This window comes from Streptomyces sp. NPDC059455, assembly GCF_042750115.1.
GTDB lineage: Bacteria > Actinomycetota > Actinomycetes > Streptomycetales > Streptomycetaceae > Streptomyces > Streptomyces endocoffeicus.
In genome coordinates, this window is sequence record NZ_JBHYVB010000012.1 from 1 (window position 1) to 54536 (window position 54536).

General features: G+C 71.6%; 45 protein-coding genes and 1 tRNA gene. 29 read left to right on the forward strand and 17 right to left on the reverse strand.

Going from position 1 to position 54536, the window contains the following annotated elements; genetic code table 11:
- Positions 1-153 precede the first annotated feature (153 nt).
- Positions 154-852, forward strand: a complete 699-nt coding sequence (locus ACFXB5_RS06050; protein WP_385202957.1) for a DegT/DnrJ/EryC1/StrS family aminotransferase — start codon at positions 154-156, stop codon at positions 850-852.
- A 60-nt stretch (positions 853-912) separates the two neighbouring features.
- A tRNA-Thr gene (locus ACFXB5_RS06055) sits at positions 913-985 on the forward strand.
- Between the two features lie 82 nt (positions 986-1067).
- Here the strand turns inward: ACFXB5_RS06055 and ACFXB5_RS06060 are convergent.
- Complete coding sequence (locus ACFXB5_RS06060) at positions 1068-3701, reverse strand: SpoIIE family protein phosphatase (RefSeq protein WP_385203141.1); 2634 nt, start codon at positions 3699-3701, stop codon at positions 1068-1070.
- Between the two features lie 269 nt (positions 3702-3970).
- On the opposite strand from ACFXB5_RS06060, the gene ACFXB5_RS06065 reads away from it, so the two are divergent.
- From ACFXB5_RS06065 to ACFXB5_RS06110, 10 genes are all read left to right on the forward strand, one after another.
- Complete coding sequence (locus ACFXB5_RS06065) at positions 3971-9529, forward strand: HAMP domain-containing protein (protein ID WP_385202960.1); 5559 nt, start codon at positions 3971-3973, stop codon at positions 9527-9529.
- Between the two features lie 274 nt (positions 9530-9803).
- Positions 9804-10481, forward strand: coding sequence for a two-component system response regulator (locus tag ACFXB5_RS06070; protein WP_020868040.1), 678 nt, complete (start codon positions 9804-9806; stop codon positions 10479-10481).
- 177 nt (positions 10482-10658) lie between these two features.
- A complete protein-coding gene (locus ACFXB5_RS06075) occupies positions 10659-13493 on the forward strand; it encodes a DNA translocase FtsK (protein ID WP_385202963.1) in 2835 nt (944 codons plus the stop codon).
- 189 nt (positions 13494-13682) lie between these two features.
- Entirely contained in the window at positions 13683-14513 is an 831-nt protein-coding gene (locus tag ACFXB5_RS06080; protein WP_385202965.1) for a helix-turn-helix domain-containing protein, read from the forward strand.
- 63 nt (positions 14514-14576) lie between these two features.
- A complete protein-coding gene (gene rimO / locus ACFXB5_RS06085; RefSeq protein WP_385202968.1) occupies positions 14577-16073 on the forward strand; it encodes a 30S ribosomal protein S12 methylthiotransferase RimO in 1497 nt (498 codons plus the stop codon).
- The gene (gene pgsA, locus ACFXB5_RS06090) at positions 16070-16705 is read left to right on the forward strand and encodes a CDP-diacylglycerol--glycerol-3-phosphate 3-phosphatidyltransferase (RefSeq protein WP_385202970.1); all 636 of its coding nucleotides are present in this window, start codon (positions 16070-16072) and stop codon (positions 16703-16705) included. Before rimO ends, pgsA begins: the two co-directional genes overlap by 4 nt.
- Entirely contained in the window at positions 16702-17220 is a 519-nt protein-coding gene (locus tag ACFXB5_RS06095) for a CinA family protein (protein WP_385202973.1), read from the forward strand. The genes pgsA and ACFXB5_RS06095 overlap by 4 nt, the downstream gene beginning before the upstream one ends.
- A gap of 109 nt (positions 17221-17329) precedes the next feature.
- Positions 17330-17716, forward strand: coding sequence for a helix-turn-helix domain-containing protein (locus ACFXB5_RS06100; RefSeq protein WP_020868033.1), 387 nt, complete (start codon positions 17330-17332; stop codon positions 17714-17716).
- Between the two features lie 144 nt (positions 17717-17860).
- Positions 17861-18343, forward strand: a complete 483-nt coding sequence (locus ACFXB5_RS06105) for a Dps family protein (protein ID WP_201852615.1) — start codon at positions 17861-17863, stop codon at positions 18341-18343.
- A gap of 317 nt (positions 18344-18660) precedes the next feature.
- Entirely contained in the window at positions 18661-18963 is a 303-nt protein-coding gene (locus ACFXB5_RS06110) for a hypothetical protein (protein WP_121825441.1), read from the forward strand.
- Here the strand turns inward: ACFXB5_RS06110 and ACFXB5_RS06115 are convergent.
- Positions 18897-19703: an Fpg/Nei family DNA glycosylase gene (locus ACFXB5_RS06115; protein ID WP_385202977.1), complete on the reverse strand. Its 807-nt coding sequence runs from the start codon at positions 19701-19703 to the stop codon at positions 18897-18899. The two genes, ACFXB5_RS06110 and ACFXB5_RS06115, sit on opposite strands and share 67 nt — an antisense overlap.
- Positions 19704-19802: 99 nt before the next feature.
- Positions 19803-24467, reverse strand: a complete 4665-nt coding sequence (locus ACFXB5_RS06120; RefSeq protein WP_385202980.1) for an ATP-dependent helicase — start codon at positions 24465-24467, stop codon at positions 19803-19805.
- A gap of 81 nt (positions 24468-24548) precedes the next feature.
- Here ACFXB5_RS06120 and ACFXB5_RS06125 point away from each other — a divergent pair, with 81 nt between their 5' ends.
- The 3 genes from ACFXB5_RS06125 to ACFXB5_RS06135 are packed head-to-tail and all read left to right on the forward strand — an operon-like array spanning position 24549 to position 26438.
- A complete protein-coding gene (locus ACFXB5_RS06125; protein WP_385202983.1) occupies positions 24549-25400 on the forward strand; it encodes an AraC family transcriptional regulator in 852 nt (283 codons plus the stop codon).
- 1 nt (position 25401) lies between these two features.
- A complete protein-coding gene (locus tag ACFXB5_RS06130) occupies positions 25402-26139 on the forward strand; it encodes an AzlC family ABC transporter permease (protein ID WP_385202986.1) in 738 nt (245 codons plus the stop codon).
- Positions 26136-26438, forward strand: coding sequence for an AzlD domain-containing protein (locus tag ACFXB5_RS06135; RefSeq protein ID WP_020868027.1), 303 nt, complete (start codon positions 26136-26138; stop codon positions 26436-26438). Before ACFXB5_RS06130 ends, ACFXB5_RS06135 begins: the two co-directional genes overlap by 4 nt.
- 19 nt (positions 26439-26457) lie before the next feature.
- Here the strand turns inward: ACFXB5_RS06135 and ACFXB5_RS06140 are convergent, their stop codons facing one another.
- Positions 26458-27474, reverse strand: a complete 1017-nt coding sequence (locus ACFXB5_RS06140; RefSeq protein ID WP_385202990.1) for a hypothetical protein — start codon at positions 27472-27474, stop codon at positions 26458-26460.
- Positions 27475-27552: 78 nt separating this feature from the next.
- Between ACFXB5_RS06140 and ACFXB5_RS06145 the strand changes: the two genes are divergently transcribed.
- The 4 genes from ACFXB5_RS06145 (at position 27553) to recX (ending at position 30923) form a co-directional block, all read left to right on the forward strand.
- Positions 27553-27747 (forward strand): DUF3046 domain-containing protein, encoded by a 195-nt coding sequence (locus ACFXB5_RS06145; RefSeq protein ID WP_385202992.1) that lies wholly within the window; start codon positions 27553-27555, stop codon positions 27745-27747.
- Positions 27748-27826: 79 nt separating this feature from the next.
- Entirely contained in the window at positions 27827-29032 is a 1206-nt protein-coding gene (locus tag ACFXB5_RS06150; protein ID WP_385202994.1) for an AI-2E family transporter, read from the forward strand.
- A 136-nt stretch (positions 29033-29168) separates the two neighbouring features.
- Entirely contained in the window at positions 29169-30308 is a 1140-nt protein-coding gene (recA, locus tag ACFXB5_RS06155) for a recombinase RecA (RefSeq protein WP_385202997.1), read from the forward strand.
- A gap of 3 nt (positions 30309-30311) precedes the next feature.
- Positions 30312-30923 carry a recombination regulator RecX gene (gene recX / locus ACFXB5_RS06160; protein WP_385202999.1) on the forward strand — a complete coding sequence of 204 codons (612 nt, stop codon included), beginning with the start codon at positions 30312-30314 and terminating at the stop codon, positions 30921-30923.
- Positions 30924-30996: 73 nt separating this feature from the next.
- Here the strand turns inward: recX and ACFXB5_RS06165 are convergent, their stop codons facing one another.
- The 8 genes from ACFXB5_RS06165 to ACFXB5_RS06200 all read right to left on the reverse strand — a co-directional run bounded on the left by ACFXB5_RS06165 (position 30997) and on the right by ACFXB5_RS06200 (position 37742).
- A complete protein-coding gene (locus ACFXB5_RS06165; protein ID WP_385203002.1) occupies positions 30997-31401 on the reverse strand; it encodes a rhodanese-like domain-containing protein in 405 nt (134 codons plus the stop codon).
- Complete coding sequence (locus ACFXB5_RS06170; protein WP_385203005.1) at positions 31398-31940, reverse strand: cysteine dioxygenase; 543 nt, start codon at positions 31938-31940, stop codon at positions 31398-31400. The genes ACFXB5_RS06165 and ACFXB5_RS06170 overlap by 4 nt, the downstream gene beginning before the upstream one ends.
- Positions 31941-32035: 95 nt before the next feature.
- Entirely contained in the window at positions 32036-32125 is a 90-nt protein-coding gene (locus ACFXB5_RS06175) for a putative leader peptide (protein WP_309471148.1), read from the reverse strand.
- 164 nt (positions 32126-32289) lie between these two features.
- Complete coding sequence (locus ACFXB5_RS06180) at positions 32290-34029, reverse strand: FAD-dependent monooxygenase (protein ID WP_385203008.1); 1740 nt, start codon at positions 34027-34029, stop codon at positions 32290-32292.
- A gap of 211 nt (positions 34030-34240) precedes the next feature.
- Entirely contained in the window at positions 34241-35185 is a 945-nt protein-coding gene (locus ACFXB5_RS06185) for an amino acid ABC transporter permease (RefSeq protein WP_385203011.1), read from the reverse strand.
- Entirely contained in the window at positions 35182-35829 is a 648-nt protein-coding gene (locus ACFXB5_RS06190; protein WP_020868017.1) for an amino acid ABC transporter permease, read from the reverse strand. The genes ACFXB5_RS06185 and ACFXB5_RS06190 overlap by 4 nt, the downstream gene beginning before the upstream one ends.
- A 118-nt stretch (positions 35830-35947) precedes the next feature.
- Positions 35948-36859: a glutamate ABC transporter substrate-binding protein gene (locus ACFXB5_RS06195; protein ID WP_385203014.1), complete on the reverse strand. Its 912-nt coding sequence runs from the start codon at positions 36857-36859 to the stop codon at positions 35948-35950.
- A gap of 106 nt (positions 36860-36965) precedes the next feature.
- Positions 36966-37742, reverse strand: coding sequence for an amino acid ABC transporter ATP-binding protein (locus tag ACFXB5_RS06200; protein ID WP_385203017.1), 777 nt, complete (start codon positions 37740-37742; stop codon positions 36966-36968).
- Positions 37743-38047: 305 nt separating this feature from the next.
- Between ACFXB5_RS06200 and ACFXB5_RS06205 the strand changes: the two genes are divergently transcribed.
- Together ACFXB5_RS06205 and ACFXB5_RS06210 are read left to right on the forward strand one after the other, a co-directional pair.
- The gene (locus tag ACFXB5_RS06205; RefSeq protein ID WP_385203019.1) at positions 38048-38758 is read left to right on the forward strand and encodes a response regulator transcription factor; all 711 of its coding nucleotides are present in this window, start codon (positions 38048-38050) and stop codon (positions 38756-38758) included.
- 18 nt (positions 38759-38776) lie between these two features.
- Positions 38777-40213 (forward strand): ATP-binding protein, encoded by a 1437-nt coding sequence (locus ACFXB5_RS06210; protein ID WP_385203022.1) that lies wholly within the window; start codon positions 38777-38779, stop codon positions 40211-40213.
- A gap of 88 nt (positions 40214-40301) precedes the next feature.
- Here the strand turns inward: ACFXB5_RS06210 and ACFXB5_RS06215 are convergent, their stop codons facing one another.
- The 3 genes from ACFXB5_RS06215 to ACFXB5_RS06225 form a co-directional block, all read right to left on the reverse strand.
- A complete protein-coding gene (locus tag ACFXB5_RS06215; protein WP_385203025.1) occupies positions 40302-40904 on the reverse strand; it encodes a class I SAM-dependent methyltransferase in 603 nt (200 codons plus the stop codon).
- Between the two features lie 62 nt (positions 40905-40966).
- Complete coding sequence (locus ACFXB5_RS06220; RefSeq protein ID WP_385203028.1) at positions 40967-41956, reverse strand: TAXI family TRAP transporter solute-binding subunit; 990 nt, start codon at positions 41954-41956, stop codon at positions 40967-40969.
- Positions 41957-42080: 124 nt separating this feature from the next.
- On the reverse strand, positions 42081-42803 hold the full coding sequence (locus tag ACFXB5_RS06225; protein WP_164432536.1) for an IclR family transcriptional regulator: 723 nt from the start codon (positions 42801-42803) through the stop codon (positions 42081-42083).
- A 135-nt stretch (positions 42804-42938) separates the two neighbouring features.
- Between ACFXB5_RS06225 and miaB the strand changes: the two genes are divergently transcribed.
- Positions 42939-44471, forward strand: coding sequence for a tRNA (N6-isopentenyl adenosine(37)-C2)-methylthiotransferase MiaB (gene miaB / locus ACFXB5_RS06230; RefSeq protein WP_385203031.1), 1533 nt, complete (start codon positions 42939-42941; stop codon positions 44469-44471).
- A gap of 22 nt (positions 44472-44493) precedes the next feature.
- Positions 44494-45243, forward strand: coding sequence for a class III extradiol dioxygenase subunit B-like domain-containing protein (locus ACFXB5_RS06235; RefSeq protein WP_385203034.1), 750 nt, complete (start codon positions 44494-44496; stop codon positions 45241-45243).
- A gap of 112 nt (positions 45244-45355) precedes the next feature.
- On the opposite strand, the gene ACFXB5_RS06240 is transcribed toward ACFXB5_RS06235, so the two are convergent.
- Both ACFXB5_RS06240 and ACFXB5_RS06245 read right to left on the reverse strand, forming a co-directional pair.
- Positions 45356-45598 carry an antitoxin gene (locus ACFXB5_RS06240; protein ID WP_385203037.1) on the reverse strand — a complete coding sequence of 81 codons (243 nt, stop codon included), beginning with the start codon at positions 45596-45598 and terminating at the stop codon, positions 45356-45358.
- A gap of 24 nt (positions 45599-45622) precedes the next feature.
- Entirely contained in the window at positions 45623-45805 is a 183-nt protein-coding gene (locus tag ACFXB5_RS06245; protein ID WP_385203040.1) for a gliding motility protein, read from the reverse strand.
- A 284-nt stretch (positions 45806-46089) separates the two neighbouring features.
- On the opposite strand from ACFXB5_RS06245, the gene miaA reads away from it, so the two are divergent.
- The 6 genes from miaA (at position 46090) to hflX (ending at position 54380) form a co-directional block, all read left to right on the forward strand.
- Positions 46090-47028 carry a tRNA (adenosine(37)-N6)-dimethylallyltransferase MiaA gene (gene miaA, locus ACFXB5_RS06250; RefSeq protein ID WP_385203043.1) on the forward strand — a complete coding sequence of 313 codons (939 nt, stop codon included), beginning with the start codon at positions 46090-46092 and terminating at the stop codon, positions 47026-47028.
- A 108-nt stretch (positions 47029-47136) separates the two neighbouring features.
- Positions 47137-47634 carry a hypothetical protein gene (locus ACFXB5_RS06255; protein ID WP_385203145.1) on the forward strand — a complete coding sequence of 166 codons (498 nt, stop codon included), beginning with the start codon at positions 47137-47139 and terminating at the stop codon, positions 47632-47634.
- Positions 47635-47710: 76 nt separating this feature from the next.
- Positions 47711-48643 carry a diaminopimelate epimerase gene (gene dapF / locus ACFXB5_RS06260; protein ID WP_385203046.1) on the forward strand — a complete coding sequence of 311 codons (933 nt, stop codon included), beginning with the start codon at positions 47711-47713 and terminating at the stop codon, positions 48641-48643.
- Positions 48644-48779: 136 nt separating this feature from the next.
- Positions 48780-51035 carry a RelA/SpoT family protein gene (locus tag ACFXB5_RS06265; RefSeq protein ID WP_385203049.1) on the forward strand — a complete coding sequence of 752 codons (2256 nt, stop codon included), beginning with the start codon at positions 48780-48782 and terminating at the stop codon, positions 51033-51035.
- 139 nt (positions 51036-51174) lie between these two features.
- Positions 51175-52755: a M1 family metallopeptidase gene (locus ACFXB5_RS06270; RefSeq protein WP_385203052.1), complete on the forward strand. Its 1581-nt coding sequence runs from the start codon at positions 51175-51177 to the stop codon at positions 52753-52755.
- Between the two features lie 122 nt (positions 52756-52877).
- The gene (gene hflX, locus ACFXB5_RS06275) at positions 52878-54380 is read left to right on the forward strand and encodes a GTPase HflX (protein WP_201852648.1); all 1503 of its coding nucleotides are present in this window, start codon (positions 52878-52880) and stop codon (positions 54378-54380) included.
- The last annotated feature ends 156 nt before the right edge of the window (positions 54381-54536 follow it).

Sequence of the window (54536 nt, forward strand, 5' to 3'; positions counted from 1 at the left end):
GATGGTACTGCAGGGGGGACCCTGTGGGAGAGTAGGACGCCGCCGAACAAATTTTGCAGAGAGCCCTGCCGGGACTTCGGTTACCGGCAGGGCTCTTCTCTTGTTGTGTTGCGAGCCACTCGGTGTTCATGTTGTCTGGGCACGATGCCGCTCATGGGGACTTCTACGGATGAGCTGCTGCATGAGTTGACCCGGGCGCGTGTGCGACCGGGCGACGAGGTCATCGTGCCGTCCTACGGCACTCCCGAGGCCGCGGAAGCGGTGCTGCTGGCCGGCGCCAGGCCGGTGTTCGTGGACATCGACGCCCATACCTACTGCATAGACCCGGCCGCGGTGGCCCAGGCGCTGACGCCCAGGACCGCGGCCATCGTGGCCATTCACACCTTCGGACATCCCGCCGACATGGCGGCCCTCACCGAGCTCGGCCAGCGGCACGGCGTGCTGGTGATCGGACACGGGGCTGCCAGCGAGCCCGCCGGGGAGATACTGCGGCGGCAGGCCAACGCGGCTTATCTGGACGGAAAGCTGCGTGGCGTCCTCACGCCGCCTGTCGCGCCCGGTGTGCAACACACCTACCAGCAATACGTCGTCCGGGTTCCCGGCAACGGCCGGCCGGACCGGGACGCCTTCGCCCGTACGCTGCGTTCTCGCGGCGTCGTATGCCATGTGCCCGTACAGACGCCCGCGCACCGCACCGCGCGTTTCCGGCGCGATCTGTGGCTCGCGGAGACCGAGCGCGCGGCCGATGAGTGCCTGGCGCTGCCCGTCGATCCGACCATGTCGCGGCGGGAATTGCAGCGCGTGGTCTCGGCCTGCAACGCGCTGGGCGGGCTGCTGCAGTCAGCCGCCTGAACCACGGGGCGAGTGGTCGGGAGCGCACCCGAGTTCGGGTATGATCGATCTCGTCGACGCGCCCCAATAGCTCAGTCGGCAGAGCGTCTCCATGGTAAGGAGAAGGTCTACGGTTCGATTCCGTATTGGGGCTCTCCTGCGAATGGCCCCCCTCCCGGGGGGGGGGGCGTTCGATTTTTGGGCCACCCCCGGGGCCGCGGCTTGGCCCGGGCGCCTCAGGCGTCGGCGGGCTCGGGCTCCGGGACGCGCATCGCCAGGATCGCCATGTCGTCGGACGGCGGCTCCGCCGCGAAGCGCTCGACCGCCCGCAGCACCCGGGAGGCCACCGCGCCCGCCGTAAGGCCGGTGCAGGTCGTGAGGACGTCGATAAGGCCGTCGTCGCCGAGCATCCTGGTGCCCTCGCGCCGCTCCGTCACCCCGTCGGTGACGCACAGCAGCACATCGCCCGGGTCGAGCGTGATCGTCTGCTCGTAGAGCTCGAGGTCCTCCATGACGCCGAGCAGCGGCTGGGGCTCGGCCGCCGCCTCGATGCTGCCGTCCTGGCGCAGCCGGAGCGGCAGCGGGTGTCCGGCGCAGACGACCTTGAGCACCGCGCTGCCGTCGTGCTGCGGCCACAGCTCGCCGTAGAGGAGGGTCAGGAAGCGGCTGCGGGCGCCCTCGTCGAGGATCGCCGCGTTGAGCCGCTCCAGGACCGCCGGGCCGCCGAAACCCTCGCGGGCGAGCAGCCGCAGGGCGTGCCGGGCGAGTCCGGTGACCGCGGCGGCCTCCGGTCCGGTGCCGCAGACGTCGCCGATGGCGAAGCCGTACGCCCCGTCGCGGATCGGGAAGAGGTCGTAGAAGTCGCCGCCGACCTCGTTGCCCTCGCCCGCCGCGCGGTAGATGACCTCGACCTCGACTCCGGGGACCTCGGGCTGCTCGGGCGGCAGCAGACTGCGCTGCAGGGACTGGCTGATGGCGGTGCGCTCCGAGTAGAGCCGCGCGTTGTCCAGCGCGAGCGCGGCCCGGCGGGAGAGGTCCTCGGCCAGCTCCAGGTTCTCCTGGCGGAAGTGCTCGTCGGTGGGCTTGCCGAGGATGAGCATGCCGATGACGCGGTTACGGGCCACCAGGGGCAGCACGACCGTCTCTCCGCCGACCGCGGAGGCGGTCGCGAGCGAGGCGCCGGGGCCGGAGGAGGGGCGGGCGGAGTCGCCGAGGCTGAGGCTGCGCAGCGAGGTGCGCAGGGCGGCGGCGTGGGCGGCGTCGTAGGGGCCGGACCAGCTGCGGGCGCCGCCGGTGGGGACCTGCTCCGGTGGGTCGATCTTCATCAGCAGGGCCTTGAGCCCGTCGATGCGGTCCTCGTCCTCATGCAGAACGTACGACAGCTCGGGCTCGGACGCCTGGTCGGCGACCGTATAGACGGCGCACCAACTGGCCAGCGTGGGCACCGTCATCTGGGCCATGAGCGCCAGCGTCTGATCGCGGTCCAGAGTGCCCGCGAGGAGGTCGGACGCCTCGACGAGGAAGGACAGGGAGCCGCGGCGCAGCCGCTCCAGCTCGGTGAGGCGGGCGCGCTCGACGGCGAGGGCGATGCGGTCGGCGGCGAACTGCAGCCGCAGGGCCTCTTCGTTGCTGTAGCGGGCGGGGGACTCGGCGGCGACACCGAGCGAGCCGGTGAGCCGGCCTTCGACCTTCAGCGGGACGGTGACCACGGAACGCATCCCCGTGTTCACCAGCAGGGGTACGGCGCCGGGCACCGCGGACAGGTCCTCGTGGACGGCGGGCATCCGGGCCGAGCCGTAGCGCCCGGTGCCCGCTTCGACGGGGACGCGGGCGAAGCGCTGGCGGGCGGAGGGCAGGCCGGTGGAGGCGCGGACCTCCAGCTCGGTCTCGTCGTCGGTGGCGAGCAGCAGATAGGCGGCGTCGCCGTCGAGCATGTCGCGGGCCCGCTCGACGGTGCGCTGGAGCAGTCCGTCGAGGTCGTCGGGGGCCGGGGAGCCGATGAAGACCTCGAAGGCGTCGGTGGCCGGGCCCCGCTCGGCGGTTTCGGCGGTGTCCACGTTCGCACCGCGCATCGGGCTCTGGAGCACGGCGCGCTCGCGGTCGCGCACCATCAGACAGACGGTGGACGGCTCGCCCTCGGCGTCGCGGACGCGCAGGTGGGAGGCGTAGACGGGGGAGACTCGGCCGTCGGCGCCGCGGATGCCGTAGGAGCCCTCCCAGCGGGAGAGCAGGAGCGCCTCGGCGACGCCGGTGCTGGTGCCGGGGGTGTGCGGCCAGGCCGCGAGGTCGGTCAGCGGCTTGCCGATGATCTGCTCCGGTTGGTAACCGAACAGTTCCTGAGCGTCGTCGTTCCAGGCGCTGATCAGTCCGCCGCTGTCGACCTGGACGACGCCGACCCGGACCCGGGCGTCGGCGATGGGCAGGGCGTTGGAGGGGAGGGCGGGTCCGGCGGCCCGGGTGCCGGCCGGGCGGTCGGGGAAGTCCAGCTGGAACCATACCTGCTTGTGGGTCGCGGTGTACTCGACGCCCCAGCGGCCGGCGAGCGCGGCGCACAGCAGCAGACCGCGGCCGCCCTCGCGGTCGGGGTGCCCGAAGTGGTGGCCGCCGTTGCTCTGCAGCGGGACCTCGCGCTCGGGGTAGCGGTCGGCGACCTCGACGCGCACGCCGGTGTCGGCGCGGATGCAGACCACATCGGCGGTGGTACCGGCGTGCACCACCGCGTTGGTGACAAGTTCGCTGGTCAGGACGACGGCGTCGTCCACGATGTCGGTGAGGCCCCACCCCTGGAGGGTGTCCCGGACAAAGGTGCGGGCGGCGGCGACCGAGCGTCCCACCGGTTCGAAGGTGGCGGCTGCCCGCGCGGTGATCACAGGTCTCCTCATAAGTGTCTCGGCGATCTGCTCACCCATGTCGCAGCGCCCCTCCGATGCCCTGGCCGGTTGCCAGGTTACTTACCACCGATGCCTTCGCGAATGCCGGTCGGCTTCGATTCCACCCAGAGGTGCCCTCTCCACTCAGAGGTGCCCTCGGCGGTGTGGGATGCTGCCGAACTGTTATGGCCTGGTTGGGGCATGGTGAAACACTGGGGAAGCTGGAAGAAGAACCCGACGAGGACGGTCAACCCTGCGGGAGGGACACGGTGGAGTCTGGCGCAGCGGCGCGGGGCACGAACACGCGCGCGAAAGGCGGACGGTCCCGGAGCAATGGGACGACCGAAGTGGATACGGCGGCCCTGAACCGGCTGCTGACTGCGATGACGGCCATGCGGGATGGGAACTTCCGCAAGCGGCTCACGGTCTCGGGCGAGGGCGTGATGTCCGAGATCGCCGCGGTCTTCAACGAAGTCGCGGACCGCAATCTGCAGCTCACGGGCGAGCTGACCCGGGTGCGGCGGGTGGTCGGCCGCGAGGGCAAGCTCACCGAGCGGCTGGAGACCGGCGCCTGTGAGGGGCAGTGGGCCGCGGCCATTGACGCGTCCAACGCCCTGGTGGACGATCTCGTACGGCCGGTGTCCGAGGTGGGCCGGGTGCTGTCGGCGGTCGCCGAGGGCGACCTGGAGCAGCGCATGGACCTGCGGGCCCAGGGCTCCGACGGGTCGGCGCATCCCTTGCGGGGTGAGTTCCTCAAGGTGGGCCGCACGGTCAACGGCCTGGTGGATCAGCTCTCGGCGTTCACCGACGAGGTGACGCGGGTCGCGAGCGAGGTCGGTACCGAGGGCAAGCTGGGCGGTCAGGCCCGGGTGCGCGGAATGTCGGGTTCGTGGAAGGACCTCACGGAGTCCGTCAACACGATGGCCTCCCGGCTCACCGCTCAGGTGCGTGACATCGCTCTCGTCACCACGGCGGTGGCCAAGGGTGATCTGTCCCGGAAGGTCACGGTTCATGTGTCCGGGGAGATGCTCGAGCTGAAGGAAACCGTCAACACGATGGTGGACCAGCTCTCCTCCTTCGCCTCCGAGGTGACCAGGGTCGCCCGTGAGGTGGGCACCGAGGGTGAGCTCGGCGGCCAGGCGAAGGTGCCGGGCGTCGCGGGCGTCTGGAAGGACCTCACCGACTCCGTCAACCTCATGGCCGGGAACCTGACCGCGCAGGTGCGCGGGATTGCCCAGGTCACCACGGCGGTCGCCAACGGTGATCTGTCGCAGAAGGTCACGGTGAGCGCACGCGGCGAGGTCGCGCAGCTGGCCGACACGATCAACACCATGACCGAGACGCTGCGCACCTTCGCGGACGAGGTCACGCGGGTGGCCAGCGAGGTCGGCGCCGAGGGGCTGCTGGGTGGTCAGGCGCAGGTGCCGGGTGCGGCGGGGACGTGGAAGGATCTCACCGATTCGGTGAACACCGCGTTCCGGAACCTCACCGCGCAGGTGCGGGACATCGCCCAGGTGACGACGGCGGTGGCGAACGGCGATCTGTCGCAGAAGGTCACGGTCGATGTGGCCGGGGAGATGCTGGAGCTGAAGAACACCGTCAACACGATGGTGGACCAGTTGCAGTCGTTCGGCGCCGAGGTGACGCGGGTCGCCCGGGAGATCGGCGTCGAGGGTGAGCTGGGTGGTCAGGCGCAGGTGCCGGGTGCGGCGGGGACGTGGAAGGATCTCACCGATTCGGTGAACACCGCGTTCCGGAACCTCACCGGACAGGTGCGCAACATCGCCCAGGTGACGACGGCGGTGGCGAACGGCGACCTGTCGCAGAAGGTCACCGTCGACGTCTCCGGTGAGATGCTCAAGCTGAAGAACACCGTGAACACCATGGTGGACCAGCTGTCCTCGTTCGCCGACCAGGTCACCAGGATGGCGCGGGACGTGGGCACCGAGGGCCGGCTGGGCGGTCAGGCCCGAGTGGACGGGGTCAGCGGCGTCTGGGCGGACCTGACCGACTCCGTGAACTCCATGGCCGGGAACCTGACGGCGCAGGTGCGCGGTATCGCCCAGGTGACGACGGCGGTCGCGCGTGGCGATCTGTCGCAGAAGATCGACGTGGACGCGCGCGGCGAGATCCTGGAGCTGAAGAACACCATCAACACGATGGTCGACCAGCTCTCCGACTTCGCCGAGCAGGTGACCCGGGTCGCCCGCGAGGTGGGTACGGACGGCCGGCTGGGCGGTCAGGCGCAGGTGCCCGGTGTGGCGGGCGTCTGGCGCGATCTGACCGACTCGGTGAACGGCATGGCGGGCAACCTGACCGCCCAGGTGCGCAATATCGCGCAGGTGGCCACGGCGGTCGCGCGCGGTGACCTCTCCCAGAAGATCGACGTCGATGCGCGGGGCGAGATCCTGGAGCTGAAGAACACTCTGAACACGATGGTCGACCAGCTGTCGTCCTTCGCGGAGGAGGTCACCAGGGTCGCCCGCGAGGTGGGCACCGAGGGGCAGTTGGGCGGCCAGGCCGAGGTGCAGGGCGTCTCCGGGACGTGGAAGGACCTCACCCAGTCCGTCAACAGCATGGCCAACAACCTGACGTCCCAGGTGCGTTCGATCGCGGAGGTGACGACGGCGGTCGCCAAGGGCGATCTGTCGAAGAAGATCACCGTCGATGCCAAGGGCGAGATCCTCGAGCTGGTCACCACGGTGAACACGATGGTGGACCAGCTGTCGTCGTTCGCCGAGCAGGTCACCCGGGTGGCCCGTGAGGTGGGCACCGAGGGGCAGTTGGGCGGTCAGGCGCGGGTTCCGGGCGTGACCGGTATCTGGAAGGACCTGAGCAACAACGTCAACCTGATGGCCAATAACCTGACCATCCAGGTGCGGAACATTTCGCAGGTCTCGGCCGCGGTCGCCAACGGCGATCTGACGAAGAAGGTGACGGTCGAGGCGCGCGGCGAGGTCGCGGCGCTGGCCGACACCGTCAACACGATGGTGACGACGCTGTCCTCGTTCGCCGACGAGGTCACCCGAGTGGCCCGCGAGGTGGGCACGGACGGCATCCTGGGCGGCCAGGCCCGGGTGCCCGGCGTCTCGGGGACGTGGAAGGACCTCACCGACTCGGTGAACGGCATGGCGTCCAACCTGACCGGCCAGGTCCGCAACATCGCGATGGTCACCACGGCCATCGCCCAGGGTGATCTGACCAAGAAGATCGACATCGAGGCGCGCGGCGAGATCCTCGAGCTGAAGACGACCATCAACACGATGGTGGACCAGCTCTCGTCGTTCGCCGACCAGGTGACCCGGGTGGCCCGTGAGGTGGGCACCGAGGGCCAGTTGGGCGGCCAGGCGCGGGTGCGGGACGTGGCCGGCACCTGGAAGGACCTGACCGAGTCGGTGAACGAGATGGCCGGGAACCTGACCCGTCAGGTGCGCGCCATCGCCGAGGTGGCCACCGCGGTGACCCGCGGCGATCTCAACCTCAAGATCGACGTGGATGCCTCCGGCGAGATCCAGGTCCTCCAGGACCACATCAACACCATGATCGCCAACCTGCGCGAGACCACGCTCGCCAACAAGGAGCAGGACTGGCTCAAGGGCAACCTGGCCCGGATCTCCGGTCTGATGCAGGGCCGTCGCGACCTGGAGGACGTCGCCCGGCTGATCATGAGCGAGCTGACCCCGGTGGTCTCCGCCCAGCACGGTGCGTTCTTCCTGGCCGTACCGCCCGGCGAGGGCACCGAGGTGGTCGCGGACAGCAACTCCGACGACGGCTACGAACTGCTGCTGGTCGGTTCCTACGGCTACACCCAGGGCTCGATGCCCAACCGCTTCAAGCCCGGTGAGACGCTGATCGGCACGGTCGCCGAGGAGAAGCGCCCGATCCTGGTGGAGAACGTGCCACCGGGCTATCTCAAGATCGCCTCGGGGCTCGGCGAGGCGGCTCCGGCCCATGTGATCGTGTTGCCGGTGCTCTTCGAGGGGCAGCTGCTGGGCGTGATCGAGCTGGCGTCGTTCCAGCCGTTCGCCCAGATCCAGAAGGACTTCCTCAACCAGATCGCCGAGATGATCGGCACCAGCGTCAACACCATCAGCGTCAACACCAAGACCGAGGTGCTGCTGAAGCAGTCGCAGGAGCTGACCGAGCAGCTTCGGGAGCGGTCGGCCGAGCTGGAGAACCGGCAGAAGGCCCTCCAGTCGTCCAACGCGGAGCTGGAGGAGAAGTCCGAGCGGCTGGCCCGTCAGAACCGCGACATCGAGGTCAAGAACACCGAGATCGAGGAAGCGCGGCAGGTGCTGGAGGAGCGCGCCGAGCAGCTCGCCGTCTCGATGCGCTACAAGAGCGAGTTCCTGGCGAACATGTCGCACGAGTTGCGCACACCGCTCAACTCGCTGCTGATCCTGGCCAAGCTGCTCGCCGACAACGCCGACGGCAACCTCTCGCCGAAGCAGGTGGAGTTCGCCGAGACCATCCACGGCGCGGGCTCGGACCTGCTGCAACTGATCAACGACATCCTGGACCTGTCGAAGGTCGAGGCGGGCAAGATGGACGTCAGCCCGACCCGTATCGCCCTGGTCCAGCTCGTCGACTATGTGGAGGCCACCTTCCGGCCGCTGACCGCGGAGAAGGGCCTGGACTTCTCCGTAAGGGTGTCGCCGGAGCTCCCGGCGACGCTGCACACCGACGAGCAGCGGCTGCTGCAGGTGCTGCGCAATCTGCTGTCCAACGCGGTGAAGTTCACCGACAGCGGCGCCGTGGAGCTGGTCATCCGGCAGGCGGGCGCGGATGTGCCGCACGCCATCCGGGAGCAACTGCTGGAGCACGGCGCGCTGCGCGACGCGGACGCCGAGATGATCGCCTTCTCGGTGACCGACACCGGTATCGGCATCGCGGCGAGCAAGATGCGAGTGATCTTCGAGGCGTTCAAGCAGGCCGACGGCACCACCAGCCGTAAGTACGGCGGCACCGGACTGGGCCTGTCCATCAGCCGGGAGATCGCCCGGCTGCTGGGCGGCGAGATCCACGCGGCCAGCGAGCCGGGCCGCGGCTCGACGTTCACGCTCTACCTGCCGCTGCACCCCAGCGAACTGCCGCCCCAGGGCTACCCGCAGCTCGCCCCGAGCAGTTCGGCCCCGCTGGCGCTCGAGGCGTTCCCCAGCGCCGTGGAGGAGACCACGGAGAACGGTGCCGCGGCGGAGCGGGAGGAGGCCGCACAGGACGCCTCCGACGGCTCTGCGGCGGCGCGCGGCCGTGGCGGCTCCGGGCTGTTCTGGCGGCGTCAGCGGGCCGAGCAGGAGGCGTCGCGGGCCGACGCGGAGCAGGCCCCGCCGCAGCCGGAGACGGAGTCGGGCGCCCGGTCGGCGGGCCGCCGCCCGGGACGGCAGGCGCAGGCCCCCGAGCCGTGGCTGCTGGGCGGCCAGGACCTGGTGGCCCCGGAGCCGGCGGGCGGCTTCCACGGCGAAAAGGTGTTGATCGTCGACGACGACATCCGTAATGTCTTCGCGCTGACCAGCGTGCTGGAGCAGCACGGGCTGCAGGTGCTGTACGCGGAGAACGGCCGGGAGGGCATCGAGGTCCTGGAGCAGCACGACGACGTCGTACTGGTCCTGATGGACATCATGATGCCGGAGATGGACGGCTACGCCACGACGGCCGCGATCCGCAGGATGCCGCAGTTCGCCGGGCTGCCGATCATCGCCCTCACCGCGAAGGCGATGAAGGGCGACCGGGAGAAGAGCATCGAAGCGGGCGCGTCGGACTACGTCACCAAGCCGGTCGACACCGATCATCTTCTTACGGTGATGGAGCAGTGGATGTCGGTGGAGTGACCCGAGGCACGCGCGGGACAACCGTGGTGTTGACTGAGTGTCGCCGAACACGTGTGGGAACGCGGTATTCGGGGAACCTTCTGGTCTCCCACCGCGTTTCTGCTACGTGCACAGTGACATCGCGGTGACAGGGTGTGGCGAACAGCGGGGTGCGGCTACCATGACCGGCACAAGGACGGGCGGCGCAAGGGAGCCGTCCCCTGGGGCGGCGCCCGGTGCTTCCCCCAGCTCTGCGAGCTGGGGAGACCCCAAGCCGGGACGAGGAGGACGGGGCATGGTGCAGAAGGCCAAGATCCTCCTGGTCGATGACCGGCCGGAGAATCTGCTGGCGCTGGAGGCCATTCTCTCCGCGCTCGATCAGACCCTGGTGCGGGCATCGTCAGGGGAGGAAGCGCTCAAGGCGCTGCTGACGGACGACTTCGCGGTGATTCTGCTGGACGTCCAGATGCCGGGCATGGACGGATTCGAGACCGCGGCGCATATCAAGCGCCGGGAGCGGACCCGCGACATCCCGATCATTTTCCTCACGGCCATCAACCACGGCCCGCACCACACCTTCCGGGGCTATGCGGCCGGCGCGGTGGACTACATCTCCAAACCCTTCGACCCGTGGGTGCTCAGAGCCAAGGTCTCGGTCTTCGTGGATCTGTACATGAAGAACTGCCAGCTGCGGGAGCAGGCGTCGCTGCTGCGGCTCCAGTTGGAGGGCGGCCAGCCCGCCGCCGGGGAGGCCAAGGAGTCGGCGGGGCTGCTCGCCGAGCTGTCCGCGCGGCTCGCCGCCGTCGAGGAGCAGGCCGAGGCGCTGTCCAAGCAACTGGATGAGTCGGCCGACGCCGCCGCCGTGGCCACCGCGGCGCATCTGGAGCGCAAGCTGACCGGTCTGCGGCGGGCGCTGGACGCGCTGGAGCCGGGCGCGGGCAGCGGCGCCGGCCAGGTCCCCTCGCAGAACTGATCCGCCCGCCCCACGGTCACCGTCGGTCGGTCATCGCCGACCGGTCACCCGTACTTTGACGCGTCGTCACGGCCGTCTCACCGCCTCGTCGGCGCAGCGGCACCGGTGTGACGTCAGTGGTGCCTGATGCCCCCGCCATGCGTGCTCCGTACGGCGGACGCGGGTAACCTCGCCTCCATGGCCTCTCGTACGTCCGGCAAGGGTTCCCAGAGCACGGCGGGCACCTCGAAGAAGCGCGCCGGGCAGTCCGGAGGCGCGGCGAAGAAGGCGGCCGCCAAGAAGGCGCCCGCGAAGAAAGCACCCGCCAAGAAGTCCGCCGCGCCCGCGAAGAAAGCGGCGTCGAAGAAGGCGGCGGCCAAGGCGGCGCCCGCACCCGCCCCGAATCCGACCAGCGGCGTGTTCCGCATCGTGCGCGCCGTGTGGATGGGCATGGCGCGCGGCCTCGCGGCGATGTTCCGCGGCATAGGACGCGGCGCCAAGGGACTCGACCCGGCCCACCGCAAGGACGGCAGCGCCCTGCTGCTGTTCGCCCTCGCCCTGATCGTCGCGGCGGGCACCTGGTCCAATCTGGACGGGCCGGTCGGCAGGCTGGTCGAGATGCTGATCACCGGCGCCTTCGGCCGGCTCGACCTGGTGGTGCCGATACTGCTGGGCACCATCGCCGTCCGGCTGATCCTCCACCCGGAGCGGCCGGAGGCCAACGGGCGGATCGTCATCGGGCTCTCGGCGCTCGTCATCGGCGTCCTGGGACAGGTGCACATCGCCTGTGGCGCCCCGGGGCGCGGCGAGGGCACCGCGGCGATGCAGGACGCGGGCGGTCTGATCGGCTGGGCCGTCTCCCGGCCGCTGATCTACCTGATGGGCGACGTGCTGGCGGTACCGCTGCTGGTGCTGCTCACCGTCTTCGGGCTGCTGGTGGTCACCGCGACGCCGGTCGCCGCGATTCCGCAGCGGCTGCGGCAGCTGGGCGTCCGGCTGGGCCTGGTGCGGGACCACGAGGACGCGTACGCGTCGGAGGCCGGGTACGACGCGGCGGAGTACGCCGACGAATGGCGCGAGACGCCCGCCAGACGGTCTCGCAGGACCTCGCTCGCCAAAGAGGACCCGGACGGTGCCGGAGGCCCGGAGCGGGCCGAGGAGGAGGCGCTGCGCAAGCGCCGGCGCTCGCGCCGCTTGTCGTCCACCCAACCGCCGCTCGACCGGCCCTTGGACGCGGTGGACGTGGCGGCGGCTGCCGCCGCCTCGCTGGACGGGGCAGTGCTGCACGGTGTGCAGCCCTCGCCGCTCGTCGCAGGGCTCAGCAACGGGCTTTCGGGCGAGCGCGAGGACGGGGCCGCGAGCGGCGGGGTGCCGGGCGCGCGCGACGCCGGCAAGGAGCCCGGGAAGGGCGGCGCCAAGGACAAGGCGGCGGCCGGGAAGGGCCGTCCGGACGGAGCCGACGAGGCGGATCCGCAGCGGGTCCCCGATCTCACCCGGTCCGCGGTCGAGTCCGGCGAGCCGCTGCCGCCGCGCGCCGAGCAGCTCCAGCTCTCCGGCGACATCACCTACTCGCTGCCCTCGCTCGACCTGCTGGAGCGCGGCGGCCCCGGCAAGACCCGCAGCGCGGCCAACGACGCGGTCGTGGACTCGCTGACGAAGGTGTTCACGGAGTTCAAGGTGGACGCCGCCGTCACCGGCTTCACTCGCGGCCCGACCGTCACCCGCTACGAGGTGGAACTGGGCCCGGCCGTCAAGGTCGAGCGGATCACCGCGCTGACCAAGAACATCGCCTACGCGGTCGCCAGCCCCGATGTTCGTATCATCAGCCCGATCCCCGGCAAGTCGGCCGTCGGCATCGAAATCCCCAACAGCGACCGCGAGATGGTCAACCTGGGCGATGTGCTGCGCGCGGCGGACTCCGTCGGCGACGACCACCCGATGCTCGTCGGGCTGGGCAAGGACGTCGAGGGCGGCTATGTGGCGGCCAACCTGGCCACCATGCCGCATGTGCTGGTGGCGGGCGCGACCGGTTCCGGCAAGTCGTCCTGCATCAACTGCCTGATCACATCGGTCATGGCCCGGGCCACGCCGGACGATGTGCGGATGGTGCTGGTCGACCCCAAGCGGGTGGAGCTGACCGCCTACGAGGGCATTCCGCATCTGATCACACCGATTATCACCAACCCCAAGCGTGCCGCCGAGGCGCTCCAATGGGTCGTGCGGGAGATGGATCTTCGCTATGACGACCTCGCGGCCTTCGGCTTCCGCCATATCGACGACTTCAACGCGGCCGTCCGCAAGGGGAAGGTGAAGGAGCCGGAGGGGAGCGAGCGGGAGCTCAAGCCCTATCCGTATCTGCTGGTGATCGTCGACGAGCTGGCCGATTTGATGATGGTCGCACCGCGGGACGTCGAGGACTCGATCGTGCGGATCACCCAGCTGGCGCGCGCGGCCGGAATCCACCTGGTGCTGGCCACCCAGCGGCCCTCCGTGGACGTCGTCACCGGTCTGATCAAGGCCAATGTGCCCTCACGACTCGCCTTCGCCACCTCCTCGCTGGCCGACAGCCGCGTCATCCTGGACCAGGCCGGCGCCGAGAAGCTGATCGGCAAGGGCGACGGCCTCTTCCTGCCGATGGGCGCGAACAAGCCCACCCGGATGCAGGGCGCCTATGTCACCGAGTCCGAGGTCGAGGCGGTCGTCGCCCACTGCAAGGAGCAGATGGCACCGGTCTTCCGCGACGACGTGACGGTCGGGACGTCGAAGAAGAAGGAGATCGACGAGGAGATCGGCGATGATCTCGATCTGCTCTGCCAGGCCGCTGAGCTGGTGGTTTCCACCCAGTTCGGCTCGACGTCGATGCTGCAGCGCAAGCTGCGGGTGGGTTTCGCCAAGGCGGGGCGGCTGATGGATCTCATGGAGTCCCGGAACATCGTCGGCCCGAGCGAAGGGTCCAAGGCGCGCGATGTGCTCGTCAAGCCGGATGAATTGGATGGCGTGCTCGACGTGATCCGCGGTAAGGCTCACTCATAAGGGTTTGGCGGGCAACCGTTTCCCCTACCGAAACGTCAAGTTGAGGGAGGTGGCGGAGTGAGACCCCAGAATCGTGATCGAACGGCAATCCCGATGGCGGACAAACTCCGTCCTCCCGCTTGCCCGACCCTTTCGCCCCACCCCTAGACTGAACCCCCAGCAGGTGGCTCACGCTCGAAAGGCGCCCCCGTGTCCATCGGCAACCTTCCCGAAGACGGCAACTCCCCCGAAGACGACCGGCCTTCCATCGGTCGCGCCCTCCAGCAGGCCCGTATCTCCGCGGGGCTGACCGTCGACGAGGTCAGTTCCTCGACCAGGGTGCGCACCCCCATCGTGCGGGGCATCGAGCAGGACGATTTCTCGCGCTGCGGCGGCGATGTCTACGCCCGGGGCCACATCCGGGTGCTCGCGCGCGCCGTGGGCCTCGATCCGGAGTCCCTGATCGCGCAGTTCGACGCCGACCACGGCGGCCGGCCCGCGCCGACCGCGCCGGCGCCGCTGTTCGAGGCCGAGCGGATCCGCCCCGAGCCCCGGCGCCCCAACTGGACGGCCGCGATGGTCGCGGCGATCGTCGCCGTCGTCGGATTCGTGGGCTTCACCCTGTTCCGGGGCGGCGACGGCGACGGGTCGAGCGTCGCCGAGGACCCCGCCTCGCCCAAGCCCAGCGCCTCCGCGCCCACCAACACCGCCGCCCCCTCCAAGCCCGCCACCCCGCACAAGCCCGACCCGTCCGACAGCGCCATCGCGGGCGTCCCGGCGGACAAGGTCACCGTCAAGCTGACCGCCGAGGGCGGCCAGAGCTGGATCTCCGCCCAGGACCACAACGGCCGGCTGATCCAGGAGGGCGTGCTGCGCGAGGGCGACTCCAAGACCTTCAGCGACAGCAGGCGCATCGACCTGGTGCTGGGCAACGCCGGGGCGATCAAGCTGTTCGTGAACGGCAAGGAAGTGAAGAACGTGGGCACCAGCGGGGCCGTCCAGCGGCTCAGCTACACCAAGGGAGACCCCGAGGCGGGCTGACCCGCGCGAAGAACGGCAGCCCTGGCAGCGGGGGCTGTCGTGGGGACAAAGTAGTCTGAGCGCATGCCCGAACGCCGCACCGTCGCCCTTGTCACTCTTGGCTGCGCCCGTAACGAGGTGGACTCGGAGGAGCTCGCTGGCCGCTTGGCGGCGGACGGCTGGGAGCTCGTCGAGGAAGCCGCCGACGCGGACGTCGCCGTCGTCAACACCTGTGGCTTCGTCGAAGCCGCCAAGAAGGACTCGGTCGACGCCCTGCTGGAGGCGAACGATCTGAAGGACCACGGCCGCACCCAGGCCGTGGTGGCCGTCGGCTGCATGGCCGAGCGGTACGGCAAGGAGCTCGCCGAGGCTCTGCCCGAGGCCGACGGGGTGCTCGGCTTCGACGACTACGGCGATATCTCCGACCGCCTCCAGACCATCCTCTCCGGCGGCATCCACGCCTCCCACACCCCGCGCGACCGCCGCAAGCTGCTGCCGATCAGCCCCGCCGAGCGGCAGGACGCCACCTCGGTGGCGCTCCCCGGCCACGCCCAGGACACCGCGCCCGAGGATCTGCCCGAGGGGGTGGCCCCGGCCTCCGGGCCGCGGGCCCCGCTGCGGCGCAGACTGGACAGCAGCCCGGTCGCCTCGGTGAAGCTGGCCTCCGGCTGCGACCGACGGTGCTCGTTCTGCGCCATCCCGTCCTTCCGTGGCTCCTTCATCTCCCGCCGCCCCTCCGATGTGCTGGGCGAGACCCGCTGGCTGGCCGAGCAGGGGGTGAAGGAGATCATGCTGGTCTCGGAGAACAACACCTCGTACGGCAAGGACCTCGGGGACATCCGGCTGCTGGAGACGCTGCTGCCGGAGCTGGCCGCGGTGGACGGCATCGAGCGGATCCGGGTCAGCTATCTGCAGCCCGCCGAGATGCGTCCCGGGCTGATCGACGTGCTCACCTCGACCGAGAAGGTCGCGCCCTACTTCGATCTGTCCTTCCAGCACTCGGCGCCCGGGGTGCTGCGCGCCATGCGCCGCTTCGGCGACACCGACCGGTTCCTGGAGCTGCTGGAGACGATCAGAGGCAAGGCGCCGCAGGCCGGCGCCCGGTCCAACTTCATCGTCGGCTTCCCCGGCGAGACCGAGGAGGACCTGGCCGAGCTCGAGCGTTTCCTCAACGCGGCGCGGCTGGACGCGATCGGCGTCTTCGGGTACTCGGACGAGGACGGCACCGAGGCCGCCGGTTACGAGAACAAGGTCGACCCGGAGGTGGTCGCGGATCGCCTGGAGCGCGTCTCGCGGCTCGCGGAGGAGCTGACCGCCCAGCGGGCGGAGGAGCGGCTCGGCGAGGTCGTGGAGGTCCTGGTGGACGAGATCGACGACACCGGGGCGGTCCTGGGCCGTGGCGCTCACCAGGCGCCGGAGACCGATGGCCAGACGCTGCTGCGCACCGACGGGGAGCCGGAGGTGGGCCGTATGGTCGAAGCGAAGGTGATCGCGACGGAGGGAGTGGATCTCGTCGCGGAGCCGCTTGAGCCGCTGGAGCGGCAGGGCGGCGGCGCGTCCACCGGAGAGGCGGACAGATGACGGGTGTCCCGGCCTCCGCCGCGGGAGGTCACCACCGACCGGCCGCCGCCACGGTCAGCCCCGCCGGTTTGTGGAACATCGCCAACATCCTCACCATGGTGCGGCTGCTGCTGGTGCCCGGGTTTGTGTTGTTGATGCTGCACAATGGCGGGTACGACCCGGCGTGGCGCTCCTTCGCGTGGGCGGCGTTCGCCATCGCCATGATCACCGATCTCTTCGACGGTCATCTGGCCCGCCGGTACAACCTGGTCACCGACTTCGGGAAGATCGCCGATCCGATCGCGGACAAGGCGATCATGGGCGCGGCGCTGATCTGTCTGTCGGCCCTGTCCGACCTCCCCTGGTGGGTGACGGGAGTGATCCTCTTCCGTGAGATCGGAATCACACTGATGCGGTTCTGGGTGATCCGGATCGGGGTCATCCCGGCCAGCCGGGGCGGAAAGATGAAGACGCTCGCGCAGGGCACCGCCGTCGGGATGTACATCCTGGCGCTGACCGGACCGCTGGCCTCGCTGCGGTTCTGGGTGATGGCCGTGGCCGTCGTCCTGACCGTGGTCACCGGCCTCGACTACGTCCGGCAGGCGGTCGTGCTGCGCCGGGCGGGACGGATGACGGAGGAGGCCACGCAGTGAGCGACGGCGGGACGGCGGCCGATGTGCTGGCGCTGCTGGAGCGGCGCGGGCAGACCTTGGCCGCCGCCGAATCGCTCACCGGCGGTTTGGTGGCCGCCGAGCTAACCTCGGTGGACGGCGCCTCGCGCTCCTTCCGGGGATCGGTGACGGCGTACGCAACCGACCTCAAGCACGAGGTGCTGGGCGTGGACGGGGCCCTGCTCGCCGAGCGCGGCGCGGTCGACGCCGAGGTGGCCCGGCAGATGGCCCGGGGTGTACGGCGTGCGCTGGGCGCGGACTGGGGCGTGGCCACCACAGGTGTGGCGGGTCCCACACCACAGGACGGCCAGCCCGTGGGCACCGTTCACGTGGCCGTCGCGGGGCCCTCGGACACGGTGGCCGCGGCGGCGCTGCGGCTCGAAGGAGACCGCGCCGGAATCCGCGGCCAGACCGTTCATGCCGCCGTCAAGCTGCTGTTCAGCGAATTGATCGCGACGGCGGGGGCAAAGGATACGGAACAACCCGACGAGATTTGATGTTTGCAGCCCTGAGTGAACACGACATCGCTCCCCGCACGGGCGCAGCCCGAGGCGGTACGGTGGGGCGTGAAGGATCCGGATCCGAGGTCCGAGGAGGGAGCCAGCGATGATTCTGCTCCGTCGCCTGCTGGGTGACGTGCTGCGCCGGCAGCGCCAGCGCCAGGGCCGTACTCTGCGCGAGGTTTCCTCCTCCGCCCGGGTGTCGCTCGGCTATCTGTCAGAGGTCGAGCGCGGCCAGAAGGAAGCCTCATCCGAGCTGCTGTCGGCCATCTGCGACGCCCTGGAGGTACGGATGTCGCAGGTCATGCGCGAGGTCAGCGACGAGCTGTCGCTCGCCGAGCTGGCCGAGTCGGCCGCGTCCACCACCGAGAAGGTGCCGGCGCCCATGCGGCCCGTGCTCAACCCCGTCTCTGTGACGTCCGTGACGGGCGTTCCGGAGGAGCGGGTGACCATCAAGACGCCCAAGGAAGCCGTGGACGTGGTGGCGGCCTGAGAACGCCCTGAGAAGCGAGCTCTCCGAGGCCCCGACCGGTAGCCATACCGGCCGGGGCCTCGATGTTTGTCCGGCCGGATTCGGGTCACCCCAGAGGAAGAGAGGCAATCAAGAGGGGCCAAACGGTCGAAAAGGAGGAAGTGGATGTCTGTGGTGAAGAGCCCGCTGCCGGAGGAGCACCTCAAGATCGTCGCCGACGCCCTGCAAGGCGCCCTCGTCGACCTCGTCGACCTCCACCTGGTGGGCAAGCAGATCCACTGGACCGTCGTGGGCCCGCGATTCCGCACGGTTCATCTGCAACTCGACGAGGTCGTGGCGTCGACCAGGGAGTATGCCGACACGGTGGCGGAGCGGGCCTCCGCGCTCGGGGTGCCGCCGGACGGACGGGCCCAGACGGTCGCCGCGACCAGCGGTGTCGACACGGTCAAGGACGGCTGGACCGATGACGCGCGGGCCGTCCGGACGCTCGTGGACGCCCTCGGAGCGGTGATCGGGCGGATGCGGGAGCGCATCAGGGCGACCGACGAGCCGGACCCGGTGACCCAGGACATTCTCATCGAGCTCACTCGTGACCTGGAGAAGCACCACTGGATGTTCCAGGCCGAGAACGGCGGCCAGCGGGGCTGAGGCGGACGTCGGGCCAGGTCGGGCGAGGCTGAGGCCGCCTCGTTCCGGCCCGGTGGCCCGCTCTGGGTGCGCCGTATCGGCCAGCTGGGCAAACTGGGGGGAGCACGAGTGTCCGACACGCGCCGACGTGCCTCCTGTGCGCCCTCCCGCCGTGTGCGAACAGGCGTCTAAGCGGCCTCACTGAAGTCCGGTGCGGTTCGGTTGCGTCCCGAAGGGGCGCGGGGAACTGCGCGACCAGCCACGACGCAGCCGCGGATGAACGACCGCACCTCGCACCACTTCCCGCGGAGCGCTCAGCGTCGCCGAAGGAGGCAGTCATGGCAGCCGTCGGAGGGGCCGACACCCAGGGCCTCAGGCCGGTCCGATGGGTGCTCGCGCTCGCTCTGGGCGGCGTCTGGTGGTGGTCCGTGCTGCGGCTGGCGGTGCAGCCGGGGGAGGCCGGGCCGGTGGAGGGGGCGTTAGCGGTCGGCGGCTGGGGCCTGAGCCTGCTGCCGGTGCACTGCGGTCCCTCGCCCAGAAGGGGCGGCACCCGCCGCCGGGGAGGCCCTCCGCGTCAGGACGGGACGGGCCCCTGCGGCCCCGCCTGGCAGCTCGGGCACCAGAAGGTCGAGCGCTCCTGACCCGCGCGCCCCTGGTCGGCGGCGCGCACCGGCGTACCGCAGCGCAGACAGGGCCGCCCCGGGCGCCCGTACACCCATAGCCTGCGGTCGCGGCGCGACTCGGCCGTGGTGACCCTGGCGCGCCGGTTCCTGTTGGCCTCCAGGAGCTTCTTGGCGTGGGCCACCAGGCGTTCGGGGGAGGGCACCTCACCGATCGGCAGCCAGGGAGACACGCGCAGCAGGAAGCACAGCTCAGACTTGTAGACATTGCCGATTCCGGCCAGATTCCGCTGGTCGAGCAGCGCTTCGCCCAGGGGCCGGGAGGGGGCGGCGATCAGTCGGCGCAGCGCCTCGTCCGGATCCCAGTCGGGGCCGAGGAGATCGGGGCCGAGATGGCCGACGACCCGGTCCTCGTCGCCGGTGCGGAGCAGTTCCAGGATGGGCAGGCGGTAGCCGACGGCGGTGTGGGCGGTGTTGGCGAGGATGGCCCGGATCTGGTGGTGCGGGCCACCGCGCCAGCGCTCGTCCGGCCCGTACACCTGCCAGGAGCCGTCCATCCTCAGATGCGAGTGGAGGGTCAGTCCGCCCTCGACACGGGTCAGCAGATGCTTGCCGCGCGGGACCACCTCGAGCACGTGGCGGCCGGTGAGGTCGGCGGTCGCCAGACGGGGGACGCGCAGATCGCTGCGGGTGAGCGGGGAACCCGCGAGGGCCTGGTGCAGGCGCTGTGCGGCCTGCCAGACGGTGTCTCCTTCGGGCATGCCACCCATGATGCCGGTGGGCGCGGGCAGGCGGGAGCGCCCGGTGATCAGAGGCGCGGGCGGAGGGTGCCGCTCAGGCGCGCGGACGGCGGTCGTTGATCAAGGGCGCAGGCGGAGGCCCCGTGGGGTCGGGTGGAAGCCCGCCGATTCCAGGAGCTTGCCGATCGGGGACGAGAGCGCCTGGGCGCCGTTGACGCGCTCGACGGTGACCGAGCCGAGCGCCCCCGCGCGGGCGGACTCGGCCAGCGCCTCGACCGCCGTCCACAGCCGGGTGTCGTCCTCCGGGGAGGCGGCCTCGGCCTCACCCGAGGGCCAGGCGAGCAGGGATTTGCCGCCCCGCTCCATGTAGAGCGTCAGCTCCCCGTCGACGAGCACCACCATCGCCCCCGCCTTACGGCCCGGCCGGTGGCCCGCGTCCGCGGGGGGATCGGGCCAGGGGAGAGCGGCGCCGTAGGCGTTGGCGGGGTCGGCCGAGGCGAGCACGAAGGCGCGCCGGGACTGCCCCCGCTGTCCGTCGAAGGCGGGGGCGGCCGCGCGGTCGCGGGCCGTGCTGACCGCGCGCAGCCGGTCCACCGCGCCGTCCATCGCGAACTGGGCGGCGCCGAGTCCCTCGATCACATAGCCGCGGCGGGCCTGGCCGGACTCCTCGAACACGGACAGCACCCGGTAGGCGGCGGAGAAGCCGCCCTCGACCCCCTCGGCGGCGACCGCCCCGCGGGTGACCACGCCGTGCCGGTCGAGCAGGGTGCGCGCCAGGGCGTGGGCGCGGTGGGTGGGCTCGGGCTCGCGCTCCGGCAGCAGGGACCAGCGCCCGGCGACGGTGGGCGGGCCGTTGCGCGACGCCGTCGGTCGGCCGGTGCGGCCCGTAAGGCCGCCATAGCGCCCCCGGGGGACCGCGCGCTTGGCGCGGTGGGCGGTGGAGCCCGCCGTACGGCCCGAACCCAGCAGGGAGCGCAGCGGGGCGAGGGTGTCACCGGTGACCCGGCCCGCCCACACCAGGTCCCACAGGACCTCGGCGAGCTCGGGGTCCAGGAACTCGTGCCCGGCGGCGCGGGCCTGCTCGGCGATCTGGCGGAAGAACAGCCCGTACCCCCCGGCCAGGGAGTCGAGGACGGCCTGGTGGAGCGGGCCCGCCTCGAGGGGGTGCGGGGTGTGCAGCAGCAGCGGGGCGGTGTCGGTCAGGTGCAAGGTGACCCAGCCGTCCTTGCCCGGCAGCGCGCCCGCACCGGCCCAGACGACCTCCCCGGAGGTGCTGAGCTCGTCGAGCATCGTGGGGTTGTAGTCGCTCACCCGGGACGGCAGGACCAGCTTCTCCAGGGCGGAGGCGGGGACCGGCGCGCCCTGGAGCTGCTCGACCGCGCGCACCAGCCCGTCGATACCGCGCAGGCTGTGGGTGCCCAGATGCTGCCACTGCGGGAGGAAGGCGGCGAGCGCCGAGGGCGGCACGGGCTCCAGCTCATGGCGCAGCGCGGCCAGGGAGCGGCGCCGCAGCCGGCGCAGCACGGCGGCGTCGCACCATTCCTGACCCAGCCCCGACGGATGGAACTCGCCCTGGACGACGCGGCCGCTCGCGGCCAGTCCGTGCAGGGCGCCCTCGGTGACGGCCGCGCCGAGGCCGAAGCGGGCGGCGGCCTGGGCCGAGGTGAACGGGCCGTGGGTGCGGGCGTAGCGGGCCAGAAGATCGCCGAGGGGGTCCTTGACCGGCTCGGTGAACGCCTCGGGGACGCCGACCGGCAGAGCAGTGCCGAGCGCGTCCCGCAGCCGCCCCGCGTCCTCCACCGCGGCCCAGTGGTTCTCGCCCGCGATCCGGACCCGGATGGCCCGCCGGGCCCCGGCCAGGTCCTCGGCCCACCCGGGCTCGGCACCGCGCTCGGCCAGCTCGGCGGCGGTGAGCGGGCCGAGCACCCGCAGGGCGTCGGCCACGCCCTCGGCGTCCTTGATCCGGCGGTCCTCGGTGAGCCACTGGAGCTCCCGCTCCAGCTCGGCCAGGACATCGGCGTCGAGCAGCTCGCGCAGCTCCGCCTGGCCCAGGAGCTCGGCCAGCAGCCGCGAGTCCAGGGAGAGCGCGGCGGCGCGGCGCTCGGCGAGCGGGGAATCGCCCTCGTAGAGGAACTGCGCCACATAGCCGAAGAGCAGCGAGCGGGCGAACGGGGACGGCTCCGGGGTAGTCACCTCCACCAGCCGGACCCGGCGGGCCTCGATGTCGCCCATCAGCTCGGTGAGGCCGGGGACGTCGAAGACGTCCTGGAGGCATTCGCGGACCGCTTCGAGGACGATCGGGAAGGAACCGAACTCGCTCGCCACCTGGAGGAGCTGCGCGGCGCGCTGGCGCTGCTGCCACAGCGGGGTGCGCTTACCGGGGTCGCGGCGGGGCAGCAGCAACGCGCGGGCGGCGCATTCGCGGAACCGGGAGGCGAACAGCGCCGAGCCGCCGACCTGGTCGGTGACGATCTGGTTGATCTCGCCCTTGTCGAACGCGACATCGGCCGCGCCCACCGGGGACTGCTCGGTGTCGTACTCCACGCCCTGGCGCGTCGGGTCCGCGTCGAGAAGGTCGAGGCCCATGAGATCGGCGTCGGGCAGCCGCAGCACGATGCCGTCGTCGGCGTGCATGACCTGGGCGTCGATGCCGTACCGCTCGGAGAGGCGGGAGCCCAGGGCGAGCGCCCAGGGGGCATGGACCTGCGCGCCGAAGGGGGAGTGGACCACCACGCGCCAGTCGCCCAGCTCGTCGCGGAACCGCTCCACCACGATCGTGCGGTCGTCCGGTACATGGCCGCAGGCACGGCGCTGCTCGTCCAGATACCCGATGACGTTCTCGGCGGCCCAGGCGTCCAGACCGGCGGCCAGCAGCCGCAGCCGGGCGTCCTCCGGCTGGAGCGCGCCCACCTCGCGCAGGAACGCGCCCAGGGCGCGGCCCAGCTCCAGGGGGCGGCCGAGCTGGTCGCCCTTCCAGAAGGGCAGTCGGCCGGGGACGCCGGGGGCGGGGGAGACCAGGACCCGGTCGCGGGTGATGTCCTCGATCCGCCATGAGGTGGTGCCCAGGGTGAACACATCGCCCACCCGCGACTCGTAGACCATCTCCTCATCGAGTTCCCCGACCCTGCCGCCGCCCTTCTTGGGGTCGGCGCCCGCCAGGAAGACACCGAAGAGCCCGCGGTCGGGGATGGTGCCGCCGGAGGTCACCGCGAGCCGCTGCGCCCCCGGGCGGCCGGTGACCGTATGGGCGACGCGGTCCCACACCAGGCGCGGCCGCAGCTCCGCGAAGGCGTCGGAGGGGTAGCGGCCCGCGAGCATGTCGAGGACCGAGGTGTACGCCGACTCCGGGAGCGAGGCGAACGGCGCGGCGCGGCGGACCAGGGCCAGCAGCTCGTCCACGTCCCAGGTGTCCATGGCGGTCATGGCGATCAGCTGCTGGGCGAGCACGTCCAGCGGGTTGGCGGGCACCCGCAGCGACTCGATGGCCCCCTCGCGCATCCGCTCGGTGACCACCGCGGCCTGCACCAGATCGCCGCGGTACTTGGGGAAGACGACGCCGGTCGAGACCGCGCCCACCTGGTGGCCGGCCCGGCCCACCCGCTGGAGACCGGAGGCCACCGAGGGCGGCGACTCGACCTGGACGACCAGGTCGACCGCGCCCATGTCGATGCCGAGCTCGAGGCTGGAGGTGGCGACGACGGCGGGCAGCCGGCCCGCCTTGAGGTCCTCCTCGACCAGCGCCCGCTGCTCCTTGGACACCGAGCCGTGGTGCGCGCGGGCCAGCAGCGCGGGCGCGCCCCGGGCCGCACCGGCCTCGGCCATCACCTCGGCGGGGGAGTGGTCCTCGGGCAGGGCCTCACCGGTGGCCCGCTCGTAGGCGATCTCGTTCAGCCGGTTGCACAGCCGCTCGGCCAGCCGGCGGGAGTTGGCGAAGACGATGGTGGAGCGATGGGCCTGGACCAGATCGGCGATCCGCTCCTCCACATGGGGCCAGATCGACGGCCGCTCGCCCGCCTCGCCCTCCTGGGCGGGGGCACCGCCCAGCTCGCCCAGGTCCTCCACGGGCACGACCACCGACAGGTCGAACTCCTTGCCCGAGGGCGGCTGGACGATCTCCACCTTGCGCCGCGGCGACAGGAACCGCGCCACCTCGTCCACCGGCCGCACCGTCGCGGACAGGCCGATGCGCCGGGCGGGGCGCTCGAGCAGCTCGTCGAGGCGCTCCAGCGACAGCGCGAGATGGGCGCCCCGCTTCGTGCCCGCGACGGCGTGGACCTCGTCAAGGATCACGGTCTCCACCCCGCGCAGCGCCTCCCGGGTGGCGGAGGTGAGCATCAGGAACAGCGACTCGGGGGTGGTGATGAGGATGTCCGGCGGGCGGGTGGCCAGAGCGCGGCGCTCGGCGGCCGGGGTGTCGCCCGAGCGGGTGCCCACCCGGATCTCCGGCTCGGGCATGCCCAGCCGCACCGCCTCGTGGCGGATACCGGTCAGCGGGCTGCGCAGATTGCGCTCGACGTCCACCGCCAGGGCCTTCAGCGGGGAGACATAGAGCACCCGGCAGCGCTTCTTCGCCTCGGCGGGCACCGGCTCACCGGCCAGCTTGTCCAGGGCCGCCAGGAAGGCGGCCAGGGTCTTGCCCGAACCGGTGGGGGCGACGACCAGGACATCCGAGCCCGCGCCGATCGCCCGCCACGCGCCCTCCTGCGCGGGCGTGGGCGCGGTGAAGGCACCCGTGAACCATCCGCGGGTGGCCGGGGAGAATCCGTCGAGCGCCGAGCCTGCCATGCCCTCCATCGTGCACCGCACCACTGACAATGGACGGAGCCACAGGTCAGAGGGGGCTCGGGCGGGGCGCACAATGGTGCCATGGCCAACCGGGAGAGCGCGCGGCACTGGCGGTACCCCCAGCTTCCGGGCGTCGATCTGCTGCGCGCCCGCTACATCCACAAGACCTTCGTCTGGCACACCCACGAGACCTTCGTGATCGCCGCGATCACCGAGGGCGTCGAGGAGTTCCACCACCGCGGCGCCATCGAGCGCACCGGGCCCGGCGGGCTCGCGCTCATCAACCCGGAGGTGCCGCACACCGGACGGGCGGGGGCGCCCGAGGGGTGGGCGTACAGCGTGCTGTACCCGGCCGTGGACCTGGTCGCCGGTATCGCCGCCGAGACGACCACGCTCCGGGGCACGGCCGGGTTCCGGATCCCCACCGTCGACGATCCCCAGGGGGCGCGGCTGGTGACCGCGGTGCACCGGGCCGCCGAGGAGGGCAACGCGCTCGCCGCCGACAGCCTGCTGCGCATCGCGCTGGCCCGGCTGCTGCGCGACCACGGCGGCCCGCTCCCCGAGCGCACGGCGCGCACCGCCGGTGCGCGGACGGCGGCGCGCGCCCGCGCGATCCTCCAGGAGCGGATGGCGGACCCGCCGTCCCTGGAGCGGCTGGCGGCCGAGCTGGGCACTGGTCCCTTCGCCCTCCTGCGCGCCTTCCGCGCGGTCTACGGGATGCCGCCGCACACCTGGCTCACCGACGCGCGGGTCCGCCGGGCGCGGCGGCTGCTGGACGCCGGGAGCGCGCCCGCCGAGGTGGCCGTCGCCGTCGGCTTCACCGACCAGTCCCACCTGAACCGTCACTTCACCCGGATCGTGGGGGTGCCACCGGGCGCCTACCGGCGCGAGCGCGCAAGAACGTACAAGACCGGAGCCGAAGTGCTCTCCTAGCGTGCGCGCTGTGTCAGAACAGATAGAGATACAAACCGATCCCGCCGCGCCCCCGGCGGACTCGGCCGTCGTCCGCGACGCCCTGGGCGTCGGTGTCGCGGTGGGGCTCTCCGGCTTCGCCTTCGGGGTGACGTCGGCGGGCGCCGGGCTCGGCCTGCTGCAGACCTGCGCGCTCAGCCTGCTGGTCTTCACCGGGGCGTCGCAGTTCGCCCTCGTGGGCGCGCTGGCGGCGGGCGGCAATCCGTTCACCGCCGCCGCCGGGGCGTTCTTCCTCGGGGTGCGCAACGCCTTCTACGGGCTGCGGCTGTCCGGACTCCTCGGGCTGCCGCGCGCGGTGCGCCCCCTGGCGGCCCAATGGGTCATCGACGAGACCTCGGCCGTCGCCCTCGCCCAGCCCGACCGGCGCACCGCGCGCCTCGGCTTCACCGTCACCGGGCTGACGCTGTACGTCCTGTGGAACCTCACCACGCTGATCGGCGCCCTGGGGGCGTCCGCCCTCGGCGACACCGACGCCTGGGGCCTGGACGCCGCCGGGCCCGCCGTCTTCCTCGCCCTGCTGGCACCCATGCTCAGCGGTACCGTCGAACGGGCCGTGGCCGGTCTCGGCGTCCTGCTGGTGCTCCTTTGCCAGCCGGTGCTGCCCGCCGGGGTCCCGGTCCTGGTGGCGGCGCTCGCCGCTCCCGTCGTCCTTACGGTGCACGGGCGCATGGCGCGCGGCACGGAGGGTGAGCGCCGATGACCACCTGGATCGCCATCGGCGTCACCGCGGCGGGCTGCTACCTGGTCAAGCTGCTGGGCCTCTCGGTGCCCGCCGGAGTCCTGGAGCGCCCGCTCGTCAGGCGTCTGGCCGCGCTGCTGCCCGTGGCGCTGCTGGCCGCGCTCACCGCCCAGCAGACCTTCAGCGACGGCCGGCACCTCCTCCTGGACGCGAGGGCGGCCGGGCTGGGTGCGGCGGCGCTCGCGCTGGTGCTCCGCGCCCCCTTCCTGGTGGTGGTCGCCGTGGCCGTAGCCGTCACGGCCGGCGTCCGGGCCCTGTGACCGCCCCGGACGCCCGCGCTCAGATCCGCCGCCCGTAGGCCCGCAGCGTCAGCAGCGCCTCGATGGTCGCCACCGACCGCCACTCCAGCGTGGCCCCCGGCGTCCACGCATGCCGGCGCGGCGGCCAGCCGCCGTCCTCCTGCTGCGCGGCCACGAGAGCGTCCAGGGACCGCTCCACCTCGGCGTCGGTGAACCACCGGCGCGCCGGCGAGCCGGGCGTACGGGCGATGTCGTGCACCTGGAGGGGCATGTCGTGCACCTGGAGGGGCTCACAGGGCTCCGGCGCCAAGGAGCGGTCCTCGGCGGGCCCGGCGGCCGGGGGCGGCACGATCAGCCACTCCTCCCGCACCCGGCGGCCGAGCCGCTCGGCCGCCGCCTCGGCCCGGGCCCGGTCCGGCGCCCCGTCGAGGAAGGCGACGGCCGCGGCGACCTCGTACGGACGCGCCGCCGCACCGCCCTCCGCCAGGGCGGCGACCGCCGCCCAGCAGAAGTCCGTGGCCCGGAAGAGCCACGCATGCCACACCTCGTTGCGGTGCAGCAGCCCCACCACCGGCCCGGTGGTCAGCAGATCACCGCGCGGATCGTCCGCCGACGGGACCCAGGGGGCCGCCGGGTAGCCGTGCGGCGAGGGGCGGCAGACGGGCAGCGCGCCGTCCGGGGTGGACACGGACGTCAGATAGCGGCACAGGCGCTCCACCCGCTGCCCGCCGCACCGCCCGATCCCGTCGAGCACCCGTAAGGCGTGCACGGCATGCGGTGGCTGGCTCACCGGGCCGCGCAGATCCGGATCCAGCGCATGGCCGTAGCCCCCGTCGGTCCCCAGGTACGCGGTCAGCGCGGTCTCGACCGCCTCGGCGCCGCCGCCCAGGAAGTGGTACGCGAATCTGCGCTGCTCCAGCACGCGGGCGGACAGCCAGACGAACCGCTCGGCGCGGGAGAGCGCGGAGGACCCGTCCGGCCGGGCCGGCTCGGCGGGCCCGGCCGTGGGCAAGGAGGGCGACGACGGCGAAGAGGGGAGGCTTGCGGATCGATCCATGGACAGACCGTAGGCCGGAAGACACCGTCGGTAGGGGGCTCACGCACCGGTGCACCCCGGGAGCGCGATACTGGTCACATGCGGTTGACGGACTTCTGGCAGCGAATGGCGAACCACTTCGGCGAGGCGTACGCCGACTCCTTCGCGCGCGATCATGTGATGTCGCAACTCGGCGGCCGGACGGTGCACGAGGCGCTGAAGGACGGCTGGGAGGCCAAGGACGTCTGGCGCGGGGTCTGCGCCGCGATGGAGATCCCCGACAGCAGGCGCTGAGCGGTCCCCGGGCGCTCCGGGCGCATCAGCTTCCCGGGGTGGCCGGATTTCTTCGACCGGTGTACGCCACACTTGCCCCGTGGCCCCGACCGAAGAGACCCTCTCCTCCGACGCCGACGACAACCCGAGCGCCGCTCGGGCCTCCTCGGAATCCCCGCAACCCGCCGCGCGCATGCCGCGCTGGCTGCCGCGCGCCATGGTGCTCGCACTCGCGCTGGTGGCCTGTTACCGCCTTGCGACCTGGGCCTTCGACCAGCTGACCGGGCTGTTGCTGAACATCCTGATCGCGTTCTTCCTGGCGCTAGCGATCGAACCGGCCGTGGACCGGATGGCCGCCCGCGGGATGCGCCGGGGGCTGGCCACCGGGCTGGTCTTTCTCGCCATCCTCGTCGGCACCGCGGGCTTCTTCACCCTGCTCGGCTCGATGCTCGCCGACCAGATCATCACCATGGTCCAGGACTTCCCGAAGTACCTCGACGACGTGGTCCGCTGGATCAACGACACGTTCCATACGCATCTGTCGCGTCTGGAGATCCAGGACAGCCTGCTGCACTCCGACTGGCTGCAGAGCTACGTCAAGAACAGCGCCGACAATGTGCTGGACGTCTCCACACAGGTGCTCGGCGGGTTGTTCAAGACGCTGACGGTGACCCTGTTCGCCTTCTACTTCGCCGCCGACGGCCCCCGGCTGCGCCGCGCCCTGTGCTCGGTGCTGCCGCCGACCCGGCAGGTCGAGGTGTTGCGCGCCTGGGAGATCGCGGTCGCCAAGACCGGCGGCTACATCTACTCCCGCGGGCTGATGGCCCTGATCTCCGGTGTCGCCCACTACATCCTGCTGGAGGCCCTGGGCGTGCCCTACGCCCCGGCGCTCGCCGTCTGGGTGGGGCTGATCTCGCAGTTCATCCCGACCATCGGCACCTACCTGGCCGGGGCCCTGCCGATGCTGATCGCGTTCACCATCGAGCCCTGGTACGCGCTGTGGGTCCTGATCTTCGTCGTGATCTACCAGCAGTTCGAGAACTATCTGCTCCAGCCGAGGATCACCGCCAGGACGGTGGACATCCACCCGGCCGTCTCCTTCGGATCGGTGATAGCGGGCACCGCGCTGCTGGGCGCGGTGGGCGCGCTGATCGCGATTCCGGCGACCGCGACGCTCCAGGCGTTCCTCGGCGCGTACATCAAGCGCTATGACGTGACCGACGATCTGCGGGTGCACGGGCGCACGCGGCGGCGCGGACTCTCGGCCCTCGCGCGGATGCGCGCCGCGCTGGCGCGGCGTGGTTGACACAAAAATCGAACATCCATTCTTATGGGGGCCCCGGCAGTTATCCACAGGCCGGGGACGACAGGGCCGCTTGTCAGTGGCAGGCGCTAGCGTCTTGGACGTGAAGCGATCGACTCAAGCAAACCGGGTGGGACCCATGGCAGGAACCGACCGCGAGAAGGCCCTCGACGCCGCGCTCGCACAGATTGAACGGCAATTCGGCAAGGGCGCCGTGATGCGCATGGGCGACCGGCCGAACGACCCCATTGAGGTGATCCCCACCGGGTCGACCGCTCTCGACGTCGCCCTCGGCGTGGGCGGCCTGCCACGCGGCCGCGTGGTGGAGGTCTACGGCCCGGAGTCCTCGGGTAAGACGACCCTGACCCTGCACGCGGTGGCCAACGCCCAGCGGGCGGGTGGCACGGTCGCCTTCGTGGACGCGGAGCACGCCCTCGACCCGGACTACGCGCAGAAGCTCGGTGTGGACACCGACTCGCTGATCCTGTCCCAGCCGGACAACGGCGAGCAGGCGCTCGAGATCGTGGACATGCTGGTCCGCTCCGGCGCTCTCGACCTCATCGTCATCGACTCCGTCGCCGCCCTGGTGCCGCGCGCGGAGATCGAGGGTGAGATGGGCGACTCCCACGTCGGTCTCCAGGCCCGGCTGATGAGCCAGGCGCTCCGTAAGATCACCAGCGCGCTGAACCAGTCCAAGACCACCGCGATCTTCATCAACCAGCTGCGCGAGAAGATCGGCGTCATGTTCGGCTCCCCGGAGACGACGACCGGTGGCCGGGCGCTGAAGTTCTACGCCTCGGTCCGCATCGACATCCGTCGCATCGAGACCCTCAAGGACGGCACCGACGCGGTCGGTAACCGTACCCGCTGCAAGGTCGTCAAGAACAAGGTCGCGCCGCCCTTCAAGCAGGCCGAGTTCGACATCCTCTACGGCCAGGGCATCAGCCGCGAGGGCGGTCTGATCGACATGGGCGTTGAGCACGGCTTCGTCCGCAAGTCCGGTGCCTGGTACACCTACGAGGGCGACCAGCTCGGCCAGGGCAAGGAGAACGCCCGCAACTTCCTGAAGGACAACCCCGATCTCGCCAATGAGATCGAGAAGAAGATCAAGGAAAAGCTCGGCATCGGGGTGAAGCCCCAGGACCCGGCCGCCGCGGAGCCCACCGCGGACGCGGCGGGTGCCGCGGGCGTGGCCGCCGCCGCACCGGCGAAGGCCGTGGCCGCCCCGGCGGCCAAGTCCGGGGCGAAGGCGGCGAAGACCGCCGCGGCCAAGAGCTGATCCATGACACGGCGGACCGAATGGCCGGACGGCCCAGGCCGTCCGGAGCGCCCGGACCGTCCGGACAGCGGCGCCCCCTCCTCGTCGAGGGCCGAGCAGGGGGCGCCGCCGGGCCCGGAGGAGCAGGCGCGGGCAATCTGCCTGCGCCTGCTCACCGGGACCCCGCGCACGCGTAAGCAGCTTGCGGACGCGTTGCGCACCCGGGGCATCCCCGATGACGCGGCACAGGAGGTGCTGTCCCGGTTCGAGGACGTCGGTCTGATCGACGACGCGGCGTTCGCGGAGGCGTGGGTGGAGTCCCGGCACCACAGCCGCGGGCTCGCCCGGCGGGCGCTCGCCCGGGAGCTGCGCACCAAGGGTGTGGACTCGACCCTGATCGACGACGCCGTGGGACAGCTCGACGCCGATCAGGAGGAGCGGACCGCGCAAGAGCTGGTCGAGCGCAAGCTGAGGGCCACCCGTGGCCTGGAGAGGGAGAAGCGGATACGCCGTCTCGCCGGGATGCTGGCCCGCAAGGGCTACTCCGAGGGGCTGGCGCTGCGGGTGGTGCGGCGTGCGCTGGAGGAGGAGGGGGAAGACGCGGAGCTGCTGGAGCATCACCTTCCGGATCTCTGAGGTTCCGGATCTCTGCTTCGGCGCCCGACCTCCGAGAGCTCCAGGCCCGTCCCGGCACCCGGGACGCGGGGCGCTAGTCGACCGGGAGGCCCGCCGCGCGCCACGCCTGGAAGCCGCCGATCAGATCGGTCGCCCGGGCCAGTCCCAGTTGGCGCAGCGAGACCGCGGCGAAGCTGGACGCGTAGCCCTCGTTGCACACCACCACAACCCGCAGATCGTGGTGGGTGGCCTCGGGCAGCCGGTGGTCGCACTGCGGGTCGAGCCGCCACTCCAGCTCGTTCCGCTCGACGATCAGCGCCCCCGGGATGGTGCCGTCGCGCTCCCGCAGCGCCGCGTACCGGATGTCCACCAGCAGCGCGCCCTCGACCTGCGCCGCGGCCGCGTCGAGGGGCTCCAGCCGGTCGAGTCCTTCGCGGGCCTCGGCCAGCAGCTCGTCCACGCTCCGCTTGCTCGTGTTGGTCGTGCCCATCGCGTTCATCCCCACTCCTCGGGCCGCTCGACCTGCTCCAGCCGCAGCGTCTGACCGGTGCGGCTGTAGCGCCGCATGAGCGGCAGCGGCGGATAGTAGGCGTGCACCGACACCGCATGCTCGGTGTCGGACGGGTTGATCACCTCATGCACATGATGCGGTCCGAAGGCCCGGCCCTGCCCGGCGGGCAGCCGCCGCTCGCGGTCCACACCGTCGGCCAGCTCCAGGGTCTTCCAGCCCTCGGTGGGCAGCCGCGCGGCGAGTGACTGCTCGTTGAGCTCACCCGCCGCCGAGACGAAGGCGCCATGGGAGCCGCCGTGGTCGTGCCAGCCGGTGCCGGTGCCCGGAGGCCAGCCGATCAGCCAGGCTTCGCTGCCGCCCGGCCCGTCGAGGCGCAGCCAGGTGCGGCCCTCCGGATCGAGCGGAAGCGAGGCGACGAGCTCGGCGTCGGCGGCGGTCCGGTGGGCGAAGTCGAGCAGTTCCGCGGCGCTGGGCGGGGCGACGGGACCGGATGCGGGGTCCGTGATGAGGTCCGCGGAGGGGCGCACGGGACTGGAGGGGGAAGTGCGTACGTCGGGCACAGAGAACCGTCCTGAATGATCGCGAAAGGGGCGCGGCCGAGCCGCGCGGGAAAGAGGGCGGATCAACAGGACGGACGACAGACACAGCCCGCGTAGCGGACCAGGTCCAGATGGACCCTCCGCCAGAAGCGAGGCAAGCAGGTGTCAGTCACGCTGCGAAGTGAATCATGTGCTGGAAAGGAAGGTCAACCGCATCGGCCCGGAGCTGGACGCGCGCCTTGACCACGCACGCCCGGACACGCACCGCGCGCCCCGGAGATGGACCAGGCGCACAGCGCGAGCGCGGGCGCGCCCCGCCGAGCCCGCGCTTCCCGCACTACCGCCGCGCGCTCGCCTCCGCCGGTGCGCCCCTGGCCGCGTTCCCGCCCCGGGCCGCGTCCGCGCACGCGTACAGCGCGCCCGGCCGCACCCCGGACAGTGCCGCGGCGAGATGGCCGTCCGGCCGCACCAGCAGCACGGTGTGCGCCGGGGCTCCCGGGTACGCCTCGGTGACCAGCAGCTCGGTGCGCAGGGGCAGCGCCGCGACGGCCGCCGCCAGCCGCGGCATCAGCCCGGCCCGCATCCAGTGGCGGCGGTCCCACACCCCGGTGCCGGGAGCGACCAGCACCACCAGCAGCTCCCGCCCGAGCCGCTCCCGCAGCCGTACGACCGAGCCGTCCGGAGCGGTCACCGGCACATCGGCGACCGGCGCCCCGAGCGCCGTGCCCACCGTGATCGAGCCGTCCGGCGGGGCGGCCGGGGCCAGCGGCGAACGGTCGTAGACCGGCGGCGCGCCCAGCGGGCCCCGTCCGAGGTGACCGTCGGTGAGCAGCGCGTCGTGCCCGCGCGCCCCGCCGGGCCGTACGGTGCGCCGTACCGCGTGCCAGCCGCCGGCCGCCCGTACCAGCGGCAGCGACTGGTCCGCCGCGCGCAGCCGGGCCCCGACGGCTCCGCGCCGCTCCGCCTGATAGCTGTCGAGCAGGGCGTCCGAGGCCCCGTGGTGCCAGGCGAGGGAGAGTTTCCAGGCGAGGTTGTCGACGTCCCGCAGCCCTTCCTCCAGCCCCTGGGTGCCGAGCGCGCCCAGCAGATGGGCGGCGTCCCCGGCCAGGAAGGCGCGCCCGACACGCCAGCGCAGCGCGAGCCGGTGGTGCACGGTGTGCACGCCGGTGTCCAGGAGTTCATAGGGGGACTCGGATTCGCCGCACCACCCCGCGAGGGTGTCGCGCACCCGCACCATCAGGGCGTCGGGGGTGACCAGATCGCGGCCGGGCGGCAGCAGCCAGTCGATCCGCCACAGGCCGTGCGGCAGCGGCCGGGCGGTCACCTCGGCGTCGATGCTGCGCCAGGGCGGGGAGCGGTGCAGCAGGGCCTCGCCGGGCCAGGGGAGTTCGGCGCGCAGCGCCGCGACGGCGTGCCGCTCCACCGCCGTACGGCCCGGGAAGCGCACGCCCAGGAGCTTGCGGACGGTGGACCGCGGCCCGTCGCAGCCCACCAGATAGCTGCCCCGCCACCAGGTGGCCTGGGCACCCCGGGTGCGCACCCCGACCCCGTGGTCGTCCTGTTCCAGGTCGTCGATCCGGGTTCCGGAGACGATCCGGACGAGGTCCTCGTCGCCCATGGCGGCCAGCGAGCCCCGCAGCGCCCTGGTGAGCTCGTGCTGGGGCAGATGTAGGGGGGAGGGCGCCGACACCGGCGCCGACTCGTCCTCGGAGGAGGGCGTGTCACCCTCGGGAGCGTCCATGGCCTCCGTAAGGCCGCCGTCCCAGCCGCCCGTGCCGCGCTCGGGCGACGGCGAACCGCCGAAGAGGCCACCGGGCGTGAGGGGCACCTGCCGCACCAGCTGCCGCCGCCGCATGGTGCGCCATCCGGTCCACGGCCGGCTGCGGGCGGTGACCCGGCAGCCCAGCCGCTCCAGCAGGGCGGCGGCGTCCGGGCGCAGCACGACGGTGCGGGCCAGACGGCTCTCCTCGGCTTCCGTGGACTCGTCCAGCAGGATGACGGGCACCTCGAGGCGCGCGAGGGCGAGGGCCAGGGTCAGGCCGACCGGGCCCGCCCCGGCGACGATCACCGGGTCCACGGTGCGGTTCCCGTGGCCCTGCGGGTCGTACGTGACGTACGGAAATTGGCAGTTGAAACCCGGTGAGCGATCACAGAAAGCATGCAACCCACTGCCGCTGCCCGCGTCAAGCGACGAAGGGCGGTGGCGCGTGCGCCACCGCCCTGGTAAGGGTCTCGCTCATCCGCCCGGCCCTCCCGGACGGCGTCCGCCCGGTCGCCCGGACGTCCCCTCAGTTCGTCTTGCCCGCGGACGCGTCCGGAGCGGAGGTCGCGGACTGGTCGACGACGTCGAGCGGGTCGGCGGCCGCGAGCGGCTGTCCGGCGTCCGCGACCCTGATGCCGGTCTTGGCGCGCCGGCCGCGCCGCTCGATCCAGGTGGCGAGGGCGGAGAGGGCCAGACACATCGCGATGTAGATGGCACCACCGACGATGATCACCGGAACGTAGGGGTTGTCGTCGTTGACGACGATGTTGCCGGCCAGCTGCTGAAGTTGGAACAGCAGCTCCTGGTAGGTGATGACATAGCCGAGGGAGGTGTCCTTCAGCGTCACCACCAGCTGGCTGATGATGGTCGGCAGCATCGCCCTTACGGCCTGCGGCACCAGGACCGTCATCATGACCTGGGTCTTGCGCATGCCCAGGGCGTACGCGGCCTCGCGCTGGCCCCTGGGCACCGAGTTGATGCCCGCTCGCAAGACCTCGGCCTGGACCGAGCCGTTGTAGACGGTCAGGCCGATGACCAGGGCCCAGAAGCCGGTGTTGTCACCGCTGAGGCCCAGGTCCGCGCGGTAGGTCAGGAAGAGCACCCACAGCACGTAGATGGTGATCAGCAGCGGGACGGCCCGGAACAGCTCGATGAAGCCGGTCGCGAACCAGCGGACGGGCTTGTGGTCCGAGAGCCGGCCGGTGGCCAGCAGCACACCGAGGGCGAGGGAGAGGACCGCCGCGACCGCGAACACCTTCAGGGTGGTGATCACACCGTCGCGGATGCTGTTCCGCACCCCCGCGTAGTTGAAGATGTCCCACATCTCGGGCGCGAACTGACCCTTGGCGTTCAGCCGCACCACCGCGAAGACGATCAGCCCGAGGACGGCCAGGCCGCCGACGACGGAGAAGACGCGGTTCCGGACGCGAGCCTTGGGGCCGGGGGCGTCGTACAGGACGCTCGAGCTCATCGGGCCACCTCCAGGCGGTTCTCCAGCAGCCGGAAGAGACCGCTGATGGCGAACGTGATGACCAGGTAGCACAGCGCGATCCACAGGAAGATCCAGCCGATCGCGAAGCCCTTGTCACTCAGCAGCTTCGAGACATTGAACAGTTCGGTGTTGCTGAATGCCCCGGCGATGGCCGAGTTCTTGGTGAGCGCGATGAAGATGCTGCTCATCGGGGGAATCACGGACCGGGTGGCCTGGGGGAGGACGATCAGCCGGAGGGTCTGGAAGAAGGTCATCCCCAGGCTGCGGGCGGCCTCCGCCTGGCCGAGCGGCACGGTGTTGATACCGGATCGCACGGCCTCGCAGACGAAGGACGACGTGTAGCAGCCCAGCGCCATCATGGCGAGGACGAAGGGGCTCGTCCCCGGGAAGAAGATCTGCGGGATCACGAAGAACGAGATCAGGAACAGCAGGGTCAGCGGGGTGTTGCGCAGCAGGGTGACCCAGGCCGTCCCGAACGCCCGCAGCGGCGGTATGGGCGACACCCTGAAGCCGGCTATGACGACGCCCAGCACGAGGGCCAGCGCCGCACTGGCCGCCGTGATGGAGAGGGTTCCCAGGAACCCCTCCCGGAACTGGGGCAAATGATCGAGAAGTACGTTCATCGATTCTCCGCGGTAGCGGTCAGGTCAGCGGCGTGCGGAGCGCACCGGCTTCGAGGTGAACGGGCGAACGGGTGAGCGAAGAGTCCTGCTCAAAAACGATGCGGACGAAGAGCCCTGCTCAGTAGCGCGGCAGGGGCGTCTTCGGCGCGACGTAGGAGGAGCCGGACTTGCCGAGCGTGCCCTCGTACGCCTTCTTGTAGTCGCCGTTCTTGATGTGCTTCTCGAGCGAGTCGCTGATCGCGTCGCGGAGCGCCTTGTCGTTCTTGTTCATGCCGACGCCGTAGGGCTCCTCGGTGAACGGCTTGCCGACCACGTGCAGCTTGCTCGGGCGCTGGGCGGCGTAGCCCTTGAGGATGGCGTCGTCGGTGGTGACCGCGTCGACCTGGCCGTCGAGCAGCTGCTTGACGCAGAGCGAGTACTTGCTCAGCTCGGTGGTCTTGGCGCCGTACTTCGGCTTCTTGATCTCCTGGAGCGGGGTGGAGCCGACGATCGAGCAGACCTTCTTGCCCTTGATGCCGTCCGGGCCGGTGATCTTGCCCTTGTCCTCCATGCGGACCAGCAGGTCGGCGCCGGCTGTGAGGTACGGGCCCGCGAAGCCGACCTGCTTCTTGCGCTCGTCGTTGATGGTGTAGGTGCCGACGTAGTAGTCGACCTGGCCCTTGGAGATCGAGGTCTCGCGGACGTTGGAGTCAACCGTCTTGAAGCTGATCTTGTCCGCGGAGAAGCCGAGGTCCGCGGCGACCATCTTGGCGATCTCGATGTCGAAGCCGGAGCGCTTGCCCTCGGTGTCCTGGAACCCGAGGAAGGGCTGGTCGGCCTTGGCGCCGATGACGATCTTGCCGCGCTTCTGCGCCGCCTTCAGGGTCGGCGAGTCGATCTTGACATCCTTCGCGACCGTGTAATCGCCGCTGAAGACCTCGCCGCCCTTCGGCTTGTCCCCCGCGGTGCCCTTCTCGCCGCCACAGGCGGTCGCCGTCGCGGCCAGCGCGAGAACCACCGTGGCCGCCGCGGCCGTCTTACGAATTCTCATGGTGCCCATCCCTCTGTGTTCAGTACGTGGTTCACATACGCAGTGGCGAACGTGGAGCGGTCTGCCGGACCAAGTGCGGGCCCGGCGGGCTCAGTGGGTCAGCGGGTCAGTGGTGAAGGATCTTCGACAGGAAGTCCTTGGCCCGGTCGCTGCGGGGGTTGTTGAAGAACTGCTCCGGCTCGGCCTCTTCGACGATCCGGCCGTCGGCCATGAAGACCACCCGGTTCGCCGCGGAGCGGGCGAAGCCCATCTCATGGGTGACGACGACCATCGTCATGCCGTCCCGCGCGAGCTGCTGCATGACCTCCAGCACCTCGTTGATCATCTCCGGGTCCAGTGCCGAGGTCGGCTCGTCGAAGAGCATCACCTTCGGGTCCATGGCCAGGGCGCGCGCGATCGCCACGCGCTGCTGCTGGCCACCGGACAACTGGGCGGGGTACTTGTCCGCCTGGGCGCCGACGCCGACCCGGTCGAGCAGCGTGCGGGCCTTCTCCTCGGCGGCCTTCTTGTCCGTCTTACGGACCTTGGTCTGGCCCAGCATCACGTTCTCGAGCACCGTCTTGTGCGCGAAGAGGTTGAAGGACTGGAAGACCATGCCGACGTCGGCACGCAGCCGGGCGAGCTCCTTGCCCTCCTGGGGCAGCGGCTTGCCGTCGATCGTGATGGAGCCGGAGTCGATCGTCTCCAGCCGGTTGATCGTGCGGCACAGTGTCGACTTCCCGGACCCGGACGGCCCGATGACGACGACCACTTCGCCGCGGCTGATGGTCAGGTCGATGTCCTGGAGCACATGCAGCGCGCCGAAGTGCTTGTTGACTCCTGACAACGCAACCAACGCGTTCGCCACCGGTGCGGCGTCCTTGGTCACCGATACTTCGCTCATCGGCGTCTCGCTCCGTCCTCCTCGGTTGGGAGGACACTAGTGAGCGCCTGCGACCAGCGTCATTACATCTGAGCTGAAATTGAGGATAACGATATGGCCGCGACGCGACACTCTGCGTGACCGGGATGATGCGCGGCGTACCGGCTGCGTAACGGAAGCCAGTGTGTGACCGAATGCTCTTGACGGCTGCCCGTCGATCGGGGTGGATGCCCTGTGGCCATGTTCGTGGCCGCATTCGAAGACATGGTGACGGGGACGCGTACGGGGCCCGTCTCCCCAGATACGGAAAGGTGGCGGAGGGGCCGGTGAGACTGCTGCTCGTCGAGGACGACAACCATGTCGCCGCGGCCCTGTCCGCCATGCTCTCCAAGCACGGTTTCGAGGTCACCCACGCCCGCAGCGGCGAGGAGGCGCTGCAGGCGCTGCTGCCGGACTCGGGCGCCCCCTTCGGCGTCGTCCTTCTCGACCTCGGCCTGCCCGACCAGGACGGTTTCGAGGTGTGCGGCAAGATCCGCAAGCGCACCGCCACCCCCGTGATCATGGTGACGGCGCGCGCCGATGTGCGCTCCCGCATACACGGGCTCAACCTCGGCGCCGACGACTACGTGGTCAAGCCGTACGACACCATGGAGCTGCTCGCCCGGATCCACGCCGTCAGCCGCCGCACCGCCGCCCACGACCCGGGCCATGGCACCGAGGAGAGCCCGGACGGCTCCCATCCGCCGCTGCGGCTCGGCCCGGTCACCATCGAGCTGCCCACCCGCCAGGTCTCCGTCAACGGGACGACCGTTTCGCTCACCCGTAAGGAGTTCGATCTGCTCGCCCTGCTCGCCCAGCGCCCCGGTGTCGTCTTCCGCCGGGAGCAGATCATCAGCGAGGTCTGGCGCACCAGTTGGGAAGGGACGGGGCGCACCCTGGAGGTCCACATCGCCTCCCTGCGCTCCAAGCTGCGGATGCCCGCCCTGATCGAGACGGTGCGCGGGGTGGGCTATCGCCTCGTCGCGCCGGTCGGCTGAGCGACCGGGACCCCCTCGGTGAGCACTCGGCTCCTCCCGCTCCTCATCGTCCTCATGGCGGGCGTGCTCCTCGCGCTCGGCTTCCCGCTCGCGGGGAGCCTGGCCGCCCGGGAGCAGCAGCGTGTCGTTGTCGACCGGATCGACGACACCGCGCGCTTCGCCGCCCTCGCCCAGTTCGTCACCGCCGGGCCCACCGGGGCGGTCGGCGCCGAGGGGAACGAGCGGCTGGGCACCCTGCGCGCCGAGCTCAAGCGCTACCACGACCTGTACGGCATCCGGGCCGGGGTCTTCTACCGGGACCGGGACGCGCCGCTCATGGCCGAGGCGCCCGGCGGCTGGCGGCTGCCGGACACGGGCGAGAGCGCCCGGGCGTTCGACGAGGCCCTCGCCGGGCGCCGCAGCCACGATCCGCCCCAGGTCTGGCCCTGGCAGCGGGGCAGGCTCACTGTGGCGTCCCCTGTCGTCCGTGACGGGGACGTGGTGGCCGTCGTCGTCACCGACTCGCCCACCGGCCAGATGCGGTCGCGGATTCTGCACGGCTGGCTGGTGATCGGCGGGGGCGAATGCGCCGCGATGCTGCTGGCCGTCGGCGCCGCCTTCCGGCTCACCGGATGGGTGCTGCGGCCCGTGCGCGTCCTGGACACCGCGACCCATGACATCGCGACCGGGCGGATGCAGTCACGCGTCGCGGCCGCCTCCGGGCCCCCGGAGCTGCGGCGGCTGGCCCGCTCGTTCAACGAGATGGCCGACAACGTCGAGCAAGTCCTGGAGCAGCAGCGGGCGTTCGTCGCCGACGCCTCCCACCAGCTGCGCAATCCGCTCTCCGCGCTGTTGCTGCGCATCGAGCTGCTGGCGCTGGAGCTGCCGGACGGACATGAGGAGATCGCCTCGGTGCGGGCGGAGGGCAAGCGCCTGGCCAGCGTCCTGGACGATCTGCTCGACCTCGCCCTGGCCGAGCACTCCGCCGCGGATCTGCGGCTCACCGATATCGCGGAGCTGGCGAGGGACCGGGTGGACGCCTGGCTTCCGGTGGCCGAGCGGGAGGAGGTCGGGTTCGCCTACACCGGCCCCGCGGCCATCACCGGCTGGGCCGACCCGGTGGCCCTGTCCAGCGCACTGGACGCCGTCGTCGACAACGCCCTGAAATTCACGCCCGAGGGGGCGCATGTGGAGGTCTCGGCGCGCACGGAGGGCGACACCGTGGCGATCGTCGTCGCCGACGGCGGCCCGGGCCTCACCGAGGACGAACTCGCCCGCATCGGCGACCGCTTCTGGCGCAGCAGCCGCCACCAGAACGTCTCGGGCTCGGGCCTGGGCCTGTCCATCACCCGCGCGCTGCTCGCGGCGGGCAGGGGCACGATCGACTACGCGCCCAACGAGCCCTGTGGTCTGCGCGTGACCATTACGGTGCCGCGGACGGGGCCCGGTGAGACCGTGACGACCGTAAGGACGTGACGCGGGCGGTAGGGGACGTGACGCGAGCCGTAAGGACGTGAGGCGGGCTGTGAGGACCGTGACGCGGGCCGTGAGGCCGGTTCGCCGCTCAGTCCCGCGGCTTGCGCCAGACGATGCTGTAACGCCACAGGACGTGACGGCGGTACCGCGAGCCGGGCAGGAGCTCGGCGGCCAGCGCCCGCATCTCCGGGTAGGTCACCGGCGGCGGCCATACGACGGGGGACGGGTGGTCCCAGTGCCCTTTCCTGGCGCGGTGGACGGTGCCGACGGCGATGGCGGCGAGGATGCGCGGCAGATCCCTGGGCATGGTGTTCCGGGCGAGGCCGACGACGGCCAGGACCCCGCCGGGCCGCAGCAGGTCGCGCATGCGGGCCAGTCCGGTGGCGGCGTCCATGTGGTGCAGGGTGGCCACCGACGCGATGACGTCGAACGAGGCGGGCTCGAAGGGATGGCTCAGGAAGTCACCGAGAACGTAGTCGACATCGTCCCCGTACGCGCGTCCCTGCTCGAGGCCGGCCGCGTCGAGGTCGATCCCGGTGACGTGCGGCACGGTCCGCCGGAGTGCGCGGGCGAGCATGCCCTCGCCGCAGCCGACGTCGAGGGCGCGCTGGGCGCCATCGGGGACCGCGTGGAGGATGCGGGGGTGGTAGTGGATGTTGTGGTTCCACCGCCTGCCGTTCTTCACTGTCATGTGATGATCCTGCCGGATCAGGCCCCGGTCGTTGGCCGTATCGAGGCGGCAGCGGTGCCGGGCTACGGCTTGACCGAGCGGTAATAGCGCGCCGCGCCCTTGTGGAGGGCGAGGGGATCGGTGAAGACGGCGGTCCGCAGGTCCACCTTCTGGGCGGCGTGCACCTTCGCCCCGATGCGGTCCCGGTTGTCTATCACCGTGCGGGTGACGCCCTCCGCCAGATCGGGGGCCACCCGGTCCGTGGTGACCAGGAGGTTCGGTACGGCGATCGTCTTGACCGGCTCCGGCCTGCGTATCTCCTCGTACGCGTCGGCGGGCACGGTGGCGGCCCGGTAGTAGCGCGTCACCCCGCCCTGCCGGTGCAGCGGGCCGGTGAGGTCGCCGAGCTGGACGAGCCGGATCGGGTAGGCGTGCGCCAGGGTGCGCACCGCGGTGGTCGGCAGCCCGCCCGACCAGAAGAAGGCGTCGAGCTTGCCCTGCCGCAGCAGCCTCGGCATGGCGTCGATGCCGACCCGCTCCGCCCGGATGTCCCGGTCGAAGTCGAGCTTGGCGGCCTTGATCAGCGCCCGGGTGATCAGCTGCACGCCCGAGCCGTCGCCGCCCACTCCCACCCGCAGATGCTTCAGATCGCGCGCCGACCGTACGGATGAGCCCCTCGGGACGACCAGCTGCATGTAGTCGTCGTACAGCCGCGCGCAGGCCCGCAGCCGCCCCGCTCCCTCGCCCTGGTAGGCGGCCACGGCGTCGGTGGCGGCGATGGCGAAGGTGGCCCTGCCCCGGGCCAGCCGCTCGACGTTTTCCGGGGACCCCCTGGACTGCTCCAGCCGCACATCGACATCGGGGAGGTCCCGGGCGAGGTCCTGCTCGAGCATCCGGCCGTAGGTGTCGTAGACCCCGGTGGAGACCCCCGTCGCGAACGTCACCCGGCCGCTGGGCGAGGGGCCACCGCCCGACGCCAGCAGCCACCACAGCAGCAGCCCGAGGGCGACGAGGCCCGCGGCGGCGGACTGCAGGGCACGGCGCCGGTCCGGGCGCGGAAGGGTGAGGGCCATGGCGAGGATCCTGCCAGGCCCGCTGCCGGGAGGGGAGGGGCGGCCGCCTGAGGATCCCGTTGTGCGGGCATCCCGTTGTGCGGGCGGCCACCCGCTCAACTGCCGGAGCGCAGCGGCCACCCGCTCATCTGCCGGAGCGCAGGGCCCTCGACAGGCCCAGGGCCGCCGTCCGGACCGCCGGTGCCAGCTGCGCCGGCCGGAAGCGGCCGCGGGGTACGGCCACCGACAGCGCCGCCACCGAGGTCGGTCCGTCGAAGACGGGAGCCGCGATGCAGCTGACCCCCGGAGCCGCCTCTTCCTCCTCGTAGGCCAGGCCCGCGACCTGGGCCTGCTCGACGGCCGTGCGCAGCCGGTCCGGATCGGTGATCGAGTGAGGGGTGAGGGCGGGCAGAGGCGCGGCCAGGACCTCCTCGACCAGCTCGGAGCCCGAGAACGCCAGAAGCGCCTTGCCGACGCCGGTGCAGGTCAGGGGCAGTCGGCCGCCGATGCGGGACGGCAGCCGAAGGGCGTCGTGGCCGTGGATGCGCTCGACGTAGACCACCTCGTGGCCCTCGCGCACCCCGAGGTGCACGGTTTCGTGCGTAGCCTCGAAGAGGTCCTGCAGGAACGGCAGCGCGGCCTCCCGCAGATCGCGCCGGCGCGGGACGAGTGAGCCCAGTTCGAAGAGGGCGCCTCCGAGCCGGTAGGTCTCGGCGTCGCGTTCGAGCAGGCCGAGACGGACCAGATCGGCGCAGAGCCGGAACACGGTGGTCTTGGCCAGCCCGGTACGCGCGGACAGTTCTGTGAGACGGAACGCGCCGCCATCGGGCCGGAAGCAGCCGAGGACGGCCATGGCCTTGTCGAGCATGTTGCCCTGTGCGCTGTTCCGTGTCATGGAACACAGTGTGCCGGTGTTCGGCCGTCGGTCCACCCTCGGGAGGCGGGCCGGCGGCCCGGTCCACCGCCCGGCAGCGGGGCTTCTGTGACCGCCTACCCTTGTTGGGTGACCATCAGCAGCGACCGGAGCCCGGCAGTGGACGTTCAAGCACCCAAGAGCTACGAGATCCGCACCTACGGGTGCCAGATGAATGTCCATGACTCCGAGCGGCTTTCGGGCCTCCTGGAAGAGGCGGGCTATGTCCGCGCGCCCGAGGGCACCGGCGAGGGCGAGGCCGACATCGTCGTCTTCAACACCTGCGCGGTGCGGGAGAACGCCGACAACCGGCTGTACGGCAACCTCGGCCGGCTCGCGCCGATCAAGGCCCGGCGGCCGGGCATGCAGATCGCCGTCGGCGGCTGTCTGGCCCAGAAGGACCGCGACACCATCGTCAACAAGGCCCCCTGGGTCGACGTGGTCTTCGGCACCCACAACATCGGCAGCCTGCCGGTGCTGCTGGAGCGCGCCCGCGTCCAGGAGGAGGCCCAGGTCGAGATCGCCGAGTCCCTGGAAGCCTTCCCCTCCACCCTGCCGACGCGGCGCGAGTCCGCGTACGCCGCGTGGGTCTCCATCTCCGTGGGCTGCAATAACACCTGCACCTTCTGTATCGTCCCGGCGCTGCGCGGCAAGGAGAAGGACCGCCGCCCCGGCGACATCCTCGCCGAGGTGGAGACCCTGGTCGCCGAGGGCGTCACCGAGATCACCCTGCTCGGCCAGAACGTGAACGCGTACGGCTCCGACATCGGCGACCGCGAGGCGTTCAGCAAGCTGCTGCGCGCCTGCGGGAAGGTCGAGGGCCTGGAGCGGGTCCGGTTCACCTCGCCGCATCCGCGCGACTTCACCGACGACGTCATCTCCGCCATGGCGGAGACGGAGAACGTGATGCCGCAGCTGCACATGCCGTTGCAGTCCGGCTCGGACACCGTGCTCAAGGCGATGCGCCGCTCGTACCGGCAGGAGCGCTACCTGGGCATCATCGAGAAGGTGCGCGCCGCGATGCCGGACGCCGCCATCTCGACCGACATCATCGTCGGCTTCCCCGGTGAGACGGAGGAGGACTTCGAACAGACGCTGCACGTGGTGCGGGAGGCGCGGTTCGCCCAGGCGTTCACCTTCCAGTACTCCAAGCGGCCCGGGACGCCCGCCGCCGAGATGGACGGCCAGGTGCCCAAGGCGGTCGTCCAGGAGCGCTACGAGCGGCTGGTCGCCCTCCAGGAGGAGATCTCCTGGGAGGAGAACAAGAAGCAGGTCGGCCGCATGCTGGAGGTTCTGGTCGCCGAGGGCGAAGGCCGTAAGGACGACGCCACGCGGCGGCTCTCCGGCCGTGCCCCCGACAACCGCCTGGTGCACTTCGCGCGGCCCGAGGAGCCGGTGCGCCCCGGCGACGTCGTCACCGTCGACATCACCTACGCCGCCCCCCACCATCTGCTGGCCGAGGGCCCGGCCCGGGGCGTGCGGCGCACTCGCGCCGGAGACGCCTGGGAGCGGCGGAACGCGCCCGGGGAGAAGAAGCCCGCCGGTGTGATGCTGGGCCTGCCGACGGTGGGCGCCCCGCCGCCGCAGTCGGCCGCGCCCACCGCGGGCTGCGGCTGCGACTGAGCGCACGGCTAGGCTCACGATCATGCTGATCGCCGCCGCCGTCTGCCCGTGTCCGCCGCTGCTGGTGCCCGAGGTCGCCGCCGGAGCCGCCCCCGAGCTGGACGGGCTGCGCGCGGAGTGCTGCGAGGTCATCCAGGCCCTCGCGGCGGCGCGTCCGGAGCGCCTGATCGTGGTGGGGCCCGCCGATCGCGCCGGGCGCGGGCCGCATGCGCAGGGCACGGCCGGGACGTTCCGCGGCTTCGGCGTGGAAGTGGATGTGCGACTCGCCGCGCCGGTGGCGGGGGAGTCCGGCCGCGAGGACGCCGCGGACGGCGGGTCCTCGCGCTCGCTGCCGACGTCGCTGGCGGTCGGCGCCTGGCTGCTGGAGCACGCGGGGTGGGACCCGGCGGTGCCCGTCGAGGGGCTGGGTGTGGGGGAACCTCTCGCGGCCGAGCGGTGTATTCAAGTCGGAAGGGAGCTCGCCGGGCGGGCGGACCGGGTCGCGCTGCTGGTGATGGGCGACGGCACCGCATGCCGCACGCTGAAGGCACCGGGCTATCTCGACGAGCGGGCGGCCGCGTTCGACGCCGAGGTGGCGCGGGCGCTGGCGGCCGCCGACACCGGGGCGCTGGCCGCGCTCGACGAGGAGTTGGCGTACGAGCTCAAAGTGGCGGGTCGCGCGCCGCTGCAGGTGCTCGCGGGGGCGGGCGCGGGGGCGCGCCTGAAGGGGGAGTTGCGGTATGACGAAGCGCCGTACGGCGTGGGGTATTTCGTGGCGAGCTGGTCGTCCTAGCCCGCTCGCGGCCGTGGAGCCTGCGCTCCACGGCCGCGCACCGGCGGGGCCGGTCGGTCCGGGCCGGGCATCGCCCGCCCCCGTCTTCTGTGCCTTGTCTGCTTGGCCAGTCTTATGCGTCGCCCTTGGGCTTGGGCTTGCGCTCGTCCATCTGCGAGAGGCGGTTGAGAGCGTCCTTCGCCTTGCCCGTGCCAGTCTCGATTTTGGCGCTGTACTTGCCCTTGGTCCTGGTGTCGACCGACTTGGCCGCCTTCTCCAGGCCCCGCTCGATCCTGGCCTCGTGCTGCTGCGCGAAGCTGCCGGCCTTGCCCTTCATCTGACCGGCCTTGGCCTTGAGATTGTCCATCAGGCCCATGTGCCACCTACCCTCGTCGGTTGCCTATGCGCGGGCGCTCTCACCGGTCTCGCTGTCGGCCGCCTCGGCCGCGGACTGCTGTTTGGGGATCCCGGCGCCTTCACCCGCCGGATTCTCCTTCCCGCTCCGCGCGATCTCAGCCCCATCGGCGGTCCCGGACTCGGTATCCGCCGTCATGGCGTCGGCCGTGGCCTGGGCGAACCGCACGGACGGTGCCTCCTCGGACGAACGGCTCGCCTCCTTCGGAACACGACGAAACCTGGAAAACACGCCCATATCTACTCCATACCTTACTCGTGTGGGCGAAACTCGCGTGGGCGAAATCCCGTGCCGCCCGGAGTGCCCCCTTGTGCGGTGCGCGGCGACCGCGCGGCGCGCGGCGGCCGATTCCCCGAACCAGCCCTCGGAACCTCGCAACAGGCAACGAACCCGGCGGTGCCCCGTCACGTCGCTCATTCGAGGAGCCCCGAGGCATTTGCGAGACTGGCCCGGTGAATACTGCAGGCCATCCGCCGCGAGTCATCGCCGTCGTCGGCCCCACAGCGGCCGGAAAGTCCGATCTGGGCGTCGCACTCGCCAGACACCTCGACGGCGAGGTCGTCAACGCCGACTCCATGCAGCTGTACCGGGGCATGGACATCGGCACCGCCAAGCTGACGGAGGACGAACGGCAGGGGGTGCCACACCGGCTGCTGGACATCTGGGATGTCACCCAGACCGCGAGCGTCGCCGAGTACCAGCGGCTGGCCCGCGCCGAGATGGACCGCCTGCTCGCCGAGGGGCGCACCCCCGTCCTGGTCGGCGGTTCCGGCCTGTACATCCGCGGGGCTATCGACGCCCTCGAGTTCCCGGGCACCGACCCCGCCGTCCGGGCCCGGCTCGAGGCCGAGCTGGAGGAGCGGGGCTCCGGGGTGCTGCACGCCCGGCTCGCCGACGCCGACCCCGAGGCGGCGCGCGCGATCCTGCCCAGCAACGGCCGCAGGGTGGTCCGGGCGCTGGAGGTCATCGAGATCACCGGCCGCCCGTTCACCGCCAATCTGCCCGGGCACGAGGCGGTCTACGACACGCTCCAGATCGGCGTCGACGTCGAGCGGCCCGAGCTGGATGAGCGGATCGCCCTGCGGGTGGACCGGATGTGGGACGCCGGGCTGGTCGAGGAGGTCCGCCGGCTGGAGGACGCCGGGCTGCGCTCCGGCCGTACCGCCTCCCGCGCGCTGGGCTATCAGCAAGTGCTCGCCGCGCTCGCGGGAGAGTGCGCCGAGGAGGAGGCGAGGGCCGAAACCGTGCGCGCCACCAAGCGGTTCGCACGCCGTCAGGACTCCTGGTTCCGCCGCGATCCCAGGGTCCACTGGCTCAGCGGAGCGGCCGACCACAGAGGGGAACTCCTGGCGAGCGCGCTCGCGTTGGTTGAACGGGCGGTCACAGCCTGATCACGTCATGGCATCGGGAAGCTCAGCTCGTCATTCGGGCCCCGGCGGGCATGCCATCATCAAGCTCCGATCGTGCCGTGGTGTCTGGAGTTGGGAGGGCGTGTGGCGATGGAGGCCGGCCCTCGCGACGCATCGCAGCAATCGCCGCACGGAGACGCGCGGCCGCTGACCCCGGACGGCCCCGATGAGGCCGGAGGGCTCCACGAACCCGGCGCGCCGGTCCTCGAGGACGGCTCCGAGGGCGAGGCCGGCGCGGGCTCGGTCTCCGGGGAGTCCTTCCGGGAGCTGCGCCCGCCGCGCCGACTGCGGATCTGGCAGATCGCGCCGATCGTCGGCCTGGCCATCCTCGGCTCGCTGATGTTCGCCTTCCCGCTCGCCTTCGAGTTCGGCGACGGAGGGGCGGTCGTGGCCATGCTCGGCCTGCTGCTGAGCAGCTGTGCGGCGGGCTGGGGCCTGATGGCCGCCCGCCGGGTGGGCTACACCTGGCCGGGCCTGCCTCCCAGAGGCTCGGGACGCCGCCCGGACTGGCGCTTCGTCGTGCTCTATGTGGTGATCGTGGCGCTGCTGGTCGCCCTCACCTTCTGGCGGGTGGCCCGCCTCCGCTAGGCCCTCCGTCCAGTGGGTCCCCCGGGCGGACCGGGCACCGGGGGACGGTGCGCGCGGCGCCCCGTAGGATCGAGGAATGAGCACCGCACCACGGCTGGCCTTCCTGAAGGGGCACGGCACCGAGAACGACTTCGTCATCGTCCCCGACCTGGACGGCCGTCTGGAGCTGTCCGCGGCCACCGTCGCCAGGATCTGCGACCGCCGCGCCGGTATCGGCGGTGACGGCCTGATCCGCGTCGTGCGGTCCTCGGCACACCCCGAGGCGCGGGCCATGGCCGACCAGGCCGAATGGTTCATGGACTACCGCAACGGCGACGGCAGCATCGCCGAGATGTGCGGCAACGGAGTCCGCGTCTTCGCCCGGTACCTTCAGCGCGCCGGGCTGGTCGAGGCGGGCGATCTCGCGATCGCCACCCGGGCCGGGGTGCGCCGGGCCCACATCGCCAAGGACGCCGGTGACGCCGCCCGGCCGGGCGAGGCCACGGCCGGGTCCGACGGACCGATCACCGTGGTGATGGGCGAGGCCGCGCTGCCCGAGCCCGGCCCCGAAGGGGAGATCACGATCACGGTCGGTGACCACAGCTGGTCCGCGCGCAACGTGAACATGGGCAATCCGCACGCGGTCGCCTTCGTCGACGACCTCGCCCAGGCCGGTGATCTGTTCACGGCCCCCGCCGTGCGCCCCGCCGCCGCGTACCCGAATGGCACCAACGTCGAGTTCGTCGTCGACCGCGGCCCGCGTCATGTCGCGATGCGCGTGCATGAGCGCGGCTCCGGAGAGACCCGCTCCTGCGGCACCGGCGCCTGCGCCGTGATGGTCGCCGCCGCACGCCGTGACGGGACCGATCCGGCCGTCACCGGGCACCCCGTCACGTACACCGTGGACGTTCCCGGAGGGCGGCTTGTCATCAGCGAACGGCCGGACGGTACGGTGGAGATGACCGGCCCTGCCGTGATCGTGGCCGAGGGGGAGATCGATCCCTCTTGGCTGGGCACGGACCTCGGCTGACACTTCCCTCGAATGGGTGATCCGTTTCACTCTGGGCGAGAGCCGGTCGGCCGTGCGTGATGGGCTCGATAGCATCAAGCACCGGCCCCGGGGGAGTACCCACGCCGGTTGACGCTCGACGCCGCCGGAGGTGCCCATGAGCGCAGAGGCCACCGACCAGGCCCCGTTCGGCCGCAGGCGCGGCCTCCCCCGCATCGACCTGCGCAATCTCCGCAGGTTCAGTCGGGCCGCCCTGCTGGGGTCCGCCTCCCGCGGCGGGTTGCCTGACGCGATCGAGCATGTGGCCAAGGTCCACCGCGCGTACCACCCCGGAGCCGATCTGGATGTGCTCCGCAAGGCGTATGTCCTGGCCGAGTCCTCCCACCGCGGCCAGATGCGCAAGAGCGGTGAGCCGTACATCACCCATCCGCTGGCCGTCACGCTGATCCTCGCCGAACTGGGCGCCGAGACCACGACGTTGACCGCCTCGCTGCTCCACGACACGGTCGAGGACACCGATGTGACCCTCGATCAGGTGGGTGAGCAGTTCGGCGAGGAGGTCCGCTTTCTCGTCGACGGCGTCACCAAGTTGGAGAAGGTCGACTACGGCGCGGCGGCCGAGCCCGAGACCTTCCGCAAGATGCTCGTCGCCACCGGCAACGACGTCCGGGTGATGTCGATCAAACTCGCCGACCGGCTGCACAACATGCGCACCCTCGGCGTGATGCGCCCCGAGAAACAGGCGCGCATCGCCAAGGTCACCCGCGATGTGCTGATCCCGCTCGCCGAGCGGCTCGGGGTGCAGGCGCTCAAGACCGAGCTGGAGGACCTGGTCTTCGCCATCCTCCACCCCGAGGAGTACGCGCGGACCCGCGAGCTCCTCCAGGCCCACGCAGGCCGCCCCGACCCGCTGGCCCAGGCCGCCGAGGACGTACGGGGCGTGCTGCACGAGGCGGGCATCACCGCCGAAGTCCTGGTCCGGCCGCGGCACTTCGTCTCCGTCCACCGGGTCGGGCTCAAGCGCGGCGAGCTGACCGGCGCCGACCTCGGCCGCCTTCTCGTTCTCGTCTCCGACGACGCGGACTGTTACGCGGTCCTCGGCGAACTGCACACCTGCTTCACCCCGGTGATCTCGGAGTTCAAGGACTTCATCGCGGTCCCCAAGTTCAACCTCTACCAGTCGCTGCACACGGCCGTGGCCGGGCGCGACGGCGAGGTCACCGAAGTCCTCATCCGCACCCACCAGATGCACCGGGTCGCCGAGGCCGGAGTGATCGCCCTCGGCAATCCGTACGCCCCGACGGAGGGCGCCGACGCACCCGAGGGCGAGCGGGCCGACCCCACCCGCCCCGGCTGGCTGTCCCGGCTGCTCGACTGGCAGAGCGCCACACCCGACCCCGACATCTTCTGGACCTCGCTCCGCGACGAGCTCGCCCAGGACCGGGAGATCACCGTCTTCCGCTCCGACGGCGGGACGCTCGGCCTGCCCGCCGGCGCGAGCTGCGTGGACGCCGCGTACGCCCTGTACGGCGACGACGCGCACTCCTGTATCGGCGCCCGGGTCAACGGCCGGATCGCGACCCTGAGCACCGTGCTGCGCGACGGCGACACCCTGCAGCTGCTGATGGCGAGCGACACCCGGGACACCGCCTCCCACGGCCCCTCGCCGGAGTGGCTCGACCACGCCCGCACCCCGGCCGCCCGCATCGCCATCAACCGCTGGCTGGCCGCCCATCCGGCGTCGCAGCACGAGCCCCGGGAGACCGCCGAGGAGCCGGAGTCCGCCTCCGAGCTCACCGGCCAGGACGGACCGGACGGCCAGGACAGCCAGGGCCCGCAGGACGGACAGGACGGCCAGGAGGCGCAGGCCACACGGGGCTCGCAGACTTCGCAGGGCGGCCAGACCGTCGCCCCCGCGTCGCCCGGCGCGGGCCGCCCCGAGGCGGGCATCGTCGTCGACCTGCCCGGCGCGACCGTACGGCTCGCCCGCTGCTGCACCCCCGTGCCGCCCGACGCGATCACCGGCTTCGCGGTCCGCGGCGGCGCCGTCACCGTGCACCGCGAGCGGTGCCCCGGAGTGGCGCGGATGACCTCGGCCGGGCGCCAGGCCGTCGGGGTGCGCTGGGCGGACGAGGACGACGGGGACGGGGGCGGCGACTATCGGGTGACCCTCTTCGCGGAGGCGTTCAGCAGGCCGCATCTGCTCGCGGATCTCACCGAGGCCATCGCGGCCGAGGGCGCGGAGGTGGTGGCGGCCGCCGTCGAACCACCGCGTGAGCAGCGGGTCCGGCACACCTACACGCTCCAGCTGCCCGACGCGGGCAGGCTGCCGACGCTGATGCGGGCCATGCGGAACGTCCCCGGGGTCTACGACGTGACGCGCGAGGGCCGCAGCATGGCCGCGGTGCGCTGACGGACGACGGGCGCGCTCCTGAGCGGCACGCCCCTGACCACCGTCGGGCCGTCTGAACTCTTCGGGCGTCTGAACTCCTTCGGGTGGATCAAGGCCGGGAGCGACTGCGCGGGCGCCGGGGCGCTGGTAGCCGTAGGGCATGACGCTTTCTTCGGGGCGCCGCCCCTGGCCGCCGCGCACCGGGCGCCGCAGGACCACGTCGGTGGCCGCCGCCATGGCCGCCGTCTTTCTCGCGGTCGGCCCCTCCTCCGCCGCGGGGCCGGTGTCCCCCGTGCACCCGAGTCCCCTGGGCATCGGCGATCCGCTCTTCCCGCAGCTCGGGAACCCCGGGTACGACGTCACGGCGTACGACATCGCGTTCGCCTACCACCGCCAGGACCGGCCGCTCGACGCCGTCACCACCATCGACGGCCGCGCGACCGCCCCGCTGCGCACCGTCAACCTCGACTTCGCCCAGGGCGCCGTGGGCTCGGTGCGGGTCGACGGAGTGCGGGCCCGGTTCGCCACGGCCGGTGAGGACCTGGTGATCACCCCGTCCGCCCCCCTCCGTAAGGGCGCGGCCTTCCGGGTCACCGTCCGCCACACCAGCGATCCGCAGAGCGGCACGAACGGCGGCTGGGTCCGCACCAGCGACGGGCTGGCCATGGCCAACCAGGCCAACGCCGCCCACCGGGTCTTCCCGTGCAACGACCACCCCGCCGACAAGGCCCGCTTCACCTTCCGGATCACCGCTCCGAAGAGCCTTACGGTCGTCGCGGGTGGTCTGCCCGGACAGCGCGTCCGCAAGGGATCGCGCACCACCTGGACGTACCGCCTCGCCCACCCCATGGCCACCGAGCTGGCGCAGATCTCCATCGGCCGCTCCGCCGTGCCGCGCCGCACCGGGCCCCATGGGCTGCCGGTGCGCGACGTCGTCCCCACGGCGGACCGCGCACGGCTGGAGAAGTGGCTCGCGCGCACCCCCGGGCAGCTGGCCTGGCTGGAGAAGAGGGCCGGGCGCTACCCCTTCGAGACCTACGGCGTCCTGATCGCCCACGCCACCACCGGCTTCGAGCTGGAGACCCAGACGCTCTCCCTCTTCGAGCGCGATCTGTTCACCAGCGATCAGCTGCCCCGGTGGTACATCGAGTCGATCATGGTGCATGAGCTGGCGCACCAGTGGTTCGGCGACAGCGTCAGCCCGCGCCGCTGGTCCGATCTGTGGCTCAACGAGGGGCACGCCACCTGGTACGAGGCGCTGTACGCCGATGAGCGCGGTAAGGCGAGCCTGGAGCGGCGGATGCGCAAGGCGTACGGGCAGTCCGACGCCTGGCGGGCCGAGGGAGGGCCGCCCGCGGCCCCCGAGGCGGCCGACCCGGGCCAGCCGATCGGAATCTTCCGCCCGGTGGTCTACGACGGCAGCGCGCTGGTGCTGTACGCGCTGCGGCAGCGGATCGGCCGGGCCGCCTTCGAGCGGCTGGAGCGGCAATGGGTACTCCGCCACCGCGACGGCGTGGCCTCGACCGCCGACTTCGTCCGGCTGGCCTCCACGGTGGCGGGACGCGATCTGAGCGGATTCCTCCATCCGTGGCTGTACGGCAGGAAAACGCCGCCGATGCCGGGACACCCCGACTGGAAACAGACGGAGAAGGAGACCACCAAGGGCGCCGCGCTGCCCGGCGCGCGGGCGGGGCGGCACGCGGTACGTTACGCGGTGCCATGGGCCGTGAAACCCGGGTGACGGTCCGCCCGCCGCGTGCGACCATCAAGAGGTCGGCGTCCGTGGCCGGCACCGGCGGGGGAATCCCCCGGGCCCGCCACGCGTTGTCGACAGTGACGGTATTCCACGACGTAAGGATTCCTTTGACCCACTCCTCTTCCCTTCCGCAGGACCGGCAGCGCCTCGCCGAGAGCCTTCGGGCCGACGCCCTGATGGAAGAGGACGTCGCCTGGAGTCACGAGATCGACGAGGAGCGTGACGGCGACCAGTACGACCGCTCCGAGCGTGCCGCTCTGCGGCGTGTGGTGGGGCTGTCCACCGAGCTCGAGGACGTCACCGAGGTCGAATACCGGCAGCTGCGCCTGGAGCGCGTGGTGCTGGTCGGCGTATGGACCTCCGGCACGGTGCGGGACGCGGAGAACTCCCTGGCGGAGCTCGCCGCGCTCGCCGAGACCGCGGGCGCCCTGGTGCTCGACGGCGTGATCCAGCGGCGCAACAAGCCGGATCCCGCCACCTACATCGGCTCCGGCAAGGCCGAGGAACTGCGTGACGTCGTGGTCGAGTCCGGTGCCGACACCGTGGTCTGCGACGGTGAGCTGAGCCCCGGACAGCTGATCCACCTCGAGGACGTCGTCAAGGTCAAGGTGGTCGACCGGACCGCCCTGATCCTCGACATCTTCGCTCAGCACGCCAAGTCCCGAGAGGGTAAGGCGCAGGTCTCGCTCGCCCAGATGCAGTACATGCTGCCGCGGCTGCGAGGCTGGGGTCAGTCGCTGTCCCGCCAGATGGGTGGCGGTGGCTCCGGATCCTCGGGCGGCGGTATGGCCACCCGTGGTCCCGGTGAGACCAAGATCGAGACCGACCGGCGCCGCATCCGCGAGAAGATGGCGAAGATGCGCCGCGAGATCGCCGAGATGAAGACCGGCCGCGACATCAAGCGGCAGGAGCGTCGGCGCCACAAGGTCCCCTCGGTCGCCATCGCCGGTTACACCAACGCGGGCAAGTCCTCGCTGCTCAACCGGCTCACCGGCGCCGGTGTCCTGGTGGAGAACGCGCTGTTCGCCACCCTCGACCCGACCGTGCGCCGGGCCGAGACCCCCAGCGGGCGGCTCTACACGCTGGCGGACACCGTCGGATTCGTCCGGCATCTGCCGCACCACCTCGTGGAGGCGTTCCGCTCCACGATGGAGGAGGTCGGCGACGCCGATCTGATCCTCCACGTGGTGGACGGCTCGCATCCGACACCGGAGGAGCAGCTGGCCGCCGTGCGCGAGGTGATCCGCGATGTGGGCGCCGTCGACGTGCCCGAGATCGTCGTGATCAACAAGGCGGACATGGCCGATCCGCTCGTTGTGCAGCGGCTGCTGCGCATGGAGCGGCGCGCCATGGCGGTGTCGGCCCGCAGCGGGCTGGGCATCGACGAGCTGATCGCGGTGATCGACGAGGAGCTGCCCCGGCCCCAGGTCGAGATCGAGGTGCTGCTGCCGTACACCCACGGCAAGCTCGTCGCGCGCACCCACGCCGAGGGCGAGGTGCTCTCCGAGGAGCACACCCCCGAGGGCACGCTGCTCAAGGCGCGCGTGCACGAGGAGCTCGCGGCGGAGCTGCGGCGCTTCATCCCGGCCACGGCCGCCGGACAGCGCTAGTCAGCTCGTCACACCGCTCGCACCGCGTCGGCGACGACACCTGCACGACGAGGGCCCCCCCCCCGCAAAACGGGGGCGGGCCCCCCCCCAAGGAGGGATACCTGCCGCTCGGCGACGGGCAGAGCCGGTGAGAGGTTAGCGCTAATCTATCTGACC

Coding starts and splice junctions, on each gene's coding strand:
- ACFXB5_RS06165 (WP_385203002.1), bottom strand. CDS start 31,401: ATGAACGCGATGGGCACGACCAACACGAGCAAGCGGAGCGTGGACGAG.
- ACFXB5_RS06075 (WP_385202963.1), top strand. CDS start 10,659: ATGGCCTCTCGTACGTCCGGCAAGGGTTCCCAGAGCACGGCGGGCACC.
- ACFXB5_RS06255 (WP_385203145.1), top strand. CDS start 47,137: ATGGAGGCCGGCCCTCGCGACGCATCGCAGCAATCGCCGCACGGAGAC.
- ACFXB5_RS06190 (WP_020868017.1), bottom strand. CDS start 35,829: ATGAACGTACTTCTCGATCATTTGCCCCAGTTCCGGGAGGGGTTCCTG.
- ACFXB5_RS06100 (WP_020868033.1), top strand. CDS start 17,330: ATGATTCTGCTCCGTCGCCTGCTGGGTGACGTGCTGCGCCGGCAGCGC.
- ACFXB5_RS06220 (WP_385203028.1), bottom strand. CDS start 41,956: ATGGCCCTCACCCTTCCGCGCCCGGACCGGCGCCGTGCCCTGCAGTCC.
- recX (WP_385202999.1), top strand. CDS start 30,312: ATGACACGGCGGACCGAATGGCCGGACGGCCCAGGCCGTCCGGAGCGC.
- ACFXB5_RS06225 (WP_164432536.1), bottom strand. CDS start 42,803: ATGCTCGACAAGGCCATGGCCGTCCTCGGCTGCTTCCGGCCCGATGGC.
- rimO (WP_385202968.1), top strand. CDS start 14,577: ATGCCCGAACGCCGCACCGTCGCCCTTGTCACTCTTGGCTGCGCCCGT.
- dapF (WP_385203046.1), top strand. CDS start 47,711: ATGAGCACCGCACCACGGCTGGCCTTCCTGAAGGGGCACGGCACCGAG.
- ACFXB5_RS06070 (WP_020868040.1), top strand. CDS start 9,804: ATGGTGCAGAAGGCCAAGATCCTCCTGGTCGATGACCGGCCGGAGAAT.
- ACFXB5_RS06140 (WP_385202990.1), bottom strand. CDS start 27,474: ATGGATCGATCCGCAAGCCTCCCCTCTTCGCCGTCGTCGCCCTCCTTG.
- ACFXB5_RS06195 (WP_385203014.1), bottom strand. CDS start 36,859: ATGAGAATTCGTAAGACGGCCGCGGCGGCCACGGTGGTTCTCGCGCTG.
- ACFXB5_RS06115 (WP_385202977.1), bottom strand. CDS start 19,703: ATGCCCGAAGGAGACACCGTCTGGCAGGCCGCACAGCGCCTGCACCAG.
- ACFXB5_RS06145 (WP_385202992.1), top strand. CDS start 27,553: ATGCGGTTGACGGACTTCTGGCAGCGAATGGCGAACCACTTCGGCGAG.
- ACFXB5_RS06120 (WP_385202980.1), bottom strand. CDS start 24,467: ATGGCAGGCTCGGCGCTCGACGGATTCTCCCCGGCCACCCGCGGATGG.
- ACFXB5_RS06050 (WP_385202957.1), top strand. CDS start 154: ATGGGGACTTCTACGGATGAGCTGCTGCATGAGTTGACCCGGGCGCGT.
- ACFXB5_RS06235 (WP_385203034.1), top strand. CDS start 44,494: ATGCTGATCGCCGCCGCCGTCTGCCCGTGTCCGCCGCTGCTGGTGCCC.
- ACFXB5_RS06105 (WP_201852615.1), top strand. CDS start 17,861: ATGTCTGTGGTGAAGAGCCCGCTGCCGGAGGAGCACCTCAAGATCGTC.
- ACFXB5_RS06240 (WP_385203037.1), bottom strand. CDS start 45,598: ATGGGCCTGATGGACAATCTCAAGGCCAAGGCCGGTCAGATGAAGGGC.
- ACFXB5_RS06135 (WP_020868027.1), top strand. CDS start 26,136: ATGACCACCTGGATCGCCATCGGCGTCACCGCGGCGGGCTGCTACCTG.
- recA (WP_385202997.1), top strand. CDS start 29,169: ATGGCAGGAACCGACCGCGAGAAGGCCCTCGACGCCGCGCTCGCACAG.
- ACFXB5_RS06125 (WP_385202983.1), top strand. CDS start 24,549: ATGGCCAACCGGGAGAGCGCGCGGCACTGGCGGTACCCCCAGCTTCCG.
- ACFXB5_RS06200 (WP_385203017.1), bottom strand. CDS start 37,742: ATGAGCGAAGTATCGGTGACCAAGGACGCCGCACCGGTGGCGAACGCG.
- ACFXB5_RS06265 (WP_385203049.1), top strand. CDS start 48,780: ATGAGCGCAGAGGCCACCGACCAGGCCCCGTTCGGCCGCAGGCGCGGC.
- ACFXB5_RS06110 (WP_121825441.1), top strand. CDS start 18,661: ATGGCAGCCGTCGGAGGGGCCGACACCCAGGGCCTCAGGCCGGTCCGA.
- pgsA (WP_385202970.1), top strand. CDS start 16,070: ATGACGGGTGTCCCGGCCTCCGCCGCGGGAGGTCACCACCGACCGGCC.
- ACFXB5_RS06185 (WP_385203011.1), bottom strand. CDS start 35,185: ATGAGCTCGAGCGTCCTGTACGACGCCCCCGGCCCCAAGGCTCGCGTC.
- ACFXB5_RS06270 (WP_385203052.1), top strand. CDS start 51,175: ATGACGCTTTCTTCGGGGCGCCGCCCCTGGCCGCCGCGCACCGGGCGC.
- ACFXB5_RS06215 (WP_385203025.1), bottom strand. CDS start 40,904: ATGACAGTGAAGAACGGCAGGCGGTGGAACCACAACATCCACTACCAC.